This window comes from Paraburkholderia phymatum (genome assembly GCF_040965635.1).
Taxonomy (GTDB): Bacteria; Pseudomonadota; Gammaproteobacteria; order Burkholderiales; family Burkholderiaceae; genus Paraburkholderia; species Paraburkholderia phymatum_B.
Genome location: NZ_JBFRCH010000011.1, coordinates 57,672 through 113,393 on the forward strand (window position 1 = coordinate 57,672; position 55,722 = coordinate 113,393).

The 55,722-nt window shown below is 63.2% G+C and carries 53 protein-coding genes and 4 pseudogenes (2 of these 57 running past the window's edge); 38 read left to right on the forward strand and 19 right to left on the reverse strand.

The genetic code is table 11. The features are described 5' to 3' along the window. From AB4Y32_RS20145 to AB4Y32_RS20190, 10 genes and pseudogenes are all read left to right on the forward strand, one after another. A protein-coding gene (locus AB4Y32_RS20145; protein ID WP_368723034.1) for an efflux RND transporter periplasmic adaptor subunit crosses the window boundary here: on the forward strand, positions 1-168 show its final stretch. Its footprint begins 1,068 nt before the window's first position; only the last 168 of its 1,236 coding nucleotides appear in the window; the start codon falls outside the window, past its left edge; the stop codon is at positions 166-168. A 32-nt stretch (positions 169-200) separates the two neighbouring features. Next, positions 201-1,673 (forward strand): efflux transporter outer membrane subunit, encoded by a 1,473-nt coding sequence (locus AB4Y32_RS20150; RefSeq protein WP_368723144.1) that lies wholly within the window; start codon positions 201-203, stop codon positions 1,671-1,673. Positions 1,674-1,789: 116 nt separating this feature from the next. Next, positions 1,790-2,476 (forward strand): heavy metal response regulator transcription factor, encoded by a 687-nt coding sequence (locus AB4Y32_RS20155; RefSeq protein ID WP_368723035.1) that lies wholly within the window; start codon positions 1,790-1,792, stop codon positions 2,474-2,476. Next, positions 2,473-3,933, forward strand: a complete 1,461-nt coding sequence (locus AB4Y32_RS20160; protein WP_368723036.1) for a heavy metal sensor histidine kinase — start codon at positions 2,473-2,475, stop codon at positions 3,931-3,933. Before AB4Y32_RS20155 ends, AB4Y32_RS20160 begins: the two co-directional genes overlap by 4 nt. A 136-nt stretch (positions 3,934-4,069) precedes the next feature. Beyond that, the gene (locus tag AB4Y32_RS20165; protein ID WP_368723037.1) at positions 4,070-4,243 is read left to right on the forward strand and encodes a hypothetical protein; all 174 of its coding nucleotides are present in this window, start codon (positions 4,070-4,072) and stop codon (positions 4,241-4,243) included. A gap of 176 nt (positions 4,244-4,419) precedes the next feature. Continuing rightward, positions 4,420-4,992 (forward strand): DUF3280 domain-containing protein, encoded by a 573-nt coding sequence (locus AB4Y32_RS20170; RefSeq protein ID WP_368723038.1) that lies wholly within the window; start codon positions 4,420-4,422, stop codon positions 4,990-4,992. Between the two features lie 166 nt (positions 4,993-5,158). After that, complete coding sequence (locus AB4Y32_RS20175) at positions 5,159-6,292, forward strand: cytochrome D1 domain-containing protein (protein WP_368723039.1); 1,134 nt, start codon at positions 5,159-5,161, stop codon at positions 6,290-6,292. Next, positions 6,289-6,783, forward strand: a complete 495-nt coding sequence (locus tag AB4Y32_RS20180) for an SGNH hydrolase domain-containing protein (protein ID WP_368723040.1) — start codon at positions 6,289-6,291, stop codon at positions 6,781-6,783. Before AB4Y32_RS20175 ends, AB4Y32_RS20180 begins: the two co-directional genes overlap by 4 nt. 59 nt (positions 6,784-6,842) lie before the next feature. Next, a pseudogene (locus tag AB4Y32_RS20185) lies at positions 6,843-7,044 on the forward strand (ShlB/FhaC/HecB family hemolysin secretion/activation protein); the annotation flags it as partial. A 118-nt stretch (positions 7,045-7,162) separates the two neighbouring features. Then, positions 7,163-8,452 (forward strand): MFS transporter, encoded by a 1,290-nt coding sequence (locus AB4Y32_RS20190; RefSeq protein ID WP_368723041.1) that lies wholly within the window; start codon positions 7,163-7,165, stop codon positions 8,450-8,452. A gap of 24 nt (positions 8,453-8,476) precedes the next feature. Here AB4Y32_RS20190 and AB4Y32_RS20195 read toward each other — a convergent pair whose 3' ends face one another. Beyond that, entirely contained in the window at positions 8,477-9,502 is a 1,026-nt protein-coding gene (locus AB4Y32_RS20195; protein WP_368723042.1) for a helix-turn-helix transcriptional regulator, read from the reverse strand. A 267-nt stretch (positions 9,503-9,769) separates the two neighbouring features. Here AB4Y32_RS20195 and AB4Y32_RS20200 point away from each other — a divergent pair, with 267 nt between their 5' ends. Together AB4Y32_RS20200 and AB4Y32_RS20205 are read left to right on the forward strand one after the other, a co-directional pair. Continuing rightward, positions 9,770-10,051, forward strand: a complete 282-nt coding sequence (locus tag AB4Y32_RS20200) for an HWE histidine kinase domain-containing protein (protein WP_368723043.1) — start codon at positions 9,770-9,772, stop codon at positions 10,049-10,051. A 371-nt stretch (positions 10,052-10,422) separates the two neighbouring features. Beyond that, a complete protein-coding gene (locus tag AB4Y32_RS20205; RefSeq protein ID WP_368723044.1) occupies positions 10,423-11,889 on the forward strand; it encodes an HDOD domain-containing protein in 1,467 nt (488 codons plus the stop codon). Between the two features lie 79 nt (positions 11,890-11,968). Here the strand turns inward: AB4Y32_RS20205 and AB4Y32_RS20210 are convergent, their stop codons facing one another. Both AB4Y32_RS20210 and AB4Y32_RS20215 read right to left on the reverse strand, forming a co-directional pair. Continuing rightward, entirely contained in the window at positions 11,969-12,652 is a 684-nt protein-coding gene (locus AB4Y32_RS20210; protein WP_368723045.1) for an HAD family hydrolase, read from the reverse strand. 107 nt (positions 12,653-12,759) lie between these two features. Next, complete coding sequence (locus tag AB4Y32_RS20215) at positions 12,760-13,926, reverse strand: porin (protein ID WP_368723046.1); 1,167 nt, start codon at positions 13,924-13,926, stop codon at positions 12,760-12,762. A gap of 828 nt (positions 13,927-14,754) precedes the next feature. Between AB4Y32_RS20215 and AB4Y32_RS20220 the strand changes: the two genes are divergently transcribed. The 3 genes from AB4Y32_RS20220 to AB4Y32_RS20230 all read left to right on the forward strand — a co-directional run bounded on the left by AB4Y32_RS20220 (position 14,755) and on the right by AB4Y32_RS20230 (position 17,798). After that, the gene (locus AB4Y32_RS20220; RefSeq protein WP_368723047.1) at positions 14,755-16,488 is read left to right on the forward strand and encodes a pyrroloquinoline quinone-dependent dehydrogenase; all 1,734 of its coding nucleotides are present in this window, start codon (positions 14,755-14,757) and stop codon (positions 16,486-16,488) included. Positions 16,489-16,574: 86 nt separating this feature from the next. Next, entirely contained in the window at positions 16,575-17,117 is a 543-nt protein-coding gene (locus AB4Y32_RS20225) for a cytochrome c (RefSeq protein ID WP_368723048.1), read from the forward strand. Positions 17,118-17,132: 15 nt separating this feature from the next. Further along, positions 17,133-17,798, forward strand: a complete 666-nt coding sequence (locus AB4Y32_RS20230; protein ID WP_368723049.1) for an ankyrin repeat domain-containing protein — start codon at positions 17,133-17,135, stop codon at positions 17,796-17,798. A gap of 53 nt (positions 17,799-17,851) precedes the next feature. On the opposite strand, the gene AB4Y32_RS20235 is transcribed toward AB4Y32_RS20230, so the two are convergent. Continuing rightward, entirely contained in the window at positions 17,852-18,454 is a 603-nt protein-coding gene (locus AB4Y32_RS20235) for a TetR/AcrR family transcriptional regulator (RefSeq protein WP_368723050.1), read from the reverse strand. 86 nt (positions 18,455-18,540) lie between these two features. Here AB4Y32_RS20235 and AB4Y32_RS20240 point away from each other — a divergent pair, with 86 nt between their 5' ends. Beyond that, a complete protein-coding gene (locus tag AB4Y32_RS20240; RefSeq protein ID WP_368723051.1) occupies positions 18,541-19,269 on the forward strand; it encodes a hypothetical protein in 729 nt (242 codons plus the stop codon). A 19-nt stretch (positions 19,270-19,288) separates the two neighbouring features. Here AB4Y32_RS20240 and AB4Y32_RS20245 read toward each other — a convergent pair whose 3' ends face one another. Together AB4Y32_RS20245 and AB4Y32_RS20250 are read right to left on the reverse strand one after the other, a co-directional pair. Beyond that, positions 19,289-20,224 carry a histone deacetylase family protein gene (locus AB4Y32_RS20245; protein ID WP_368723052.1) on the reverse strand — a complete coding sequence of 312 codons (936 nt, stop codon included), beginning with the start codon at positions 20,222-20,224 and terminating at the stop codon, positions 19,289-19,291. A gap of 665 nt (positions 20,225-20,889) precedes the next feature. Beyond that, positions 20,890-22,290: a PLP-dependent aminotransferase family protein gene (locus AB4Y32_RS20250; RefSeq protein WP_368723053.1), complete on the reverse strand. Its 1,401-nt coding sequence runs from the start codon at positions 22,288-22,290 to the stop codon at positions 20,890-20,892. Positions 22,291-22,622: 332 nt separating this feature from the next. On the opposite strand from AB4Y32_RS20250, the gene cyoA reads away from it, so the two are divergent. The 4 genes from cyoA to cyoD are packed head-to-tail and all read left to right on the forward strand — an operon-like array spanning position 22,623 to position 26,468. Then, positions 22,623-23,492: a ubiquinol oxidase subunit II gene (gene cyoA / locus AB4Y32_RS20255; protein WP_439899815.1), complete on the forward strand. Its 870-nt coding sequence runs from the start codon at positions 22,623-22,625 to the stop codon at positions 23,490-23,492. 5 nt (positions 23,493-23,497) lie between these two features. After that, positions 23,498-25,474 carry a cytochrome o ubiquinol oxidase subunit I gene (gene cyoB / locus AB4Y32_RS20260; RefSeq protein ID WP_368723054.1) on the forward strand — a complete coding sequence of 659 codons (1,977 nt, stop codon included), beginning with the start codon at positions 23,498-23,500 and terminating at the stop codon, positions 25,472-25,474. A 2-nt stretch (positions 25,475-25,476) separates the two neighbouring features. Then, positions 25,477-26,088 (forward strand): cytochrome o ubiquinol oxidase subunit III, encoded by a 612-nt coding sequence (cyoC, locus tag AB4Y32_RS20265; protein ID WP_368723055.1) that lies wholly within the window; start codon positions 25,477-25,479, stop codon positions 26,086-26,088. After that, positions 26,085-26,468 (forward strand): cytochrome o ubiquinol oxidase subunit IV, encoded by a 384-nt coding sequence (cyoD, locus tag AB4Y32_RS20270; RefSeq protein WP_368723056.1) that lies wholly within the window; start codon positions 26,085-26,087, stop codon positions 26,466-26,468. Before cyoC ends, cyoD begins: the two co-directional genes overlap by 4 nt. A 132-nt stretch (positions 26,469-26,600) precedes the next feature. Here cyoD and AB4Y32_RS20275 read toward each other — a convergent pair whose 3' ends face one another. After that, complete coding sequence (locus tag AB4Y32_RS20275; protein ID WP_368723057.1) at positions 26,601-27,020, reverse strand: DUF934 domain-containing protein; 420 nt, start codon at positions 27,018-27,020, stop codon at positions 26,601-26,603. Beyond that, positions 27,017-28,807 carry a nitrite/sulfite reductase gene (locus AB4Y32_RS20280; protein WP_368723146.1) on the reverse strand — a complete coding sequence of 597 codons (1,791 nt, stop codon included), beginning with the start codon at positions 28,805-28,807 and terminating at the stop codon, positions 27,017-27,019. Before AB4Y32_RS20280 ends, AB4Y32_RS20275 begins: the two co-directional genes overlap by 4 nt. A 281-nt stretch (positions 28,808-29,088) precedes the next feature. Between AB4Y32_RS20280 and AB4Y32_RS20285 the strand changes: the two genes are divergently transcribed. After that, positions 29,089-29,421, forward strand: a complete 333-nt coding sequence (locus AB4Y32_RS20285) for a DUF2322 family protein (protein ID WP_368723058.1) — start codon at positions 29,089-29,091, stop codon at positions 29,419-29,421. A 74-nt stretch (positions 29,422-29,495) separates the two neighbouring features. On the opposite strand, the pseudogene AB4Y32_RS20290 reads toward AB4Y32_RS20285, so the two are convergent. The 3 genes and pseudogenes from AB4Y32_RS20290 to AB4Y32_RS20300 all read right to left on the reverse strand — a co-directional run. Continuing rightward, positions 29,496-29,672 (reverse strand): annotated as a pseudogene (locus AB4Y32_RS20290) (response regulator transcription factor); the annotation flags it as partial. 40 nt (positions 29,673-29,712) lie between these two features. Continuing rightward, positions 29,713-30,498, reverse strand: a complete 786-nt coding sequence (locus AB4Y32_RS20295) for an aldolase (RefSeq protein ID WP_368723059.1) — start codon at positions 30,496-30,498, stop codon at positions 29,713-29,715. Positions 30,499-30,539: 41 nt separating this feature from the next. Further along, positions 30,540-31,242, reverse strand: a pseudogene (locus AB4Y32_RS20300) (haloacid dehalogenase type II). Between the two features lie 117 nt (positions 31,243-31,359). On the opposite strand from AB4Y32_RS20300, the gene AB4Y32_RS20305 reads away from it, so the two are divergent. The 3 genes from AB4Y32_RS20305 to AB4Y32_RS20315 all read left to right on the forward strand — a co-directional run bounded on the left by AB4Y32_RS20305 (position 31,360) and on the right by AB4Y32_RS20315 (position 33,954). Further along, complete coding sequence (locus tag AB4Y32_RS20305) at positions 31,360-32,208, forward strand: LysR substrate-binding domain-containing protein (protein WP_368723060.1); 849 nt, start codon at positions 31,360-31,362, stop codon at positions 32,206-32,208. Between the two features lie 88 nt (positions 32,209-32,296). After that, positions 32,297-33,271 carry a cysteine synthase A gene (locus AB4Y32_RS20310; RefSeq protein ID WP_368723061.1) on the forward strand — a complete coding sequence of 325 codons (975 nt, stop codon included), beginning with the start codon at positions 32,297-32,299 and terminating at the stop codon, positions 33,269-33,271. Between the two features lie 197 nt (positions 33,272-33,468). Further along, a complete protein-coding gene (locus tag AB4Y32_RS20315) occupies positions 33,469-33,954 on the forward strand; it encodes an aminoacyl-tRNA deacylase (protein WP_368723147.1) in 486 nt (161 codons plus the stop codon). A gap of 78 nt (positions 33,955-34,032) precedes the next feature. Here AB4Y32_RS20315 and AB4Y32_RS20320 read toward each other — a convergent pair whose 3' ends face one another. From AB4Y32_RS20320 to AB4Y32_RS20335, 4 genes and pseudogenes are all read right to left on the reverse strand, one after another. Continuing rightward, complete coding sequence (locus tag AB4Y32_RS20320) at positions 34,033-34,680, reverse strand: hypothetical protein (protein ID WP_368723062.1); 648 nt, start codon at positions 34,678-34,680, stop codon at positions 34,033-34,035. 272 nt (positions 34,681-34,952) lie between these two features. Further along, entirely contained in the window at positions 34,953-35,090 is a 138-nt protein-coding gene (locus AB4Y32_RS20325) for a hypothetical protein (RefSeq protein WP_368723063.1), read from the reverse strand. A gap of 106 nt (positions 35,091-35,196) precedes the next feature. Continuing rightward, complete coding sequence (locus AB4Y32_RS20330) at positions 35,197-35,934, reverse strand: helix-turn-helix domain-containing protein (protein ID WP_368723064.1); 738 nt, start codon at positions 35,932-35,934, stop codon at positions 35,197-35,199. A gap of 53 nt (positions 35,935-35,987) precedes the next feature. Further along, positions 35,988-36,392 (reverse strand): annotated as a pseudogene (locus tag AB4Y32_RS20335) (response regulator). 276 nt (positions 36,393-36,668) lie between these two features. On the opposite strand from AB4Y32_RS20335, the gene AB4Y32_RS20340 reads away from it, so the two are divergent. The 3 genes from AB4Y32_RS20340 (at position 36,669) to AB4Y32_RS20350 (ending at position 38,389) form a co-directional block, all read left to right on the forward strand. Next, positions 36,669-37,139 carry a universal stress protein gene (locus AB4Y32_RS20340; protein WP_368723065.1) on the forward strand — a complete coding sequence of 157 codons (471 nt, stop codon included), beginning with the start codon at positions 36,669-36,671 and terminating at the stop codon, positions 37,137-37,139. A gap of 138 nt (positions 37,140-37,277) precedes the next feature. After that, entirely contained in the window at positions 37,278-37,805 is a 528-nt protein-coding gene (locus AB4Y32_RS20345; protein ID WP_368723066.1) for a flavodoxin family protein, read from the forward strand. Between the two features lie 119 nt (positions 37,806-37,924). Next, positions 37,925-38,389 (forward strand): universal stress protein, encoded by a 465-nt coding sequence (locus tag AB4Y32_RS20350; RefSeq protein WP_368723067.1) that lies wholly within the window; start codon positions 37,925-37,927, stop codon positions 38,387-38,389. 69 nt (positions 38,390-38,458) lie between these two features. Here the strand turns inward: AB4Y32_RS20350 and AB4Y32_RS20355 are convergent, their stop codons facing one another. Beyond that, positions 38,459-39,421: a universal stress protein gene (locus tag AB4Y32_RS20355; protein ID WP_368723068.1), complete on the reverse strand. Its 963-nt coding sequence runs from the start codon at positions 39,419-39,421 to the stop codon at positions 38,459-38,461. 343 nt (positions 39,422-39,764) lie between these two features. On the opposite strand from AB4Y32_RS20355, the gene AB4Y32_RS20360 reads away from it, so the two are divergent. The 11 genes from AB4Y32_RS20360 (at position 39,765) to AB4Y32_RS20410 (ending at position 52,611) form a co-directional block, all read left to right on the forward strand. Next, entirely contained in the window at positions 39,765-40,511 is a 747-nt protein-coding gene (locus tag AB4Y32_RS20360; protein WP_368723069.1) for an SDR family NAD(P)-dependent oxidoreductase, read from the forward strand. A 332-nt stretch (positions 40,512-40,843) separates the two neighbouring features. After that, positions 40,844-41,293, forward strand: coding sequence for an ester cyclase (locus AB4Y32_RS20365; RefSeq protein WP_368723070.1), 450 nt, complete (start codon positions 40,844-40,846; stop codon positions 41,291-41,293). Positions 41,294-41,457: 164 nt separating this feature from the next. Beyond that, on the forward strand, positions 41,458-41,646 hold the full coding sequence (locus tag AB4Y32_RS20370; RefSeq protein ID WP_368723071.1) for a hypothetical protein: 189 nt from the start codon (positions 41,458-41,460) through the stop codon (positions 41,644-41,646). 200 nt (positions 41,647-41,846) lie between these two features. Next, positions 41,847-42,224 (forward strand): DUF2306 domain-containing protein, encoded by a 378-nt coding sequence (locus AB4Y32_RS20375; protein WP_368723072.1) that lies wholly within the window; start codon positions 41,847-41,849, stop codon positions 42,222-42,224. Further along, complete coding sequence (locus AB4Y32_RS20380) at positions 42,221-43,342, forward strand: sensor histidine kinase (protein ID WP_368723073.1); 1,122 nt, start codon at positions 42,221-42,223, stop codon at positions 43,340-43,342. Before AB4Y32_RS20375 ends, AB4Y32_RS20380 begins: the two co-directional genes overlap by 4 nt. Positions 43,343-43,346: 4 nt before the next feature. Further along, positions 43,347-44,243, forward strand: a complete 897-nt coding sequence (locus AB4Y32_RS20385) for a LytR/AlgR family response regulator transcription factor (protein WP_368723074.1) — start codon at positions 43,347-43,349, stop codon at positions 44,241-44,243. Positions 44,244-44,590: 347 nt separating this feature from the next. Continuing rightward, positions 44,591-46,690 (forward strand): transketolase, encoded by a 2,100-nt coding sequence (tkt, locus tag AB4Y32_RS20390; protein WP_368723075.1) that lies wholly within the window; start codon positions 44,591-44,593, stop codon positions 46,688-46,690. A 6-nt stretch (positions 46,691-46,696) separates the two neighbouring features. Continuing rightward, positions 46,697-47,677, forward strand: a complete 981-nt coding sequence (gene gnd, locus AB4Y32_RS20395) for a phosphogluconate dehydrogenase (NAD(+)-dependent, decarboxylating) (RefSeq protein WP_368723076.1) — start codon at positions 46,697-46,699, stop codon at positions 47,675-47,677. Between the two features lie 246 nt (positions 47,678-47,923). Next, the gene (locus tag AB4Y32_RS20400; protein WP_368723077.1) at positions 47,924-50,860 is read left to right on the forward strand and encodes a molybdopterin oxidoreductase family protein; all 2,937 of its coding nucleotides are present in this window, start codon (positions 47,924-47,926) and stop codon (positions 50,858-50,860) included. Between the two features lie 34 nt (positions 50,861-50,894). Then, the gene (locus AB4Y32_RS20405) at positions 50,895-51,629 is read left to right on the forward strand and encodes a 4Fe-4S dicluster domain-containing protein (RefSeq protein WP_368723078.1); all 735 of its coding nucleotides are present in this window, start codon (positions 50,895-50,897) and stop codon (positions 51,627-51,629) included. A 28-nt stretch (positions 51,630-51,657) separates the two neighbouring features. Beyond that, positions 51,658-52,611, forward strand: a complete 954-nt coding sequence (locus AB4Y32_RS20410) for a dimethyl sulfoxide reductase anchor subunit family protein (RefSeq protein ID WP_368723079.1) — start codon at positions 51,658-51,660, stop codon at positions 52,609-52,611. Positions 52,612-52,625: 14 nt separating this feature from the next. Here AB4Y32_RS20410 and AB4Y32_RS20415 read toward each other — a convergent pair whose 3' ends face one another. The 3 genes from AB4Y32_RS20415 to AB4Y32_RS20425 all read right to left on the reverse strand — a co-directional run. Further along, complete coding sequence (locus tag AB4Y32_RS20415) at positions 52,626-53,669, reverse strand: NAD(P)/FAD-dependent oxidoreductase (RefSeq protein ID WP_368723080.1); 1,044 nt, start codon at positions 53,667-53,669, stop codon at positions 52,626-52,628. Positions 53,670-53,847: 178 nt separating this feature from the next. Then, on the reverse strand, positions 53,848-54,399 hold the full coding sequence (locus AB4Y32_RS20420; RefSeq protein ID WP_368723081.1) for a thioredoxin family protein: 552 nt from the start codon (positions 54,397-54,399) through the stop codon (positions 53,848-53,850). A 112-nt stretch (positions 54,400-54,511) separates the two neighbouring features. Beyond that, on the reverse strand, positions 54,512-55,722 hold the 3' portion of the coding sequence (locus AB4Y32_RS20425; protein ID WP_368723082.1) for an MGH1-like glycoside hydrolase domain-containing protein. 1,531 nt of this gene lie beyond the right edge of the window; the window shows 1,211 of its 2,742 coding nt (coding positions 1,532-2,742); its start codon lies beyond the right edge, outside the window; its stop codon occupies positions 54,512-54,514.

The following is a 55,722-nucleotide window of genomic DNA, read 5'->3' on the forward strand; positions in this document are numbered from 1 at the left end:
AAGGTCGTGATCGCGCAGGACCTTGGGCAAACGCTCGAAATCGAAAGCGGCATCGAGCCGACCGACCGCGTAATCATCAACCCGAGCGATTCGATCAACGACGGCGATCATGTCGAGGTGATGCACCCGCAGACGACATCGCAGTCGAAGGGCAAGGCGGCGTCGTGAACGCGCTCGTACACGCTGCGCGGATCGGCAAGATGGGCACGATCACACTCGCGCTCGCGCTGTGCGCGTGCACGGTCGGCCCCGACTACAAGACGCCGCTCACGGACGCACCGCCCACGTGGCATACGGATTCGTACTGGCGTCTTGCGCAGCCCTCGCATGCTCCTCTCGCGCCGGACTGGTGGAAGTCGTTCGGCGACGCGACGCTCGACGGTCTCGAGACGCAGGCGCTCGCGCAGAATCAGACGCTCGCCGCGGCCAGCGCGCATTACGCGCAGTCCCGCGCGACGCTCGCCAACACGCGCGCGCAACAGATTCCCGAAGTCGATCTGTCGGCATCGGCGGCGCGCGAGCGGACATCGAAGAACCGGCCTCTGACGAATTACGCGGCGCCGAAACAGTCGACAGTGCAGAACAATCTGCAACTCGGCGCGACGATCAACTACGACGTCGACCTGTTCGGCCGCATACGTCGCGAAGTGGAAGGCGCGCAGGCATCGGCGGAACAGTCGCGCGACGATCTCGCGAACGCGCGTCTCGTGCTCTCCACCGATCTCGCCACCGACTATTTTTCGCTGCGCGAACTCGACTCGGAAATCGACGTGCTGAACCGCTCGGTGCAACTGCAACAGAAGGCGCTCGACTATGTGAAGACGGAGCACGATCTCGGTTCCGTTTCCGGACTCGATGTGTTACAGCAGAAGTCGCTGCTCGATCAGACACGCGTGCAGGCGCAACTGCTCGTCACGCAGCGCGATCAGTTCGAGCATGCGATCGCGGCGCTCGTCGCGGTGCCTGCGCCGCAGTTTTCGATCGAGCCCAAGGTGCTCGACTATCACGTGCCGGCGATTCCGCTCGGGCTGCCGAGCGATGTGCTTCAGCGGCGTCCCGATATCGCATCGGCGGAACGCGCGATGGCCGCTGCCAACGCGCAGATCGGCGTCGCGAAAGCGGCGTTCTTTCCGAGCCTGACGCTGACGCCCGGCATCGGCTGGCAGAGCACGGAGTTCGCGAATCTGATCAGTGCGCCGAGCCTGATGTGGGCGCTCGGCGCTGCGCTCAGCCAGGTCGTGTTCGACGGCGGCCGGCGCGCGGCCAACGTGGACTTTGCGAGCGCCGGCTATCAGGCCGCGCAGGCGAATTACCGGCAGTCCGTGCTCACCGCGTTCCAGCAGGTGCAGGACGGCATCACGGGACTGTCCGTGCTCGACAGCGCCGCCGCGCAGTCGCGCGATGCCGTCGCCGATGCGCAGCGCCTGCTCTCGCTCGCCAACGATCGCTATTCGGGCGGCCTCGTCGCCTATCTCGACGTGATCACCGCGCAGCAGTCGCTGCTGACGAGCCAGCGCCAGGACGTGCAGATTCACGGACAGCAGATGACGACGTCCGTCGCGCTCGTGAAGGCGCTGGGCGGCGGATGGGACGTGCAGGAAACGGGTGCGCAGTCCGCGCCCGCCGATGCCGCGAACGATCTCGCGCGATCCGGCACGCATGCGCCGAACTGACACGAAGAAATGCGCATCGGCAGAGCCCACGCTGCATGGTGGAGGGCGGCGTAGACCGGGCTGAACACGTTCGGAAAGCCTACTTATAATGATCGAGAGAAGAGAGGGGAGCGCCCATGAAGCTGCTCATCGTGGAGGATGAATTCAAGGTCGTCGATTATCTGCGTCGCGGCCTGACGGAACAGGGCTGGGTGGTCGACGTCGCGCTCGACGGCGAAGAGGGCCTGCATCTCGCATCTGAGTTCGACTACGACATCATCGTGCTCGACGTGATGCTGCCGAAGCGCGACGGCATCAGCGTGCTGAAGGCGCTGCGCATGCGCAAGTCCACGCCCGTCATCATGCTGACCGCGCGCGATCACGTGAACGATCGCGTGCGCGGCCTGCGCGAAGGCGCCGACGACTATCTGACGAAGCCCTTTTCGTTTCTCGAACTGGTCGAGCGTCTGCATGCGCTTGCGCGGCGCACGCGCGTGCAGGAATCGACGCTGGTCTGCGTCGGCGATCTATATGTCGATCTGATCGGACGGCGCGCGACGCGCGGCGGCGTGCGGCTCGACCTGACCGCGAAGGAGTTCCAGTTGCTTAGCGTGCTCGCGCGGCGGCAAGGCGATATCCTGTCGAAAGCGATGATCACCGAACTGGTCTGGGACGTGAATTTCGACAGCCACACGAACGTCGTCGAGACGGCCATCAAGCGGCTGCGCGCGAAACTCGACGGCCCGTTTCCCACCAAGCTGCTGCACACGATGCGCGGCATGGGCTATGTGCTCGAAGTACGCGAGGAAGCAGAGACATCATGATTCGCTCGAACCGTTCGATTGGGCGGCGTCTTGCGTTGCTGTTCGCACTCGTCGCTCTGACCGTTTTCACGCTGGTCGACACGGGGCTCTTTCTCGTGCTCCGCTCGCAACTGGAGCAGCGGCTGCGCGAGTCGCTCGATAGCCGCACCGAGGTCGCGCGGATCATCGTGCATCACGCGATCAATCGCGACAAGTGGCGCTTCGCGCAAGAAAAGCTCACTGACATGACGCCGCGCGACGGCACGAGCGTCTATTCGATTTCGAGCGCCGCGCCGCTCTTCAACTACGGACATCCCGTGACGGGCCGGGTCGTCGCGCAATGGCCGGGCGGCTATGCGCGCATCGCCGACAACGGCACGGGCCACGACCTGCTGACCCGCACGCTGACGCTCGTGCCGAACGGCGAGCGTCCGCAGGTGCAGTTGCAGGTGGCGACCAGCTATGCGCCGGCCGAGCGGGCGTTGCGCGAGTTCAGTCTGGCGCTCGCGGCGTTGTCCGCGTTGGGCGCGATCGGCGCTTCGTTGTTGAGCTACTGGGTCACGCGGATCGGCCTCGCGCCGTTGCGCCGGCTGACCGTCGATGCGTCGGAAGTGAGCGCCGATAATCGCTCGCAACGTCTGCGCACGGCCGAGTTGCCGTACGAGCTGAACGATCTCGCGCATTCGTTCAATGGCGCGCTCGAACGGCTCGATGAGGCGTACGTGCGCCTCGAATCGTTCAACGCGGACGTCGCGCACGAACTGCGCACGCCCGTGACGATCCTGATCGGACAGACGCAGGTCGCGCTGACGCGCAACCGTTCCGTCGACGATCTGCGCCGCACGCTGCAATCGAACCTCGAAGAGTTCGAACGGATGCGCGGCATCATCAACGACATGCTGTTTCTCGCGCGCGCCGATCAGGGCGAGCGGGCTACGGAACTGGTCGAAGTGTCGCTCGCGGCGGAGATCGCGCGCACCGTCGAGTTCCTCGAAATGCCGATGGAGGAGGCGCAGGTGCAGGCCGAACTGCACGGCGACGCCGTGGCGCGCGTGAACCGCTCGCTGTTCGGGCGGGCTTGCGCGAATCTGCTGATCAACGCGATTCATCATTCCACGCCGGGATCGTCGATCTCGGTCACGATTTCGCGCGAAGCGGGCCGCGTGTGGATCGCCGTCGCCAATCCGGGCGAGCCGATTTCGCCCGACGTGCTCGATCACGTGTTCGACCGCTTTTATCGCGCAGAGCTTTCGCGCACGAACAGCCGCGAGAATCACGGGCTGGGCCTTGCGATCGTCAAGGCTGTCGCCGAAATGCATGGCGGGTTCGTGTTCGCGCATTGCCTCGACGGCGTGAACACGTTCGGCTTTTCGATCAGGAGCGTCGACAGGGCGCATTCTCCGAAATCCGAAGTTGTCGAGAAGGAAGCGCCTGTGCCTTCGCGGACCATCGCGTCCGCGCCGCTCAAGTCGCCTTGAGATGTGCGGCGCCGAACAGGTAAATTGATCTCATCATTGGCCTCTGTTCGACCGAATGACGGTCAAATCGACCGGTTACGCTGGATCATCGCGTCCAGTTTGTAATCGGCAAGGGGGCAATGTGGATCTGATCGAAATGGCAAAGAAGTCCGGCATGCAGGTGCTGCTCGACGCGCAGATCGGCAGCCAGTCTTATCACAGCGTGTGCGGGCCGCTTTCCTCCTTGCAGCGATTCGCCGACGAGATCGGCAAGGCGCTCGCCGCCGAAGCGGCCGCGCAGGCGGCGCTGCATTCCGCCGCGGAAGTGTAGGCGCGGGCGCTGTTCTCGCGACGTAGTCACGAGCCTCGCATCCTGGCCCTGCATTCGGGCCCGTTATCTGCTTCACGATCGTCGCTCGGCCCAGGCGAGCACTGCCGCGCGCCGCTTTTCGCGCTTTCTGTCGCGCGCTTTGCACATGACACCCCGATCGTGGAGGATTCTCTTCGTTGACCGTTCGCGACTCCCTCTTTTCCCGCATCGGATGGCGACTGAAAGCGCGCGCCGTGCACCACGCGTTCGCTGCCGGCGCCGCACTCTGTACCGTTTCGGTGACAGTGTTCGCCGCGCCACGCACAGCCGCCTTGCTCGACTGCGCGGTGATCGACGACAACGCGCAGTACAGCGAGCCGGCCGCCGCGCAAGCCGAACAGGCGCGCGCCGCGATGATCAGCGAACGGCTGCGCTCGCAGGTGGACCAGCGCGGGCTCTATCAGGTCGCCGACAATCGGCCTGCCGCATCGCTGATCGACGGATTCAAGGCGGCGCAGGGCCTTAACGCGTGCAACGGCTGCGAACTGGAGATCGGCCGGCGGCTGGGCGTTCAGCGCGTCGGCGTGTGCTGGGTGCAGAAAGTCAGCAATCTGATTCTCAACATCAACTTGCGCATCGAGGATACCGCGAGCGGACAGGTCGTGTTTCAACGCTCGGTCGACATGCGCGGCAATTCCGATCAGTCCTGGCGGCGCGGCGCGGATGCCCTCGTCGGCCTGCTTGCCGCCGATCCGGACGCGGCGCATTGAACATCGCAAGCACATCGATTTCGGGAAAAACTCCCGGGCGCCCGCGCTGTCATCCAGACGCGCGATGCGCTAACTTGAGCGTGGGTGAATTCGCCCTTGCGGCAAAACGCAGATGGCCTGGATGATCTGACCGGGCCAGTCGAACAACCAACCGCAGGAGACATCGATGCATTGCACAAGACGTACACGCGTGGCGGCATCCGTCGCGCTCGCCGTATTGCTCGGCGTGAGTGCCCGTCATGCGTTCGCGGCAACCGCGTATGTAACGAGCGAGACGAACGGCGTCGGCGTGATCGACCTCGACCAGATGACGCTGACCAAAACGATCGGCCTGGGCAGCGATGGTCCGCGCGGGCTGAGCCTCACGGCGGATGGCCGCCGGCTGCTGGTCGCCAACAAGTCGGGCGACCTGTCGGCGATCGACACGTCGACGGACAAGATCGTCGCGCGAGTGAAGATCGGGAAGAACCCTGAGTTTGTGCGCGTGCATCGCGGATACGCCTATGTAACGTACGAGCCCGGAGACAGTGGGACGCCCTCGCAGGCGAAGGGCGCAGGCAAGCCCGAAGGTAAGCCGGAAGGCAAACCCGAAGGTAATCCCGAGGGCAAACCCGAAGGCCAGGCGGGCAAAGGCCACGATGACGATGACGACGCGAACAGCCCGCCCGCCGAAGTCGCCATCGTCGATCTGAAGACGATGAAGGTGGTCCACTCGGTGAAGAGCGGGCACGAAACGGAAGGCGTCGAGTTCTCGCCGGACGGGCGCGAGTTGCTCGTCACCAATGAGGGCGACGATACGGTGTCGGTGTATCGGACGGGCAGCGGCGCGCCCGTGCGCACCGTGAAGCTGGACAAGGGCTCGCGGCCGCGCGGCATCAAGTCGACGCCGGATGGCAAGCACTACGTCGTCACGCTGGAGAACACCAGCAAGTTCGTCGTGCTCGATGCCGCGACGCTGAAGACCGTGAAAACAGTCGATACGAAGCTCGGTCCCTACGGTGTTGCATTCGATCCTTCCGGCAAGCATCTGCTGATCGCCGCCGCGCGCGACAAGACCTTGCAGGTGTTCGATGCAAAGACCTACGAGCACGTGACGGATGCGCCCGTCGGTCAACGCTGCTGGCACTTCACGTTCACGCCGGATGGCTCCAAGGTGCTGATGGCGTGCGGGCGCTCGAATGCCGTTTATGTGCTCGATGCGAAGAACAATTATCAGACGCTCAGCCAGATCGGCGATGTGCCGCTGGCGTGGGGTATCGTGACGTCGCCGCCGAGTCAGGGGTCGATTGAGTCGCGGTGACGGGTGGTTCGATTGGTGGATTGAGCACCGCTGTTTTATATAGCCCGCCCCTCAGGCGGGCTTTTTGTTTTTCCGGTAGACAGATTTTTAGCAAGCTGCAATCAAAGAAGGTCGCATTGGTGATGGATAACCCGACGCTGCCTGATCCGCGCGAGTGTATGGATCGCAAGGTGATGGGCTACAAATTTGTGCAGACCCTTCTGAGCGTGGATCGGGCAGGTTCGTTCGCGCGTAAATGCGCGATCACGTATGGCGAACATCTGGCTGCGACTGCGGAGTATCGGGCGATCATCGCGAAGCTCCACGCGATGCATCCAGACATGTTGATCTACGATCCTGCGCCCGCGCTGTGCGACATGCGGAAAGGCGTTTGTCCCGTCACGCGCAACGGAAAATTTCTCTACAGCTACGGCGATCATATTTCCGACTCGGCCAACACGCTGGTCGCCGATCAACTCTTGCACCAACTTGAAGGAAGCACTAGGAAGTGAAACGCAGTATCAGAAGAAAGACCGTGAATGTTCCGGCAGCAAACAATGATGCAGCCGTCTACGGGCGCGTGTTCGGACCTAACACAGCAATACTGGCAGGCACGCAACTCGCCTGCGCAGGTCATCGGCATTCGCGCCAGCATGCCAGCAAAGTACGCTGGGCTCCCCTATGACCTGTTCGCGGGCACGTCCATCTACAAACCCGCTGCCTTCCCCACCGCGCGCGTTACGATCGGCGCTCAGGCCACGATGCAGTTCTGATCCACCGTCGAACGTCATCCACGGGGCAATCCATCGCAGACATCACCGCGGCTGCTAAAGTCCTGCGCAACGCAGCCGTTAACGCAGTCACGCATTCCCAGCACCTGCGACTCCACCCATGCCTCGCCCCGAAGATCAGCCGGCTCGCCAGGCCGCTCACATCGACCCACGGACCATCGCCGCCATCGTGATCGGCAACGGCTTCGTCGCCTACGACTTCACGGTCTACAGCTTTTCGGCCGCGTTGATCGGCAGTCTGTTCTTTCCATCGGCGAACCCCGCGTCATCGTTTTTACTGTCGCTTGCGACGTTCGGCGCGGGCTTCGTCATGCGTCCGCTCGGCGCGTTGATGATCGGCCATATCGCCGATCATCGCGGCCGCCGCGCCGGCATGATCGTGTCGCTGACGTTGATGACAGTCGGCACGTGGATGATCGCCTGTCTGCCGACGTACGCGACGATCGGGCCCGTATCGACCGTGCTGATCGTCGTCGCGCGGCTGATGCAGGGGCTCGCCGCAGGCGGCGAAATCGGACCGGCATCGGCGTCGCTGATGGAGTCGGTGGCTCATCGGCATCGCTGCTTCATGGTGAGCTGGCGCGGCGCGAGCCAGGGCGCGGCGGCATTCGCGGCGGCGCTGATCGGCGCGAGCACCACGGCGTTGCTGTCGCACGAGGCGATGCTCGCGTGGGGATGGCGCATCCCGTTCGTGCTGGGCGGCTTCATCGGGCCCGTCGGCTGGTACGTGCGCCGCCGGATGGCAGCCGTCGAAACGCCGGCCGCGCGCGAGCGACTGTCGGCGCGCCTCTTCACCGAGCACGCGCGGCCGCTCTTCTGGGGCGTCCTGATGATGGCCGCGCCCACCGTCAGCATCTACGTGACGGTGTTCTACATGCCGTCGTATCTCGTGCGCACGCTGCACCGGCCCGCCGCGATCAGTCTGCTGACGGGCTGCATCTCCGGACTCGTGATACTCGTCGTCACGCCGCTCGTCGCGCGCATGGCCGACCGGCTCACGAGCCGCAAGACGCTCCAATACGTGACGCTCGCGGTGTCGATCGCGGCGGCATGGCCCGTGTTTCGGGCGCTCCTCGACGGTGCGAGCGATATCGCCGCGTTGCTCATCATCACGGCCTTCGTCGCGTTCGCGCTGAACAACGCGGGCGCTGGCTCCGTCCTGATGATGGAGGCGTTTCCGCGCCATCGCCGCGCAGCAGGACTGGCTGTGATCTACAGCCTCGGTGTGGTGGTGTTCGGCGGCTTCTCGCCGTTGATCGTCGCGTGGCTCATCGACGCGACAGGCAATCCGATGGTGCCCGCGTGGTATCTGATCGCGGCGATGACGCTCTCGCTAGCCGGGCTGACGCGCTTTCCCGAGCACGCGCAAGCTGCTCCGATACGGCGATGACGGCTGCCCCGCCACGCGCGGCGCTTACGCGCGCGCGCGTTGCAGCGAGCGCGCGCGGGCGCGCAAGTCCTGCGGGCTCATGTCGAATGCGCGGCGAAACGCGCGCGTGAAGTCCGACGCGCTGTTGAATCCGAGCCCATACGCGATGTCCATCACCTGAAGCTGCGGGAAGCGCACGAGCTCGTCGGCGGCCTCGCGCAGCCTTTGGTTGCGTATGTACGCGCCCAGCCCGCCTTCATGCTCGAACCAGCGATAGATCGTCGCGCGCTTGAGTTGCAGCGTCTGCACGACGCTCGCGGGCGACAGGTCGGGGCGGTGAAGATTCGCGTCGACGAAGCGCCGCACCCGCGCGAGCACGGCGGCCTGCAACGCAGCGCGTCCCGCACCCGTCAGCGTCGCCTCCTGGCGGAACGCGGCGATCAGCAACTGGGCGCCCGTTTCGAGCGCGCGCGCCGCTTCTTCGGGCTCCGCGTCGCGAATCGTCGACGCGACGCAGGCGAAATGATCGCGCGCCGCGCGGGCAAGCGGCGCACCGAACGGCAAGGTCCGGCCGTGGATCGACTCGCCGTCCGACAGGCCCGCGTCGATCGCATGCTGCGGCACGAACAGCGTCAGCACGCGGCACGCGGGGCGTTCGACGCGAAACGGCTGATTCAGGTCCATCGCCACGATGCCATGCACCGAATCGGCCTCGCTGCGTTTGCGGTGCATGCCCGAGATGCGGCCCGTCTCGCCTTCCAGGTACAGATGAAACGCGTAATCGCGGCGCGTGTCCGTGGAGACGCGCGCAATCGAGCGTTCGAGCACCATCGCGTCGGTTTGCGAATCGGTGAAGAGGGCGCCGCCGACCCTATAGCGGTCGATGTGCGCGCCGAACCCTTGTATCAGCTGTTGCCGCGAAGGCGGCACGTCGACCACGTGTCCGACCCGCGTGCGCCAGGCCAGCACCTGCTGGTCGGGCGCGAGCGCGCGCGTGCTGAAGCGGTCGATCAGCGGCGAAGCATGCGGTTCGGCCTCGGGTGGCCGGTGCGGATCGGGACGCTGGGTCATGGTTCGGTGCGGCGGGTGCTGGGTTGCAATCCGATGCTGGCAGCGAGCCGCCGGAATTTCGGTGGATGCTGCAGAGAATTGAGACGCATGGTAAAGCCATTCTCAAAAGTCGCGCTATCGTTGAAAGAAAAAAAGGCCGGACGGGTCGTGCGGCGTTGCCTTGTTTTCAAATGAGGCATCGTGGGCGCGGCTGCGCAGCCCCGCTGTCGCCGAGGACAGCCGAGCGCGGCCCGTCTGACGGCATACGGGGTGAAGAGCGGGGGCTCTATGACGATCACGAAAGCGCAAACCGCGACGGATGTCGCGGCACGAAAGTCGGCCAGCCTGGCGGACGCTGAACTGGATCATCTCGAACGGATGGTGCAGTACGTCGTTCGCCGCACGGCAGGAGACGACACGTCCCGGCTCGACTACGAATACTGGGGCAAGCGCCTGCGCGCGCTGGCGCAGACGCACGATCTGGTGGCGACGCAACGGCAGCGGATCATCGGCTTGCTGGATCTGCTGGAGCGCGAAATGCTGTACCGGTCGCGCCAGACGGCCGCCTGAGCGAATCTTCTTCGCCGTGCGCGATCTACCGCGCCACATGAACCGCGCTGGTGCCGCCCAAGCGCGCCGGCACCTTTCAATCTCATCACGCCTCTTTTTGCCGCGTCGTTCGACAGCGGCATGAGCGCGTCATCGCTCGTCACGCGGACGCATCGCATCAGCCGCCCGACGGGCACGCAGAGCCTTTCGCCCGATCTCGTCGCCACGCTCGGGAAAGCGTGCGAGCAACTGTCAAATGATGCGGATTCACATCACAAATCGGCGACTTGAGGCGTTTCGCGTCCACGCTGCACGATGGCGGACGGCGGGTTGTGTTTTAATCACGCCTGCCGCTGCTGCCTTCAACATATCCGATTTTCAGCTTCCATCCGATGTCCGCTGTCGTCAAATCCGAATTGCTCGAAAAATTGTGGGTCCGCATGAGCGAGCGCGGCGATTTCCCGCTGCTGTCGCAGGCGCTGCGCTCGACCATTTCGGCGATGAGCGACGACGACCTCGACTTCACGTCGCTCGTGCAGGTCGTGCTCTCGGACGTCGGTCTCACGCAAAAGGTGCTCCGCCTCGCCAATTCGGCGATGTATGTCGCGTTCGGCGGCAACATCACGACCGTGACCCGCGCGCTGATGGTGCTCGGCATGGATACCGTCGGGCATCTCGTCGTCGGGATGAAGATCGTCGATCACTTTCATCAAAGCGTGCCGCACCGGATCGACGCGAAGCTCGAACTCAACCGCGCGCTGCTGTGCGGAACGGTCGCGCGGTGCATCACGGAGGGCGTCGATCTGCGCATCGCCGAAGAGGCCGTCGTCTGCACGCTGATGCGACAGATCGGCAGGCTGCTGGTCGCGTTCTATCTGGAGGGCAAGTGGGAGCAACTGCGCCGCACGGCCGAGAGCGAACAGATCGACGACGGCGAAGCGTGCGTGCGCCAACTGGGCGTGAGCTTCGAGGACATCGGCGCCGAGGCCGCGCGCCGCTGGCGGCTGCCGGAGACGATTTTCGCCGGCATGCAGCCGCTCGGCGCGCCCACCGACGAGCCTGCGTCCGACCATGTGCGATGGCTGCGGGCCGTCAACAGCTATTCGACGGAAGCGGCCAATGCACTTGCGGCCCACGAAGCGGGCGACGGCCTGGAAGCCTTGCTCACCGAGCTTGCCGCCCGCTATAGCGACGAGCTGAAGGTCGACGCGCCGAGGCTCGAAGCGCTGAGCGCCGCGTTGATCGACGAAGAGAGCAGCGAAGGCCTGATGCAGGAAATCGCCGAGCTGCGCGCGCACGCCGATGCGATCGTGAGCACGGGCAACTCCGCGCATGCGCGCCTGAGCGCGGGTCTCGAAGACCTGCGCGCACTGCCGTCCAGCAAAACGCTCGCGCCCGTGCTGACGCTCGCTTCCGAAGCGGTGCTGGCGGGACTCTCGCTGTCGCGCACGCTCGTGTTCGTGCGTCAGGCCGACGCCCGGTATCACGCGCGCATCGGCTTCGGTCACGACATGGAGCGCATGCTGCCGACGCTGAACTTCGGCGCAGGGTTCCAGCCTGACGTGTTTCATCTCGCGATCGCGAATCCGGTGGGCATCTTCATCGAAAACGCGCGCGAACCGCGGATGGAGGCACGCTTGCCGGACTGGTTCAAGGCGCATCTCGCCGACGCCCGGGCGTTCGTGCTGCTGCCCGTGAAGGCGAAGGACACGACGGTCGCGCTTCTTTACGGCGACTGGACCCAGACGCAGCCCTTGCACAAGATCACGCAACCGGAGATGGCCGTTCTCAACGAGCTGACGCGCGAGTTGAGCCGTTTTTTTTCCGGCGCCAACCTGGAAGCAATCGACATGCTTTGATCGCGCTGGCCGCGAATCCGAAGGCCTCACATCCGTTAGCCGATGCACGCACGTGGCGTGCAATGAACCGCTCGCGCGATCAACCAGCCCAGCCAGCGAGCAGCGCCGGCAGTTGCGCCATGTCTTCGAACACGCCGGCGACACCGGCCGCGCGCAACGCTTCCTTCGAGCTATGGCCTTTCTCGCCCGGGCTGTAGCCGAACACGGTCGCGCCCGCCGCGCGGCCTGCCGTGGCGCCCGTCACGGTGTCTTCGATCACTGCGCAGCGCGACGGATCGACACCCAGACCCGACGCTGCCGCGAGATACACATCCGGGTGCGGCTTGTTGCGCGGCGTTTCGTGGCCGCTGAAGATGCGCCCTTCGAAGTGATCGAGCACGCCGATTTTCGCCAGTTGCAGGCGCACCTTGTGGCGATCCGCGCCCGATGCGACGGCTATGCGTCCGTCGAGCCGCGCGTGCAGCGCGCCGACCGTCGCGGCGATGCCGTCGATCGCCGTGACATCGCGCTCGAGCGCGGCGTTGCGCCGTGCGCGGAACGATTCGATCCAGTCGGCCGTGATCCTGACGCCCGTTTTCGCTTCGATCAGCGGTGCTTCGTCCATGACCGTCTTGCCGATGAAGATCGCCATCGCTTCGTCGAGGCTCAGATGCCAGCCGAGTTCGCCGAGCATCGTTGCGAGCACGGCGGTGGTAATGGTCTCCGAGTCGACGAGCACGCCGTCGCAGTCGAATAGCACGGCATCAAACGGAAAAGCAGACATCGTTGTCCCTTGTGGGTCGATCAAAACCCGCAAGGGTACCGCGAGTCGGGACAGTCTGCTCCCAAAGCGGCCGCGCGCCGCGCAGGCGCAGCGGCCGCATCGAACGATCAGAACTTGTGACGCAAGCCGACGCGCGTCACGAATTGCGTGTTCGCGCCCGCATTGCCGATGAACGAAGACGACGAGCCGATCTCGGCTTGCACGGGCACGTTGCGGCCTGCAACAGTGTTGCTCCCCGACGCCTTCTGATAGATCGCGAGCACGTAGACATCGGTGCGCTTGGACAACGCGTAGTCGACGGCGCTGTTGATCTGATGCCACTTGCCCTCGAAGCGGTCGTCGAGCTTCGAGAAGGTATAGCCGAGGCCCGCCGAGAGCGCTGGCGTGAACGCGTACCGGCCGCCGATTTCATAGTTGTTCAGCTTCGACGATGCGCCCGTGAGCGGCTCGAACTTGGTATGCGTCCAGTTCGCCCACACGAGGGCCGCGGCGATCGTGTAGCGCGCGCCGACGCCGAACGTCTCGAGATCGCGCAGTCCGCCCGTGTTGACGTTCGCGATGCTCACGCTGAACGCAGGCGTTGCGCCATTCGGATAGCGGATGTTCGTGTACGCCGCGCCGATGCCGAACGGTCCCTGCGCGTAGTTGGCGCCGAAGCTGTACGCGCTCGACGAGCCTTGCGAGGTCGTCGTGCCGACGGTCGTAGTCGGCGTGCCGGCGAACAGCGTCGAGTTCGAGAAGCCGTACATCGCGCCGAACGTCAGACCCGCGAAATTTGCGCTGCTGAACTTGACCGAGTTGTTGATGCGGCTCGACACCAGCTGATCGAGATCGTTGATGTGATACGCGTAGTTGCCGGCGGGTGTCTGGCTGCCCATCGTGTAGTTGCCGCCGAGGTATTCCGTCGAAAAGGTGTACTGGCGGCCGAACGACAACGCGCCGATGCCGTCCTTCGAAACCCCGACGAACGCTTGCCGGCCAAACAGCGCGCCGCCCTGGCCCGAGGTGCCGTCGCCGCTGCTGAAGCCGCTTTCGAGCACGAACAGCGCCTTCATTCCGCCGCCCAGGTCTTCCGCGCCGCGCAGGCCCCAGCGGCTGCCTGAAGCGACACCGTCGCCGTATTTGACGACGCTGTCGTGTCCCGTCGATGTCGCTACCTTGTTCGCGTACGTGATACCCGCATCGATCAGCCCGTACAGCGTGACGCTGCTTTGCGCGTGCGCTGCCGTGGCGAAACACCCGAGGGCCGCGACGGCCAGGATAGTCTTCTTCATTTTTCTTCCCTTTTTGTTGTGGGCGCACGCGTCTCGACTGACGAAACACGCGCGACGTCGGTGATGAAAATGTGCTGCCGCTTTGTTTGCTTTATCCGCATCGACCGCATGCACCATCGAAACATCGGGCAGTGCAAGAGGCTCATGCGCGCGCACGATGGTTCGTCTCGATGCCTGTGGTACCTCTTGGGACGACGCGCCGCGAGACCGCCGCTGGTGTTGCGGGCGCTGCGCGTCGTGCGGATGCCGAAGCGCAGACGACGACGTCGCATTGCTCCATCGACGCTGCCGGGAAGTGGTTTTCCGGGTTTTCCGGCTTTCGTGAAGCGGAGGGATGAATAGAGCGCCGAACCGATCCGGGGATCTGCCCGTATGGCTGGAGTGCGGCGAATATATCCGCTGGTTGGAAAGCAGTAAACGTTTACGAGCAAGCTGTATGCTTTTGTCCACACTAATCGCTACGGCCTACCAACGAACGGAGTCCTGTGCCGCAGCAATTCTCCACGCGCGAATTCAGTCGGAATCCTCATATGTGAATCGAAGTTCTATTGCAGTGCAACGAAGCGCAAGTTTCATATGCGCCTGGTAAATCCGCATCGCTTGGCATAGGCTTAATGGAGCCGGCCCTTGGGACGAGAAAAAGCGTCACGGTTCTCCCCGGTTTTGCGCAGCCGACCGTTCCGACGAAGCAATCAACGCTTTTAATTTTTAAGCTTTTGTTGTTTGAGAGGGGTTGCGCGATTGTGCTTGTCCACCCGTTTCAGGCGTGGCCGAACGCCGCACTCCAGCGCTCGCAATCTTAAGCAATAAAAAGCGGAGGAGACGCTCATGCCCACATCCCCCCGGTACTTCGCCGTCTTCGTTCCCCTGCTCGTTGCTGCACTTGCGTCGCCTGCCTCGCGGGGTGCCGACGAAGTGCAGAACGCTGCGACCACGACGTCGGCGCCGATGCCTTCGACGTTCCAGCCCGTCGACCAGGCGCAGCTCGACGGCGCGTCCAGCAACTCATCCGACTGGTTGCATTCGAACGGATCGTATGCGAACACACGCTTCTATCCCGGCACGCAGATCAACAAGTCGAATGTGTCGAAGCTGAGGCCCGTCTTCATCTTCCAGACGTCCGTCAACGAGTCGATGGAAACAGCGCCGATCGTGAAGAACGGCGTCATGTTCATCACGACATCGTTCAATCACGTGTACGCGGTGGATGCCGTAACGGGCAAGGAATTCTGGCACTACAAGCACAAGATGGGTCCCGTGACGACGTTCTGTTGCGGGCCCAACAATCGCGGCGTGGCGATTTCCGGTGACAGGCTCTACATAGGCACGCTCGATTCCAAGCTGGTGGCGCTCGACGCGAAGACGGGCAATGTGCTGTGGCAAAGCCAGATCGCCGATCCCGATCAGGGCTATTCGGAAACGATGGCGCCCGTCGTCGTCGACGGCAAGGTGCTGATCGGCACGAACGGCGGCGAGTACGGCATTCGTGGTTTCGTGAAGGCGTTCGATGCGAACTCCGGTCAACTGCTGTGGACCTTCTACACGATTCCGGATAAGGGCCAGGAAGGCGTGTGGGCGACGAAGGACGCAACGGGTCGCGACGAGCATCGCGATATCGACGCCGAGAAGAAGCAACTCGCGGAAAAGGGCGGCGACTTCTACAAGACGCTGGGCGGCGGTGTCTGGATGGCGCCAGCCGTCGACCGCAAGACACATATGGTGTACTTCGTCGTCGGCAATCCGTCGCCTGACCTGTATGGTGCGATCCGACCGGGAGACAACCTGTACACGGATTCGCTCGTCGCGATCGATCTGGAAACGGGTCAGTACAAATGGCACTACCAGTATGTTCCGCACGACGTGTGGGACCTCGACGCCGCCAGTGCGGCGATCCTGATCGACGTGCGCGATACCAACGGCAAGATGATTCCGGGCGTGATCCACGCGGGCAAGACAGGGCACGTGTATGTGCACGATCGCGCGACGGGTCGCCTGATCCGTTATTCGCAGGCCATGATTCCGCAGGAGAACATGTGGACCCTGCCGACGCCGCAAGGCGCGCGGATGCTGCCGGGCGCGAACGGAGGCGTCGAATGGTCGCCGATGGCGTTCGATCCGCAAACGCGTCTGGCGTACGCGGCCAACCTGCATCAGCCGATGACGTATCAGGTCGAGGAAACGCCCTATCCGGGCGGCAGCAAGCTGTGGCTCGGCGGCGCGTTCAAGGTGATTCCGTCCGAAGAGCAATGGGGCAAGCTGTCGGCCGTCAACGTCGACACGGGCAAGGTCGCGTGGGACTTCAAGACGGCGCAACCGCTGATCGGCGGCGTGCTCGCGACGGCGGGCGGCCTCGTCTTCAACGGCGAGGGCAATGGCCTGTTCCGCGCATTCGACGCATCGACGGGCAAGAAGCTGTGGGAGTTCCAGTGCGGAGCGGGCGTGAATGCGCCAGCCGTGTCGTATAGCGTGCACGGCAAGCAATACATCGCCGTCGCGGCGGGCGGCAATACGCAACTCGACTACAAGCGCGGCAACACCGTGCTTGTCTTTGCGCTGCCGTGATGAGGGGCGCGCCGGAGGTTCCATTCGCGCAGCGCGGCGGGCGCCTTGCGCGTGGCGCATGCGCAGCCCTGTTGTGCGCGAGCGGCATGCTGTGGCCGCTCGCCTATGCGCATGCGGACGCCGAAGCCGGCAAGACGAAGGCGCAAGCGTGCGTGGCGTGTCATGGTCCGATGGGCAATTCGACCGACCCGCAGTATCCCGTCCTCGCGGGGCAGACTGCGCGATACATGTACCTCCAGCTGAAGGACTTCAAGGACGGACGCCGCAAGGACGCGCGCATGTCGCCGATGGCCGCGAACCTGTCGCGCGACGATATGCAGGATCTCGCCGACTATTTCGCCGCGCAAAAGCCCGCGCCGATCGCGTTCAAGGCGGACGGAGCGGCCGTCGCGGCAGGGCAGAAGAAGTCGGCCGAAGTGCTCTGCACGATGTGCCATCTGGGCGGCTTCTCCGGACAGAACGAGATACCGCGCGTCGCGGGTCAGCAGTATCAGTACATCGTCAAGCAGTTGCAGGACTTTCGCTCACACACCCGTACCAATGACGCGGGCAATATGGCGAGCGTCACGCGCAATCTGACCGACGACGATATCCGCAACCTCGCCAGTTACATTGCGAATCTCCAGTAGCGACAGGGAGGCGAAATGAAACAGACGGTCGGACATGTTGCGCATGCATTGCTGGTGTCGTGCGCGTTGGCATCGGCGCTGCCATCGCTCGCGCTCGCTCAGGACCAGGGCGAAACGAATCGCCAGCTGCTCGCTGCCGCGAAAGACGGCGACCGCGCGAGCGTCGACGCGGCGCTCGGACGTGGCGCATCCGTGGATGCGGAAAACCGGATCGGCGACACCGCGTTGATTACCGCGAGCAAGAAGGGCGACGTCGCCATCGCGCGCACATTGATCGAGCACGGCGCGAACGTGAAGCATGCGGACGCGCCGGGCGTCACGGCTTTGATGGCGGCCGCATATGGCGGCTATGACGAAATCGTCGCGATGCTGCTCGCGCACGGTGCCGATCCGATGGCGACGGACCGCGTCGGCAAGACCGCGATGGAGTACGCGGCCGGCCAGGGGCAGACACAGGTAGTGAAGCGGTTGCTCGACGCCGGCATCGACGTGAACCGGCAGTACAAGAACGAACTCACTGCGTTGATGTGGGCCGCAGGCTACGACCGCGCCGATACCGTGAAACTGTTGCTCGCGCGCGGCGCGAATGCGTCGCTAAAGGACAATCGCGGAATGACGGCGATGGACATTGCCGCGCAGACGAAGTCCAACCAGGTCGCGGGTCTGTTGTCCGTGCACTAGCCGTCGTGCAGTCGTCGTGCAGCCGTCGTGCCGCCAAGGGCGCTCGACGGTTGCTAACCAGCGCCCTTATCCGCTTTCAACGCGCTTCGCACGAAGCCGCGCACGGTGGCCAGAATCTTTCGCGCTTCAGCGGGATTTTCAGTGGCGCGCGCAAGAACCATCCCGCCGATCATCGCCGCTAGCGCGCCCGTCGCCTCACGCGTTCGCTCGCTGCGCTGTTCCGCGCGGCTGCGCTGCCCGAGCCAGCGCAAATAGGCTCGCACGTTGTCGCTGCACGCGATACGCGCAAGTTCGTCGGCGCGCGTAAGCTCCGTGCCGCACGCGGCAAGCACGCAGCCCCGGCCGGGATGCTCGCAATGGATGTTGCTGAGATAAGCGTCCGCAATGTCGGCCAATGCGGGTGTTTGCCCATTCTTCGCGGTGGTTGCCGTCCTGTCGAGCCAGGCGAGCGTTTCTGCCGTCGCGTGGGAAAGGGCCTCGGCGATGAGCGCTTCCTTCGATTCGAAATGCGCGTAGAAGCCGCCGTGCGTCAAGCCGACGCTCTTCATGATGGCAGCCAGGCTGACGCCGTCCGGTCCGTGTTCGCGAATTGCGCGCGCGGCGGCTTCGACGATCCGGCCTCGTGTCGCCTGTTTGTGGTCTTCACTCCACGGCATGAATGCCTCCCTCTCTTTGGGTTGACAAAATATGACGAGCGACATATTTTGTCAATATGATGATCGTCATATTGCGGAGGTTTGCGATGATCGACGTGATCGGTGCGGTCGTGCTGGGGACGGTGTCGGCACTCGTGGTATTCGTCTACCTGCATTTTTCCGCGTGGACCGGGAGGCAGCGCGCGATCGCGGGCGGCGCGTTCGGCGCATGGTTCGCATTGGTCGTGGCGTTCGGCGCGACGGGCTTACTGAGTGCCGCGCGCGGCATAGGGCCGGCCGGATTGGGCATTGCCGTCATCGTGCCATTTGCGGTGCTTTCATATCTGGGTACGCGGTCCGGCGCCTTGCGCGATGCACTCGGTGCCATTCCTTTGCCGGTGCTGATCGGCGTACATGCAATGCGATTGCTGGGCGTGTTGTTTGTCTTGCTCTTTTGGGAAGGCAGGTTGCCCGCACCGTTCGCACCTGCTGCGGGCTGGGGAGATGTGGCGATCGGTGCGTTGGCGTTGCCTGTCGCTTACATGGCCGCGACGCGAGCACCGGCGTGGCGTATCGCAACGCTGATCTGGAGTGCGCTCGGACTGTTCGACCTGGCGGACGCCATCTTTCTGGGCGCGGCTTCGTCGTCAGGCATTCCTTTTGGCTTCGCTAACGGGAGCACGAGCAGCGATCTGATGACGGCGTTGCCGTGGATTCTCATTCCGTGCTTCAACGTACCGTTGCTCGCGCACCTGCATATTCTGGTCTTTCAGCGGTTGCTGCGCTCACAAGGCGCGAGCGGGCACGGACAGCACATTCCGCGTCATTCGGTATGAGCCGATTCGTCGATGCGCGTCAAAGACCCAGCAGCGCGCGCACATGTGCGCGCGTGCCACCCGAAAGCCCTTCTTTGCTGTATCCGCCTTCGAGTATCGACACGATGCGTCCTTCGCATGTTTCGTCGGCAATACGTGTCAGCTCGCGCGTGATCCAGTGAAAGTCGCCGTCGTCGAGGCGCAACGCGGCAAGCGGATCGAGCCGATGCGCATCGAAACCGGCTGAGATGATGATCAGCTCGGGGTTGAAGTGGCGTATGGCCGGCAACATCTCGGCTTCGATGCGTGTACGAAACAATGCCGAATCGCAACCGGGCGGCAGCGGCACATTGACGATGTTGTGGCTCACGCCCGTTTCGGCAGCCGCGCCCGTGCCCGGATAAAGCGGTGATTGATGGCTCGACGCATAGAAGAGTTCGGGCCGGTTATAGAACGCGGCCTGCGTGCCATTGCCATGATGAACATCGAAATCGACAACCGCGACGCGTTCCAGTTTGTGCACGTCATAAGCGTATGCAGCCGCAATTGCAGCCTGATTGAAGATGCAAAAGCCCATGGCCCGTGATGGTTCCGCATGATGTCCGCAAGGACGCGTCGCGCAGAACACGTTGCGGGCTTCTCCGCCGAGCACGGCATCGACGCCCGCGCATGCCGCGCCCACGCAGCGCATCACGGCCTCCCACGAGCCCGGCGACATCACGGTATCGCCGCCATCCAGCGGCATGTAGCCGTGTGTTGGCGCGATGTGCGCAACTTCGTCGATGAAGTCCTGCTCGTGGATGAGTTGCACCTGTTCGAGCGTACCCATCGGCGCGTCGCGCCATTCGAGCGCGGCGAACTCGGGCGCGCGCAAGGTGTTGAGGACCGTCTTCAGACGTTCTGGCGATTCCGGATGATGCGGACCCGGTTGATGATTCAGGCAGGCGGAATGCGTGTAGACAAGGGTCGAAGGCATAGGGTGCTGATGCTCGGCGGGACGGGCATCGTCTCCTTGTGGTTGGCGTTTTCGCGTGGACAGAGCGGGCGTTTCGAGTCTCGCCGGCTCCTTATGGTTCGCTAAGGGTTCGCTAAGTGTAAGGTCGCGTCTGTCGAGCGAAACAATAAAACAAACTTTGGCTGGCTATAGGCTTTTGTTTATGGTGCAACGACCTGTGCGTGCGCGAAGCCATCGCTGCGCGGCAGTGCGCGATCAGTGACGACACAGCAAAAACACGACGCATCGCGACGCCGCAGGCATCACTTCGCGCCGCCTCGTCTGCGAAGCTAAAGCCAGGCCACGTGTGGCCCTGCAAATTCGAATCAAGAGGTTCACGACGTCGAGTAGCACGACTGGCACGACGATGGCGCAGAGCCCAGGCGACGCACGGCGGACATAAAAAAACCTCGGCGCCATAAGGCGCCGAGGCTTAGTACCTGCCACGCTCGATATGTTACATAGCTGCAAGCTCTGCGGGTTGAAGGCCGTGGGCCTCGGGCACTCGCGCAGTTATCCCGGCGCGCTTCGAACGATAAAAGGAGTAAGGAACTGTTCGGAGCAGCGTTGACGGGATTATTAGCGTGCGCCGAGGCTTCGTACAGGAGCAGATCGCTTCAATTCGATCGCAGCAGTTGTTCTCGACGCTATATCAGCAGTCGATCATCGGCAGTTGGCTTGCGTTCTAGCAACGCAGCGAGCTTTCTCAATGCCGAAGTCAACTCGCTGCGCCGCGTGCAGCCGCCAAGCGAGATACGGATCGCATTCGGCACATCACTGCCCTGGCAAAACGCGAAAGCCGGGGCAACGACGAGTCCTTCGGCGCGGGCCGCATCGGCGAGACCTTGCGCGGCCCAGTGCTCCGGCAGCGCTTGCCACATGTGAATGCCGCCGCTCGTCTTCGAACCGCTCACGGGTGACAGAATCTGACTGGCCGCGAGCAGGCGTTCGCGCGACTCTTTCACGATGCCAGCCAGCACTTCCGACGCCGTGCCGTCGAGAATCCACTGCGTGACCAGCGACGTGGCAAGCGGCGGCGACATCAACGAAAGGGATCTCAATGCGTTGAGAAACGCATCCTGTCCCTCGGCGGACGGCAACACGAGAAAGGCGGCACGCAAACCCGGCGAAATGCACTTCGAAAGCGTGGACAGGTAGTACACCTGTTGCGGCATGAGCGCGGACAGCGGCGCGGGCGGAACGTCGGCCAGCAGCCAATACGGATCGTCCTCGATTACCTTGATGTTCCGACGCGCAGCCACTGCGAGAATTTCCTTGCGGCGTTTCAGGGGCATCGTCTGCGCGGTGGGGTTGCGCAAGGTGGGATTCAGATAGATCACGCCGCCGCCGTTCGCACCGTGACAGGCCTCGCCGAGTGCGTCCGGCCGCATTCCGTGCGCGTCACATGCAACCGGCTTCAAAAGACGCCCGAGTTGACGCGCGATCAGCGGAAGTCCCGGATAGATCAGTTGCTCGGTGAAGATGGGTTCGCCCGCGTGCGTGAGCGCGAGCATCAGCGCGGCAAGCGTCGAGTGCGCGCCCGGCGTCACGACGACGCGTGACGGGTCGACGCGCCCGAGTATCGGTTCGAGCCATGCGGCGCCCGCCTGTCGATCGGCGTCGCTGCCGCCTCCAAGCTGATAAGTCATCAGCAGATCGACATCATTGCGCACGAGCACCTGCGAAAGCCCACGCCTGAGAAGCACGGCGAGATCCATGTCGGCTGGGGGAGGGGGGATGTTCATGCTCAGATCGACGCGCTGCATGAACGCAGCCTTGGGCGGCGCGATGAACGTGCCCAGCGGACCACGCGATTCGATCAGGTTGCGCCGGTGCGCTTCGGAGAAACCGCGCGTTACGGTGGTCAGGTCCACGCCGATCAGCTCGGCCAGCTTGCGCTGCGGCGGCAACCGGTCGCCGGGAGCCAGCTTGCCGTCCGCGACGGCGCGCTCGATCAGATCGACGATCTGCTGATAGCGCGCCTTGCCGTTGTCCGCAAAATCGGTGATCCAGTCTGGCCGCTGAGCGGCGCGCTTTCGTGAGGTCATGTGTGGCATCGTGTCGCGCATGTATGGCATATGTCTTACTCTAGCATGCGCCGGCATAGCCTATGTATGTATCCTACCGGTCAATGGCCGATTGGCCAGTACTGGTGCGGATCGCCGTAGTGGGATGCCGCGCGCGAGCGATGATTGGTGGATACATGTATGGGGCTATGTCACCACGCAACCAACCTGAAAGCATGCGAAACCCACCTACACACGGGGGCCCTCCCCATACAGCGGGACGATGGCCCCGCTCCCATCCATTTCGAAGACATCTCGTCGGGGCAGGCCGGGCCGCCGCCGCCGGCGCGCTCAGCCTGCTCGGCGGATGCAGCATGGTCCTCTTCGACCCGAAGGGTTCGATAGGCGAGCAGGAAAAGAACCTGATCCTGATCGCGCTCGGATTGATGCTGCTGGTCGTGATACCCGTGATCCTGCTCACGCTGTATTTCGCATGGCGTTACCGCGCATCGAACACGAAGGCGACGTATGCGCCGACGTGGGCGCACTCGAATGCAATCGAAGTCGTCGTGTGGACGATTCCTTGTCTGATCGTCGCGACGCTCGCCGTTCTGATCTGGAAGACAACGCACAGCCTCGATCCCTACAAGCCGCTCGAATCCGACGTGAAGCCGGTTCGCGTGGAAGTGGTCGCACTGAACTGGAAGTGGCTGTTCATCTACCCGGACTATGGCGTCGCTTCCGTCAACCAGCTCGCGCTGCCCGTCGATACGCCCGTCGATTTCAAATTGACGGCGGAATCGTTGATGAATTCGTTCTTCATTCCGCAACTGGGCAGCCAGGTGTATGCGATGTCGGGTATGCAGACACAGCTTCATCTGATCGCGAACAGCGTCGGTACGTATGCGGGCCGGTCGTCCGCGTTCAGCGGACCGGGCTTTTCCGACATGAACTTCAGTACGGTCGTCACGAATCGCGGCGACTTCGATGCATGGATCGCGCGCGCGAAAGCCTCGCGGCAAGTGCTCGACGTGCCCGCTTACGACGTCCTGCAACAGCCCAGCCGAAAAGTTGCCGCAACGCTTTATAGCAGCGTGGCACCGGGCCTCTTCGACGGCATCGTCAACCAGTACATGCGAGATGCGGCGGGCAACCCCATCTGCACGACAGGCGCGACGGGCATGACGGGCATGTCCGTGAAGCCTGCCGGCTTGCCTTCACCTGCAGCTTTGGTATCGGAGTAGTTCATATGTTTGGAAAACTTACGCTCGATGCGATTCCGTATCACGAGCCCATCATCATGGGCACGCTCGGTGTCGTGATAGTGCTGGGGCTCGCGTTGCTCGGCGCCCTCACGTACGCCGGCAAGTGGACGTACCTGTGGAAGGAATGGATAACGTCGGTCGATCACAAGCGGATCGGCGTGATGTACATCATTCTCGCGCTCGTGATGCTGCTGCGCGGTTTCGCCGACGCGATCATGATGCGCGCGCAGCAGGCGATCGCATTCAACGACGCCGCAGGCTATCTGCCGCCGCATCACTACGATCAGATCTTCACCGCGCACGGCGTGATCATGATCTTCTTCGTGGCGACGCCGCTGATTCTCGGCCTGATGAATGTCGTCGTGCCGCTGCAACTCGGCGCGCGCGATGTCGCGTATCCGTTCGTCAATTCGCTGAGCTTCTGGCTGTCCGTCGTCGGCGCGCTGCTCGTGATGATCTCGATGTTCGTCGGCGATTTTGCGGCAACGGGCTGGGTCGCCTATCCGCCGTTATCGGAGCTTGGATACAGCCCAACAGCGGGCGTCGACTATTACATATGGTCGCTACAGGTCTCCGGCTTAGGCACGACACTGAGCGGCATCAACTTCATCGTGACGATTCTGCGCATGCGCGCGCCGGGCCTGAACCTGATGAAGATGCCCGTCTTCTGCTGGACCGCGTTGATCACGAACATCCTGATCGTCGCCGTGTTCCCCGTGCTCACGGGCACGCTCGCGCTGCTCACGGCCGACCGCTATCTCGACATGCACTTCTTCACGAACGAGCACGGCGGCAACGCGATGATGTACATCAACCTCATCTGGGTATGGGGCCACCCCGAGGTGTACATCCTGATCCTGCCGGCATTCGGCGCGTTCTCGGAGATCATCGCGACGTTCTCCGGCAAGCCGCTGTTCGGCTACAAGTCGATGGTGTATGCGACGTCGTCGATCGGCATTCTGTCGTTCTTCGTGTGGCTGCACCACTTCTTCACGATGGGATCGGGCGCGAACGTCAATGCGTTCTTTGGGATCATGACGTCGATCATTTCGAGCCCGACGGGCGTGAAGCTGTTCAACTGGCTCTTCACGATGTATCGCGGCCGCATTCGCTATCACTCGTCGACGTTGTGGACGATAGGCTTCATGGTCACGTTCGCGGTGGGCGGCATGACAGGCGTGCTGCTTGCCGTGCCCGGCGCGGACTTCGTGCTGCATAACAGCCTGTTTCTCGTCGCGCACTTTCACAACGTGATAATCGGCGGTGTCGTGTTCGGCTGTCTCGCGGGCATCAGCTACTGGTTCCCCAAAGTATTCGGCTTCACGCTCGACGAGTTCTGGGGCAAGGTCGCGTTCTGGTGCTGGCTCGTCGGCTACTGGCTCGCGTTCACGCCGCTGTACATCCTCGGCTTCGAAGGCATGACGCGCCGGATGAACCACTACTCAGTTCCCGAGTGGCACCCCTGGTTGATCGTCGCACTCGTCGGCGCGGTGATCGTCGGCATGGGCATTCTGGCATTGCTGATCCAGTTCGCCGTGAGCATCCGCAACCGCGAGCAGAACCGCGACCTCACGGGCGATCCGTGGGACGGCCGCAGCCTCGAATGGTCGACGTCGTCGCCCGCGCCGTTCTATAACTTCGCGATCGTTCCCATTATCACGTCGCTCGAACAGCATTGGGACAACAAGAAGTCGGGACGTGCCCATGCAAGGCCCGCGAAATACGAAGACATTCATATGCCGCGCAACACGGCGGCGGGCGTCATCATCTCCGCGTTCAGCATGCTGTTCTGCTTTGCGATGGTGTGGCACATGTGGGTATTCGCGATCGTCGGGCTGATCGGCATGATCGCGACCTTCATCGCGCGCACCTACGATCAGGACGTCGACTACTATGTTCCCGCTGCGGAAGTGGCGCGGATCGAGAACGAGCGATTCGAGAAACTTGCCGAGGCTGCCTGACCATGACCAGTGTTTCAACCTATCGGGCCCGCGACCATCACGACAGTCACGGCCACGACGACGGAACCCGCACCACGCTCGGGTTCTGGATTTACCTGATGAGCGACTGCCTCATCTTCGCGACGCTGTTCGCAACCTTCGGCGTGCTTGCCAATGCAACGGCGGGCGGGCCTTCGGGCAGGCAGTTGTTCGAATTGCGTTACGTGCTAGGCGAGACCTTGCTGCTGCTCGCCAGCAGTTTCACGTTCGGCATGGGCATGTTGAGCGCGCACGCGAACCAGCGCGGCAAGGTGATTCGCTGGCTTGCCGTGACGTTCGTGCTCGGCGCGGCGTTCATCTGCATGGAGGTGTACGAGTTCGCCAAGCTGGTGAGCGACGGCGCAGGCCCTTCGACGAGCGCGTTCCTGTCGAGCTACTTCGTACTCGTCGGCACGCATGGATTGCACGTGACGAGCGGTCTGCTGTGGATCGTCGTGATGATGCATCAGATCAGCCGCTTCGGGCTCACGCCGGTGACGCGGCGGCGCATTGCGTGCCTGAGTCTCTTCTGGCACTTCCTCGATCTCGTATGGATCTGCGTGTTCAGCCTTGTTTATCTGCGTGAATTTCTATGAGCAAATCATCTCATTCGAACGTTGCGCACGCGCGCGTTCATCATGCGTCACACGGAAGCGTGAAGAGCTATGTCGTCGGCATGCTGCTGTCGCTCGTGCTGACCTTTGCGTCGTTTGGCATCGTCATGACGCATGCCGTTCCGAAGTCGATGGGGCTGACGGCCGTGGTCGTGCTGTGCGTCGTGCAACTCGTCGTGCAGTTGAAGTACTTTCTGCACCTCGGTTCAGCCGCCGATCAGCGCGCGAATACGGCGATATTCGGCTGTACCGCGTTGGCGATCGTCATTATCGTCGCGGGTTCGCTGTGGGTCATTCACAACGCGAACGTCAACATGATGCCGACGCAGATCACGATCGAGCGTGCGCTCGCGCGTGACTGACGTATGGCGAAACATGCCGGGCCGATGAGTTGCGTCGGCCCGGCATATGAAGCCGAAGCAATAGAAAATTGCCGCAATGCGTCGATGCGCATCGCGGCAATTTATATTCACGGACTGGCGCGCAGTGGGTATTCAGCCGTCCGCTTTCACTTCCTGCTCGTGACGCCGAAACGGCGCATCGCGAACCACATCGCCCTGATAAAAAGACGCAAAGCGATCGAGTTGCCGTTGCGCGTCGCTTGAATCGACGCCTTCCCCGAGTACTGCGGTTGAGAAACCCGTTCGCTCCATCTGTATCAGCTGATCCGCGAGGACCTCGCCCGTTGCGCGCAGGTCGCCCGTGAAGCCTAGCCGCCGCCGTATCAGATACGCCTGGCTAAAGGCTCTGCCGTCCGTGAAGCTCGGGAAGTGAAGTTCGACGCGTTGCGCTTGCGCGATTGCGTCGCGATGATCGAGCGGATCGGCGTCGTTATCGAGCGCGACGATGCGATCGACGGCGTCCGCGAGATGCGCCGCTGCGTCGAGAAGCCGGATGCGTGCGGTGCCGTTCATGCCGGAAGCTCCATCGGTGTGCGCGCCGCATGCGCTGCGGCCTTGAACGGATCGAGGCCCACGCGCCGCACGGTTTCGATGAAGGTCTCACCGCGCGGGCCGTTTGCGCGTCTGTGCTCGACATAGGTTCGCAGCACCGCTTCGATCACGTCGGGCACTTCATGCGCCGAAAACGACGGGCCGATCACCTTGCCCGGCTGCGCATCGCCGCTTGCGTGCGATCCATCGGACCCGCCCAGCGTGACCTGGTACCACTCGGCGCCATCCTTGTCCACGCCGAGTATGCCGATATGTCCGCTGTGGTGATGCCCACACGAATTGATGCAGCCGCTGATGTGCAGATCGACTTCGCCGATGTCTTCGAGTTCGTCGAGGTCCTGGTAACGCTCCGTGATCGCCGCTGCGATGGGCAGCGAGCGCGCGTTGGCAAGCGCGCAGAAGTCGCCGCCGGGGCACGCGATCATGTCGGTCAGCAGATGCACGTTCGCGCTCGCGAGACCCACGCTGAGTGCGGCTTTCCACAACGCGAGCAGATCGTTTTCATGAACCCACGGGAGCACGATGTTCTGCGTGTGGGTCACGCGCGCCTCACCCGCCGAATACTGATCGACGAGGTCCGCGACGCGATCGAGCTGATCGGCCGATGCGTCGCCCGGTGCCTGAAGCAGACGCTTGAACGACAACGTGACGATCCGCAGCGACGGATCTTTGTGAAGCGCGACATTGCGCTCCAGCCAGCGCGCAAATTGCGGATTCTGCCGGGCGGTATCGTGCAGTTGCTCGCGCGCATTTGCGTCCGACTTCTCATGGGGCGCGGAAACGGAAGGCGGCACGAAATACGCACTGACGCGCTCCAGTTCTTCTTGAGGAATCGTATGCGGTCCGCCGTCATGCTCGACGATCTGGCGGAATTCTTCTTCCACTTCGTCGACGTACTTCTGGCCTTCCGCCTTCACGAGAATCTTGATGCGCGCCTTGTACTTGTTGTCGCGGCGTCCGTACTGGTTATAGACGCGCACGACGGCCTCGATGTAATTCATGATGTGCTGCCACGGCAAGAACTCGCGGAGCACCGTGCCGATGACGGGCGTGCGTCCCATGCCGCCGCCCACCGTCACGCGAAAGCCGAGTTCGCCGTGCTCGTCGTAGCGAAGGCGCAATCCGACGTCATGCCAGTCCGTCGCCGCGCGATCGTCGCTTGCGCCCGTAATCGCAATCTTGAACTTGCGCGGCAGAAAGGCGAACTCGGGGTGCAGCGTCGTCCACTGACGCATGATCTCCGCGAAGGGGCGCGGGTCCGCGATTTCATCGGGCGCGACGCCGGCGCGTTCATCGCAGGAGATGTTGCGGATGCAGTTGCCGCTCGTCTGGATGCCGTGCATGTTGACGGTTGCAAGCAGGTCCATCACATCGGCCGCCTTTGCGAGCGGAATCCAGTTGAACTGTACGTTGGTGCGCGTCGTGAAGTGCGCGTGATGCGTTGGAAGACGAACCGTGCCGAGCTTGCGCTGTGTGTCGAGCGCGCGCCGGTAGACGTCCTCTTCAGGCGCGTCGTATTCGCGCGCGACACGCGAGAGCACGCGAAGCTGGGCGCTCGACAGCTCGCCATAAGGAACGGCCACGCGCAGCATCGGCGCGTGCCGCTGCACGTACCAGCCGTTTTGCAGGCGCAACGGACGGAATGCGTCTTCACTCAATCGGCCGTCCTGCCAGCGTTCGATCTGATCGCGGAACTGCGCGGCGCGATTCAGCAGGAAAGCTTTATCAAACTCGTTGTACTGATACATGGCTGATGTCGAGGACATGCGCTTCACGCGCCGTGTCCGGCGAAGCCGAACACTTCTGTCCCAATGTGAAATGTGTTTTCGAATCTACTGGCCGATGCCGTGGCGGGCAAGACGCAGATGACGCGAAATCGATAGCAGCAGATGAGAAAGACGATGCGCGCGCGACGTCATGACTTTTCCCGCAGACGAATCGCAATCGAAGCGATCGAAACGATCGAATAAAAGCGATCGGATAAAATGCGGGCCCACTCGTTATTTCCCGAACCAACGGAGCGTATTCAGTGATTCAACCGAGCAATGCATTCAAGGACAACCTCGCGCAATTGCCGGGCATCGACGGCATCGAGCGCATCGATCTGGTCGACGGCAAGGGCACCATCGTGGCAAGCATCGAGAACAAGCCGGGCAAGCAGGGCTCGTTGGCGGTCTATCATTATCTGCGGCAGGCTTTCGGCACGCTCGATGCGACGGCTGTGGAACACGGCCTCGCCGTGTTCGCCGAGCATACGGCCGACGCGCGCAATCGCCCTGGCGCGCACCCGAATGTCGATCGTCTGCTGGACATCGCGGCGGGTGGCGAAGCGCTGCGTATCGACGTTATCGCGGCGGCGTAAGCGTTAGCGGTGTGAAGGAGCACGGACGCGCGTCGGCGGATTGCGGTTCCGTTTGAACTGAAAGGCCGAACGCGTCAGATCAGTCCGAGCGCCAACGCCTTGAGCGTCGCTGCTGCACGCGTCGAGCACTCCAGTTTGCGAAAGACGCTCTCGACATGCGTGCAGACCGTGCTCGGACTCAACGCGAGATCGCGCGCCGCTTCCTTGTTGCTCGCGCCGCGCGAGATTTCGCGCAACACGTCGACTTCACGCTTCACTGGCGTGAACAAAGCCGTCGCGGGACATCAGCTGTTACCTGTCGAACGGATTCCCCGCCTCGCGCAAGCGACGCATTCCGCTGTCCAGATGTGCACGCGCGCTTTCCTTGTCGCCCAGCCTCATCTGTTCATAGGTGCGTTGCGCGACGTCGTGCGGCACGGACTTGAGCGGGCGGTTGCTTTGCATTGCCTTGAGCTGCACTTCGGCGGCTCGTTCCAGATAGTACAGATCGTCCCACGCTTCGGCGATGCTCGCGCCCGCGACCATCACGCCGTGATTCTTCAGGAAGACGATGTCCGCGTCGCCCATTGCGTTAGCGATGCGATCGCCTTCCGAATTGTCGAGCGCGAGGCCGTTGTAGTGCTCGTCGACGGCGGTGCGGCCATAGAACTTCAGCGCGGTCTGTCCGAGCCACAATAGCGGCGGACCTTCGATCAGGCACAGCGCGGTCGCGTTCGGCATATGCGTGTGAAATGCGGCCTTCACGCGCGGCATCGCGCGATGCAGGCGCGCGTGGATATAAAAGGCAGTCGCTTCGGGCTGGCCGTCGCCGTCGATCACGTTGCCATCGAAATCGCAGATCAAGAGCCGTGACGCCGTGATCTCCGAAAACGCAAAGCCATACGGATTGACGAAGAAAAGATCTTCGTGCCCCGGCACGACAGCCGAAAAGTGATTGCACACCCCTTCTTCGAAGCCGTATTGCGCAGCCAGCTGAAAGCAGGCCGCGAGTTCGACGCGAGCGGCGCGCACGGCGTCCGAGTCGAGCGTCGTGCGGCGCGAGACAGCCGTGGTCCTGACGTTGAGCGTATGAGCCATGAAGAACGATCCTCTTGCCTTTGAAGTTCACCAGCCGATATTCACCAGCCAAGCGATGAAAAGAGCGGCGGCACACGGTCGAGCGTCGGCACTGTCGCGTCGGGCGTGTAGTCGGGCAAGAGCTTGCGCCCCGTGCCGCGATCGATCCACACACATCGAAAGCCGATATCGCGCGCGGCCGCATGATCCAGATGCGGGCTTGCGCAGATGTGCACCACGTCGTCGCGCGATACGCCGAGCTGTTCGTGAGCATAGTCGAAAAGCCGGCGGTCCGGCTTGTACGCACCCGCTTGCTGCGCAGTGATCACACGGTCGATATGGCCGCCGAGTTGCGCGATGTTGCCGGCGATCACGTCATCGTCGGTATTCGACACGATGCACAGACGATAGCCCTTTTCCTTCAACGCGCGCAACGACTCGACCACTTCGGGAAACGGCGGCATCGCGGAGATGTGGTCGGTGAGCGTGCGGATATCGTTATCGTCCACGCGCAGCTTGAATTCGCCGAGCGCGATACGCAGTGCTTCTCCCGCGACTTCGCGAAAGTTGCGATGAGGCGGCGTCTGTTCGAGCGCATGCTCGTGCCTGTCATAGACGGCGATCAGTGCGCGCGGATCGATCGCCGACGCGCCCTTGCTGGCGAGTATCGCGGCGACGGCGGCCTGCAAGCCTTTCCCATTGAATCAGCGTGCCGTAGCAGTCGAAGGTCAGCCACGCGGGGCGAGGTGTATTGTCGATCGACATGGTTCGTTCCTTTGCTGAGGCGTTATAGATGAACAACAGGCTAAGTCGCGCGACGGTTATTGGGAAATTAAATTAAAATGTCACCGTCAGTGGAAACATAAATATGGGGTGCCAGCCATGCTCGATCTCGATCTGTTGAACACGCTCGTGTGCGTCGTCGACGAGGGCAGCTTCACGCGGGCCGGCGATCGCGTGCATCGCACGCAATCGACCGTCAGCCAGCAGGTGCGGCGTCTCGAAGAATTGGTGGGCCGCACGCTGCTTCTTAGAGACCGCACGGGCAACCAGGTGACGGCGACGGAACACGGCGAACTGCTTGCGCAATACGCGCGGCGTCTGATCGCGCTGTCGCAGGAAGCACAGGACGCGCTCGCGAGCGATGCATGGCGCACGCCGATCCGAATCGGCGTGCCGGAAGATTTCGACGCGAAGCGTATGGCGTCGATTCTTTCAGGCTTCGTCAGGGAAAGGCCGGAAGCGCGGCTCGAAACGGTCGCGGGCATGAGCGCTGATTTGCATCGCAAGCTGTCGAGCGGCGAGATCGAAATTGCGCTCGTCAAGCGCGAGCCGGGAAGCGGTCAGTGCCTTGCGTCATGGCCCGAGTCGCTCGTATGGGTGCGCGGCCGCGAGGTCGAAGTGCCCGACGAGGGCGGCGAGCCGATTCCGCTCGCGCTCTTTCCGCAAGGCTGCGTCTATCGGCTGCGCGCGATCCGCTGCCTCGACCAGGCGCAGCGCAGCTGGCGCGTGGCGTTCGGCAGTCACAGCCTGACGGGCATTCAGGCGGCGGTGGCCTCCGGCCTGGGCGTTACCGTGCTGCCGACGACAGCCGTTCTTTCCGAGCACAGTGTGTGCTTCGACTTGCCGCGTCTGCCGCCGACGGAGCTTGCATTGATCGGCGCGGGCGGCACGATGAATGCTACGCAGTCCGCGTTGGTGGATTTCCTGCGCGAAGCGGTGACGATCTAGCCGCTTGCGGCGAAACGACCTTGCGAACCCTTCGCCTATTCTTTCCGTATGGCAGGTCACGCTGCCGACGATTCGAAAGGGGACGCTCATGGCTGTACTGCAAGGTTTCGTCGGATGCATCGGCAATACGCCGCTCATCAGGCTCGCAGCGCTCAGCAAGGAGACCGGCTGCGAAATTCTCGGCAAGGCCGAATTTCTCAATCCGGGCGGTTCCGTGAAAGACCGCGCTGCGCTCTACATCATTCAGGACGCCGAGCGGCGCGGCGCGCTCAAGCCCGGCGGCACGGTCGTCGAAGGGACGGCGGGCAATACGGGTATCGGCCTCGCGCATATCTGCGCGGCGCGTGGCTATCGCTGCGTGATTGTGATTCCCGATACGCAATCGCCCGCGAAAATGGAGCTTTTGCGCGTTCTCGGTGCGGGGGTGCGGCCCGTGCCCGCTGCGCCGTACAAAGACCCGAACAACTATCAGAAGATCGCCGGACGTCTCGCGCAGGAAATGGACAACGCGATCTGGGCCAACCAGTTCGACAACGTCGTGAACCGGCAGGCGCACTACGAGACGACGGGCCCGGAAATCTGGCGCGATACGGCGGGCAAGGTCGATGCGTTCGTGTGCTCGACGGGCACGGGCGGAACGCTCGCCGGCGTGAGCCGCTTCCTGAAAGAAAAGAGCCCCGGCGTGCGGATCGTGCTCGCCGATCCGCATGGCAGCGGGCTCTACAGCTTCGTGAAGACGGGGGAAATCAAGGTGGAAGGCAACTCGATCACCGAAGGCATCGGCTCCTCGCGCGTCACGGCGAACCTCGAAGGCACGGCAATCGACGACGCCTGCCGCATCGACGATCAGGCATGCGTGACGATCGTGTACCGGTTGCTGCGCGAGGAAGGGCTGTATGTCGGCGGATCGACGGGCATCAACGTTGCGGCGGCCGTGTCGCTCGCGCGGCAGATGGGGCCGGGTCATACGATCGTGACGCTGCTGTGCGACCGCGGTGAGCTGTATCGCAGCCGGCTGTTCAATCTCGAATGGTTGAAGGAAAAGGGGCTGACGCCGGGTTGAGCGCCTCGGCGCTCCGAGAGGACGCAACGCACCGCGACGCGATGCAATGCAATGCGTTGCCGGTATCGGCTGGCGCAGGGCATGCAGCCCCGCATCATGCTAACGACGCCAACCTGCTTTTCACCCGCGAGCGAACTATCCTGAAGGGATGCAGCCGAACTATTTTCTCTCTCCGTGTGTTCGAAAGGAGGTGCGCCATGTCAATGTCTGCAACGCTCGAGGACTGCCTGCGCAACAAGGGCTCCCGGTATGAACTCCTGCGCCATCCGTACAGCCATTCCAGCATGGAAACGGCGGCGGCCGCCCACATTCCCGGCGATCGTCTTGCGAAGACCGTGCTGTTTGAAGACGAGCAAGGCTATATCGCCGCCGTGCTGCCGTCGACCTATGCGGTGAGGCTATCCGAGCTTTGGTCGAAAACGGGGCGCCGCCTTTCGCTCGCCAAAGAAATCGATCTGCGTGAACTGTTCAAGGACTGCGAATACGGCGCGCTGCCGCCCATATGCGCCGCCTATGGCATGAAAACCTATCTCGACGAAAGCCTGGCACGTCAGCCGGACGTCTACTTCGAGGCGGGCAATCATGAGGAACTGGTGCACATGGACGCCGAGCAGTTCCTCGCGCTAATGGACAGCGCGGAGCGCGCGCATTTCGGACGCCGGATGCACGGGATGACCGTGTGAGTGCAAGCCCCTCGGGGCAGATGTCCGTCCGCCGGACGCGGCTGGCGATGCGGCCAGCCGCTGCCCGGCGTTATCTTTTCATCGCCAGCCATACCCGTAATAGCGCGGCCGATAAACGGGCCACGTAGCCGCGTACTGTGCGGGCACGACCTGCTGCACGACAGGCGGACTCACATAGACGGGCTGATACACGGGTACGTACTGCACGGGCGGGGGCGGCTGATAAGGCTGAAAGACGACGGTGCCGGGCTCTTCGGCAGGTTCGTCGTAGGCGGGCGCCTGGGCGTACATGGGCGCGGGCCGATAGCGCGGCCGTGGCGCGGGCGCGTACTGCACGGGCGCTGCTTCGTCGTCATACGCCGGCTGGGTTTGCAGCACCTGCTGCGCCACGCGCGGCTGACTGACGCGCCTCACCTGGGCGGCGTCGTCGCCGGGCGCGCCGGGCGGCAACGGCGGAGGCTGCTGCACCGAGGCTTTCGACGTTTGCTTCAGCTGTTCCTTCAGCGACGCATACGTCTCGGCGTCCTCCTTCGCGCGGGCGTTGTAGCCGTTGTGATAGGCGTCGCTCAGATCCTTGAGGCGCGCCTTGTTTTCGTCATCGGAGGTCATCTGCTCTTCGCCCGGATCGAGCGATGCATTGCTGACGCCCCCATTGTCATAGGCCGATTTCGGTCCATCGGCCCACGCTGTAGCGGACAGCAGGGCCGGGACCAGGGTCGCGGTCAAGGCCGCGGACCCCAGCAATGTCCTGATTCTCATGGTTGTTACCTCGCCTGTGGTCGTACACGGCAAACGCAAGTCAATGCCAATGTCCCGTTATGCTCCCCGATCGCGATCCGCCTCCCTGCGGAAACATCCCGAAACGCTTCATGCCGCGCCCTCGTAGTTGCGCACTATCAGGGCTTCCACCAGGCGCCTCATAGGGCTTGCCTGGCTTCATCCAGACGGTCAGCATGATGTGATTGAAGTTGCCAGCATTCGCCCGCCCGAGATGCGCTTTAGCACACATAGCGCTTCAGATAATCGGATGAAGAAAGCGAGGCGAGTGTGAGCGGGAAATGCGGCACGTGCGCGGCATTGCGCGGCGTCGGGCGCGGAAGGAAGAATGGATGGAGTCCGCACTGCGTGTTCGACATGGCCGTGTCCTCGACAGTCGAGCCATGCTGGTGCGCGCCAGGGCAATCAAAGCGGCGAGAGGACGCCGCCGCGAGCGTCAGCGATGCACAGGACCGGGCGTGACCGTCAGACCCGCGCCAGCGCTTCGGCATCGACGATGCGAATCGTCTTGCCGTTCGCGTGGACGAGCCACTCACGCTGGAACTTCGAGAACATGCGGCTCACGGTTTCGAGCTTCATCCCGAGATAGCAGCCGATTTCTTCGCGCGTCATGCGCAGATGAAATTCGGCATCCAGGAATCCGCGCGCCTTGAAGCGAAGCGACAGATTGAGGAGGAACGTCGCGACGCGCTGCTCGGCCGTCATGGTGCCGAGCAGCATCATCTGACTCGATTCGCGGACGATCTCGCCGCTCATCATCTGATAGATGTGATGCTGCATCGACTTCATCTCGCGGCAGAGCGCTTCGAGTTGCGCGAACGGAATGATGCAGACGACGCTATCTTCGAGTGCGATCGCATCCCAGTTGTGATGACCCGCGCAGACGCCGTCGAGGCCCAGGGACTCGCCCGCGATCTGGAAGCCCGTCACATGCTCGCGCCCATCGCGATGCATGACCACCGTCTTGAACGAGCCGGCGCGCACCGCGTAGATGCTCTGGAACGCATAGCCGGAGCGGTAGAGCGTCTCGCCGCGCTTGACGGAACGCGTCGAGCAGATGATCGAATCGAGTTTGGCCAGATCGTCGACGGTCAACCCGGGCGGCATGCAGATGGTCCGCGTCGAACAGGCGGAGCAGCGGGTCGCGCGCACTGGCGCCGGCTGCACAGGCCGGATCAGCACGACTTTGGGGGCGCGCGTCATCGGGTGGTCGGATACTCGAGCGGGTGCGGCAAGGATGCTCAACTCCTGTTCATTCACGAGCGCGCGCGGCGCGACTGTGCGATGGCCTGAATGGCGCGGCAGGCTGCATCGAATTCGGCTGTCTTGTCGAAGAAGAAGTCAGCGCCTGCCGCCGCGCACGCATCGCGAAATGCGCGCGCAGTGTGGTTCGTCAAAACGATCTTGATGATGGCGGGTCGAGCGCGGGAGAGCGCTCAGATGAGCACGAGGCTGCTTCCCCCGGCGAGGCGCACGTCCATCACGACGACATCCGGGTGCGACTCCAGGATGCGTTCCAGCGCTTCGTCCGCATCTTCGCCTTCGCCCGCGATCTCGACACCGGCAATCGCGCCGAGCAGGCGCGCCAGGCGTCGCCTGACCTCGATCGCGTCGTCGACGAGATAGACCTTCGATACGGTAGTTGATGTGGCGGCATCCATGGCGACCAGTATCGACGGATGTATCCCAAATAAGTATCGGCGGCGCTTTAACCGCACCCAGGAGGTTCGGCAGGCATTATAGGAAAACTCATACAAGCCGGATGACGTGCTCGCGCCTCTAACCCGCGAGTCCATGCCGTCTCGATGAGCGTATGCTGGTCTGGATGGCGTTGACCTGTATCAATCGGGAATTCGGTCGCCGAAGGACACTGTCGTCGCACGTGGGCGACATTGCCCATGTCGGGCAAAGGCGTGCGCATTTCGGGGAGATTCATCATGTATCAACGGATACTGGTTGCGATCGACGGCAGTCCGAGCGCACAACGCGCGCTCGGCGAAGCCGTGAAGCTCGCGCAACTGTCGGGCGGCACGATCGAGGCGCTGTGCGTGCTGGATCGCGGCAAATGGCCCGCTGAAGCGAATCCGCTCAATGCCGAGCCCGGACCTGCCGGACTCGCGAACGACGCGGCTACCGCTGCGCTCGCCGTAGCGGAGCGGATGTTCGAGGAAGCGGGCGTGCGCGGCAGCGTGCGGGCGATCGACGCGTATGCGGAAAACGTGTCCGCCGTGCTCGCGCGGGTCGCGGACGAATACGAAGCCGATCTCATCGTGATGGGCACGCACGGGCGGCGCGGCGTGCAGCGTTTTCTGCTCGGCAGCGTGGCGGAATCGCTGGTCCGGTCGACGGACATACCCGTGCTGATCGTGCGCCACGATTCTTCCGGGCATTCGCCGTCTGAGGCCTGAAGCGGGCGGCTTGGCGCGGGCCGCGAAGCGCGGTGACACTGCGCGTACGCGATTGATCTGGATCACGAATGCATCGGGCAAGGCGCTTAAGCTGAATGCAGATGGCGCCTTGGAATGCGCCTGAACGGAGAACCCGCCATGTCCGCGCAAAGCAGAATCCTCGTGGTGTATTACTCGCGCAGCGGCACGACGCAGCGCATCGCGGAGTCGCTTGCATCCGAGTTGGGCGCCGACGTCGAAGCGATACGCGAGCCGGGCGGACTTGCGGCGCGTGCGGGGGCGCGCGGCTATGTGCGCTCGCTGATCGATGTGCTGTGCCACCGGCAGGTCAAGGTGATGCCGCGCATACGCGATCTGTCTGCATACGATGCCGTCATTGTCGGCTCTCCCGTGTGGGCGAGCCATGCTTGCGCGCCCGCGCTCGCGTGGCTGAAGCAACATGGCGCGGCGATCCGGCATCTCGCGCTGTTCTGCTCGCTGGGCGGGAGCGGCAGTGAGTCCGCGCTGGAGCAGATGGCGAAGGCAGCGGGCAAATCACCGCTGGCCACTTGCGCGATCACGGCTCGCGATTTGCAGCGGCGCATCGACGGCACGATACGGCAAGCGTTCGGGCTCAAGATCAGGCACAAGCTGGCGAAACTGCACGAGGCCGAATGGATGGCTTAGGGCGCGCATAGGGAAGCAGGGGAGCGCGCTGAATGAGCGATCGGAGCGGTGGGTCGCGTCACGTTTAATCAACAGGCAGTTTCGTTTCAACGTCCACGAGCACATCAAGGAGATTCACCATGTACAAGAAGATTCTGGTTGCCGTAGACGGCAGCCACACATCGAAACAGGCGCTGCAGGAGGCGGTGAAAATGGCGGCGCTGACGCATGGCACCGTGCATGCCGTCTATGTCGTCGATACGACGCCGCTCTTCAGTTACGCCGGCTATTACGATCCCGTCGTGTTGACGGAGGGGTTGCGCAAGGACGGCGCCACTGCGCTCGAAGGCGCCAAAGCAGCGTGCAAGCAGTCGGATGTGGATTGTGCGGTCGAACTCGTCGAGACGGAACGTCTGAGCGACGACGTCTCACAGACGCTGCAACATTGCGCCGAGCGTATCGGCGCCGATCTCGTCGTGCTCGGGACGCATGGCCGCAGGGGCGTCAAGCGGATCGTGCTGGGCAGCGTCGCCGAACGATTCGTGCGGTTTTCGCGGTGTCCCGTGCTGCTCGTTCGCGGCAGCGAAGAAGAAGCTGAAGCGTGAAAGCCCTCTCGATGGATATGATCGCGCGAGCCTGATTGCCGAAGCTTCGTCAGCCAGCGCGTTTCCGACTTATGGCGCCTGTTCCACCTCGGGCGCGCGGGCGAGCAGAACGGGCGTATCGGCGAGCCGCAGCGTACGCGCCGCGACGCTGCCCATGAACCAGCGCGCGAGGCCACGCCGTCCATGCGTGCCGACGACGAGCAGATCGGCGTTCCAGCGCTGCGCATCGCGCACGATCGCGTGCGGCACATCGTCGTTGGCGCGGTTCGTCTCGATCAAGGCCGTTTTGGCCGACCATCGATGTTCAGCGAAAATGCGCGTGGCCAGTTCCAGCACTGTGCGCCCCTCTTCGAGAAAGGCGTTTTCGAGCACGTCGACGGGCGCGAAATCGAACAGGTGTACCGCGCGGTCGAGTACGTAGACGGCGCGCAGTTCCGTATCCTCCACGGCAAACTGAAGGCCCATGCGCAATGCGATGAGCGAATGCACGCTGCCGTCCAGCGCGAAGACGATTCGCCCGGGACGCCTGTTGGTCGGCACTCGACTGTTCTCGGGCACGAGCAGCAGCGAACAACCGGTGCGCTGCGTGACGGGCTCCGACACCGTTCCTTCGACCCAGCGCAACAGCCCATGATGATGCCGCGCGCCCATCACGACGAGATCCGCTCGCCAGCGCGCCGCGATGTCGAGCAGCGCTTGAACGGTATCGCCATTGCGCTTCGATAGCTCGACGAGTTCGGTTTCCGGCCGCGCGTCTGAAAACATCGCCTCGATTGCATCGAGCGCGGTGCGCGCGTCCTGAAGCAGTTCGTCGCGTGCGGCGGCCAGGACGTTCCGGGCCTTTGCGCCGAGTGGAAACAGCGTGTGCGGATTTTGTACGACGGAGACGAGCGCAATTTGCGTTTCGCCGGCGAACAGCGCATTCACATACTCGGCGGCGCGCACGGACGCCTCGGTGCCATCGACGGCCAACAGAACACGCTGAAACGCACGGCCCGGCACAGGGTTGTTCGAAGCAACTGGATCGATCATGGCGCTCTCCGCGATGGCAAACGCAATACAGGCCGATTGTGCTACCGATCCGCGTTGCCCGGTTGATCATGATTGACGCACTTGCTGTTCGAAGGCGTGAAGGAAGCGCGAGCCCACCTGAGCTGCGCGACCGTCATGCCATTGATGTGACGACTAAAGCCTTCTACTTTTTCTTCACGACGCTGCTGTGACGATTGTTCGGCGATTCCTGCCAGTCAATTCGTATCGAGCCGCTTTATCGCGGGAGATGAGGTGTTTAGATTTGCTCCATCGCCGGGGCGGACGGTCATGAAAACCCGTTTGTCCTGTCCCTATGTATCGCACAAACTTGAAGGAAGACGATATGAGCAGGCTCGCAGGTAAGGTCGCGGTGGTCACGGGCGCTTCGAAGGGTATCGGAGCGGGTATCGCGAAAGCGCTAGCGGCAGAGGGCGCTTCCGTGGTCGTGAATTACGCAAGCAGCAAGGCGGCCGCCGATGCCGTCGTCGCCGGCATCACGGCCGCAAACGGCAAGGCAGTCGCGGTTCGCGGTGATGTGTCGAAAGCAGCGGACGCGCAAGGCATCGTCGATGCCGCCATCGAAACGTATGGGCGACTCGATATCGTCGTCAACAATTCAGGCATTTACAAATTCGCGCCGATCGAAGAGATCACGGAAGAGCATTTCCACAAGCAGTTCAATACGAACGTGCTCGGTGTGCTGCTCACGACGCAAGCGGCCGTAAAGCACCTCGGCGAAGGCGCGAGCATCATCAACGTGAGTTCGGTGGCCAGCAGCATCACGCCACCCGAGACAGCTGTGTATAGCGGCACGAAAGGCGCCGTCGACGCGATCACGGGCGTGCTCGCGCGCGAGTTGGGTCCGAAAAAGATTCGCGTCAACGCGATCAATCCGGGCTTCGTCGTCACGGAAGGGACACACGACGCCGGCATCGTCGGCTCGGATTTCGAAGCGATGGCGCTCAGCCAGACTCCGCTCGGCCGTGCGGGCCAGCCGGACGATATCGCATCGATCGCCGTGTTCCTTGCGTCCGACGACTCGCGCTGGTTGACGGGCGAACATCTGATCGCAAGCGGCGGCATGCGCTGAGCGCGATTGCTCTGCATGGCCCGGCCTGGATCGACGCGGTCCGGCCGGGAGGCTTGATCGGCAGTCGTCTCACGCGGATCATCGAAGCACTGTCAGGCCAAAGGATACATACGTCCTTTGGCTTTTTACTTTGTGCCCAAACCATTTCGCTGTGACGTCAACGCTTCGCTTTCTGAAGCACCATCGGACCCGCATTCGAACGAGAACCGCAAAAGAACGCAACCGAATGTTGCAGCAAGAATCGGATGGCAGCGAGGTAGGCCGCTCGATATGTTCGTATCCAGGTGAAGCAATCCTGCTTCTCCGTAATCAAGCACAGCAAGGAGTCGAACATGTCGAAGGAAGATGACAACAAGGCGATCGTAGGCCGCTGGTTCACCCGCTTCTGGGGCGAGGAGTGCGATCTCAGCGTCGTCGACGAGATCGCAGCGCCGGACATGCTGCTCAAATATTCGCTGCACGAGCCGCGCCGTGGCCGCGAAGACATCAAGGCCTTCATGACCGGTTTCCGCAACGCGTTCCCGGACCTCAACTTCTGGGGCGCCGCGGATCTCATCGCTGAAGGCGACTTCGTCGTCGGCCGTTGGGAAGGGGGCGGCACGCATACGGGCCCCGCATTCGGCGACTTCCTCGCGGGAACGTTGCCGCAGGCATCGGGCCGCAAGATGCACTTCACGGGCACCACGGTGCTGCGTCTGAAGGACGGCAAGATCGTCGAAGAAGTCGGCCTCGATGACGGTGTGACGGCACTCACGCAACTGGGGCTCATCAAGACCGTTTGAACGCGTGGGGCGGGCGTCGTCGGTGCGGACCGACGGCGCCGCAATAAAGGCCATGCAGTGCGTTGCCGTGCGCGTTAGCCGTGTCGATGAGACAGCAAGAAACGGAGTGTGTCTGTCCGTTCGCTGCGGGAAATTTGGCATGTCGTCCAGACAGGAGTTGAACCATGCTGCCATTTCTCGCGCTTCATGCTCTCGCGGCTCAACGTGGTGATGGACTGCGCCCGGAGCTGCTTGCCTTGCTCGAACGCCACGCCCGAACAGAGGCGTCTCTTCGCGCCAGCATCGAATCCGACGACGCACCCAGGAGCAGCGACGAGTCTGTCGATTCAGCCGCAAGCGCGTCCGATAGCTGACTGACCAGCGCACGGTCGCTGCATCGGCGAAAAGCGGATGCGGCGACCCCACCTTCCCGACCCAACGCTCATCCCTCGCGCCGTCCACACGACCATTCGCGACGCAATCCGCACGGTTCGTCGCATGCCTGTCGAAAGCCCCCCGTCCGCCGCGCAGACTGCCGTCATCGAATTCGCTGATCCTGCCGGGGAGAGCCAGCATGCCTGCCATCATTGCCGTGCATGTCGCCACAGCAATCCTTTCTGTCATACTCGGAACAACCGTGTTTTTCGCCGAAAAGGGGACCACGCGCCACAAGTGGCTCGGCCGTCTGTGGGCGGCAGCGATGTTTGCGGCCGCGCTCAGTTCGTTCGACATTCGCGAACTGAACCCCGGACATTTTTCGTGGGTGCATGGGCTGTCGCTGCTGACGTTCGTCAGTGTCGGGCGCGCGATCTGGGCGATACGGCAAGGCAACGTTCGCGGCCATCGGCTCGCGATGCGCGGGTCGTTCATCGGTCTCGTCGCGGCGGGACTCGCCGCGGTGGCGACGCCGCATCGTCTGCTGAATGTCATCGTGACGGGATGGTTCGCATGATTCCAGGCAGTAACGTCAAATTCCCCGATGCGTACGCCGACTCGCCCGCACCTGCGAGACAGTTGCTGGCCGACTATGCGCGCGAATCGGTGATCGTCGTGATCGGCAACGCGGTGATCGCTGCCGGCCTGACCGTCGTCGGCATGGGCAAAGGCTTGGCGGAAAACCTCGTCTTCAGCGAGTCGATCGGCCTGTCGATCATGCTGCTGCTCCATGCCGCGCGCTTTCGACTCCAACGCAGGAACGCGCTCACCGCGCCGAGGCTCGCCGTGGCGATGGCGGTGTCCATCGTGGCGGGCGCCGCAATCGGCCGGGTGATCGCGAGCGCGCTGCTGGGGCACGACATCGGCAAGGCATTTGCGCCCAAAGACATCGCGACGACGGGCTGGATCGCGCTCGTCGCGACGCTGCTCGTCACGTGGTATGGCTGGTCGCGTGCCCGCATCGCGGGACTGAGCGAGCAGGTTGCGCGGACCGCGTGGCTCCAGGAGGCCGCCGAAAAGACTGCGCTGCGCGCCCGCTTGCAGGCGTTGCAGGCGCAGATCGAGCCGCATTTCCTCTTCAACACGCTCGCGACGCTCGACAGCCTGATCGTGTCCAATCCTCCGCGCGCACGCGAACTGCTGGGCAGTCTCAACCGCTTTTTGCGGGCAACGCTGGAAGCATCGCGCACCGAAAGCGAGACGCTCGCCGACCAGTTCGCGGTGCTCGAGTCGATGCTGGCCGTGCACGCAATGCGCCTCGGTCCACGGCTTGCGTACTCGCTCGATCTGCCCGCCGATTGCGCGAACCTCTCCGTGCCACCGATGCTCCTGCAACCGCTCGTCGAAAACGCGTTGAAGCATGGCATTCAGGTTGCGGTCGCCGGCGGCCGGGTCGAAGTGCGAGCGCGGCGTGTCGAACCGCACGTCGAGCTCGCCGTGACCGACACGGGACCGGGCTTCGGCGCGACGCCCGCTACGCAGGGCACGGGCATCGGACTCGCGAATGTGCGCGACCGGCTCGCGGCGCTGTATGGCGAACGCGCGTCGCTGACACTCATCGAAAACGTGCCGCACGGCATCGTCGCGAGAGTGCTGCTTCCGCTCGAACATGCCGAAAGACGCGAGAGGGTTTGAATCGATGAAGACGCGCCAGCCACGCACAGCCGTATCGAACGCAGGCGCGCGACCTTCGCCGGAGATGCGTCGCGCGCCGACTGCGTTGATCGCCGAAGACGAGCCGCCCATTGCCGCCGCGCTTCAACGGGAACTGACGGCGGCATGGCCCGCGTTGCATATCGTCGCGACCGTCGATAACGGCCGCGATGCAATCGAGCGTATCGGCGCATTGCAGCCGGACATCGCGTTTCTTGACATTTCGATGCCGGGCGCGACGGGCCTCGATGTCGCGCGCGCATGTGCGAATCTCACGTCGCCTCCGCAGATCGTGTTCGTGACGGCATACGACCAGTACGCGTTGGACGCGTTCGATGCCGCCGCCATCGACTATCTGCTGAAACCCGTCGATGCGTCGCGTCTCGCGCGCACGGTCGAGCGTCTGCGCGCGCCGTTTGCGCGCCCGCCGATGGACGCGACGCCCGCCAGCGACGTGCACGCGGATCTGCAGCGCGTGCTTGGCCAACTGGAGCAGATCACGCGCAGCGTCCAGCTCGACAGCCGCTCGCAGGACGGCGCGCGAATCGCGCAAAGCGCGCCGCTGCGCTATCTGCGCGCATCGAGCGGGAGCGACATCAGGATCGTGCCTGTGGAGGAAGTGTTGTATTTCGAAGCCGCCGACAAATACGTCGTCGTCACGACGCGCACGGGCGAACTGCTGATACGCACGAGCCTCAAGGAGCTGTGCGCGCAACTCGACCCCGCGCGTTTCTGGCAGGTACATCGAAGCACGGTGGTGAACGTCGATCAGGTGGAAAGCGCTACCGTCAGCACGCTGGGAAAAATGTCGCTGAAGCTGCGCGGTTACGCTCGCGCAGTCGCTGTGAGCAAACAGTACGCGCATCTGTTCAGGCAAATGTGACGGCAGCGAAACTATTAAAGCCACTAAAGCCGCGGCCCGATTCATGCTAAGGGCGCGCGATTGCGCCCGGAAATCAGCATCTATACGCACATCGGATAGTTGCGACGGCACCCGGCGTAAGCTGGTTGCAAAGTCTCGCGGGCATCGGTCCGAGCCCTGCCCCGGCCCCGCATCGGCGACCAAAGCGAATCGAAGCCTGTCTCGCCGCGCGTCCCGCCATCAAGCTCCGTTGACAGCGCCGCTCATCTGCAGCGCCGCGCGGGAGGCACTACACTTGCTGAATTGACCTGGTTGCCCGCTGCGGCACCCGTCGTGCCACAGCACACTCTGCAAAGGAGTCGTCGCTCATGTCACAAGTCACACCCAAGTCCCCGTCCGATCTCGACCAACTTGCGATCGACACGATCCGCACGCTATCGATGGACGCCGTGCAGAAGGCCAATTCCGGCCACCCCGGCACGCCGATGGCGCTTGCACCCGTCGCCTTCCATCTCTGGCAGAACCATCTTCGCTACGACCCCGACGCGCCGTTGTGGCCGAACCGCGACCGCTTCGTGCTGTCGGTGGGGCATGCGTCGATGCTGCTGTATTCGCTGCTGCATCTCGCGGGCGTGAAGGCCGTCGATGAAGACGGCAAGCCGCTGGACAAGCCCGCCGTCTCGCTCGACGACATCAAGCAGTTTCGCCAGCTCGACAGCGTGACACCCGGACACCCGGAGTACCGGATGACGACGGGCGTCGAGACGACCACGGGCCCGCTCGGCCAGGGGCTCGGCAACAGCGTCGGCATGGCGATGGCCGCGCGCTGGCACGAGGCGCACTTCAACAAGCCGGACGCGTCGCTCTTCGACTACCGCGTCTACGCGATGTGCGGCGACGGCGACATGATGGAAGGCGTATCGCATGAAGCCGCTTCGCTGGCAGGGCATCTGCGGCTCTCGAACCTGATCTGGATCTACGACAGCAACCGCGTGACGATTGAAGGCCACACCGATCTCGCGTACAGCGACGACGTCGAGTCGCGTTTTCGCGGCTATAACTGGCACACGCTGCACGTCGACGATGCCAACGATGCGCACGCGCTCGAAGCCGCGATCAACGAAGCGAAGGCCGTGACCGACAAGCCGACGCTGATCGTCGTGAAGAGCATCATCGGCTGGGGCGCGCCGAACAAGCAGGACACGGCGTCGGCGCACGGCGAGCCGCTCGGCGAAGAGGAAATCAAACTGGCGAAGCGTGCGTACGGCTGGCCCGAGGATGCGCAATTTCTCGTGCCCAATGGCGTGCGCGAGCACTTCGCGCAAGGCCTGGGTGTGCGCGGCAAGGCGGCGCACGACGTGTGGAAGCAGCGCTTCGACGAGTATGCGAGAAAGTATCCGCAGCTTGCGAAGGAGTTCGATCAGATGCAGGCGTCCGCACTGCCGGAAGACTGGGACGCGGACATCCCCACGTTCGATGCGGACGCGAAGGGCATCGCCACGCGCGAGTCGTCGGGCAAGGTGCTCAACGCGATCGCGCAGCGCGTTCCGTGGATAATCGGCGGCGCGGCGGACCTCGCGCCGTCGACCAAGACGAACCTGAAGTTTGAAGGCGCGGGCAGCTTCGAGCACGACAACTACGGCGGGCGCAATCTGCACTTCGGCATTCGCGAGCACGGCATGGGAGCCGTGTCGAACGGTCTCGCGCTGTCGGGCTTGAGGCCGTACGCGTCGACGTTCCTGATCTTCAGCGATTACATGAAGCCGCCGATCCGCCTGTCGGCGATCATGGAAGTGCCCGTGATCTATGTGTTCACGCACGATTCGATCGGCGTCGGCGAAGACGGCCCCACGCACCAGCCGATCGAGCAGCTCGCGTCGTTGCGCGGCATTCCCGGCTTGACGACGCTGCGTCCCGCCGACGCGAACGAAGTCGCCGAGGCCTGGCGCGTCGCGCTCTCGCATCCGCACGTGCCCGCGTGCATCGTCGTGACGCGCCAGCCGCTGCCCACCTTCGACCGCAAGAAGTACGCGTCCGCCGAAGGCGTGCGCCGCGGCGCCTACGTGCTCGCCGACGTGCCCGCCGGCAAGAAGCCCGATGTGCTTCTGCTCGCGACGGGCAGTGAAGTGTCGCTGTGCATCGCTGCGTACGAGGCGCTGAAGTCCGAGGGCATCAACGCGCGCGTCGTGTCGATGCCCTCGTGGGACGTGTTCGAGCAGCAGGACCACGCGTACAAGGACTCGGTGCTGCCGCCCGACGTGCACCCGCGCGTGGCCGTCGAGCAGGCCGCGACGCTCGGTTGGGACCGCTACGTCGGCCGGCTCGGCTCGCAGATCGTGATGCATACGTTCGGCGCGTCGGCGCCTCTCAAGGCGCTGAAGACGAAGTTCGGCTTCACGCCCGAGCGTGTCGTGGACGAAGCGAAGAAGCAGATCGCGCGTTGCAAGTCCGGCAACGTCAAGGAGTGACACATCATGCAGATCGGCATCGTGGGACTGGGCCGCATGGGCGGCAACATCGGCAGGCGGCTGATGCGCGGCGGCCATCAGTGCGTCGTCTACGACCACAATCCGCAAGCGACAGAAGCGCTCGCGAAGGAAGGCGCAACGGGCGCAAGCGACCTGGGCGATCTCGTCGCGAAGCTCGGTGCGCCGCGCGTCGTGTGGCTGATGCTGCCAGCGGGCAAGATCACCGAGGACACGCTCGCGGACTTGCAGCGCATCCTCACGGCCGACGATGTCGTGATCGACGGCGGCAACAGCTTCTACAAGGACGATATCCGCCGTGCCGCGCAGCTTCGCGAGATGGGCGTGCATTACGTGGACGTGGGCACGTCGGGCGGCATCTGGGGACTGGAGCGCGGCTATTGCATGATGATCGGCGGCGACGACGCGATCGTGCGGCGCATCGATCCGATTCTCTCGGTGCTGGCGCCGGGGCGCGGCGAGATTCCCGTCACGCCCCATCGCGACGGACGCGATTCGCGCGTCGAGAACGGCTATATGCACACGGGCCCCGTCGGCTCCGGACACTTCGTGAAGATGGTGCACAACGGCATCGAGTACGGGCTGATGCAGGCGTACGCCGAAGGGTTTCATATCCTGAAGCACAAGGATGTGCCCGAGTTGCCCGAAGAAGAGCGCTACACGCTCGATCTCGCCGATGTCGCCGAAGTGTGGCGGCGCGGCAGCGTGGTGTCGTCGTGGCTGCTCGATCTCACGGCGGGCGCGCTCGCGCAGGATGGCCAGCTGGACCATTACTCGACGGAAGTCGCTGACAGCGGAGAAGGGCGCTGGACCATCGAGGCCGCGATCGAGGAAGCGGTGCCCGTGCAGGTGTTGTCGGCGGCGCTCTATACGCGCTTCCGCTCGCGCGACGCCGAGTCGTTCCCCGAACGCATGCTGTCCGCGATGCGGTTCGGCTTTGGCGGGCACAAGGAATTTCCCGTCAAATAAGCAGCAGGTGAATGTGAAGCTGTGAAGCGAAGCCCGCGATATCTGTCGCGGGCTTTTGCTTCGCTTCCTTTTTCATGCCCACGACTATCGGCTGCCGCGATGATTTGAATTCGAAATCGCGATTTTTATTTCGCACCAGGCGCTCTTAGCATTGACAGCGTAGTGAATCCGGCAACGGGTAGAGCGGCTGTCATTGCGCGTTTGTGCTCGCGCCGTTGCCACCGGGGCAATCACAGGGAGGCATCGATGGAGCACAAAGCTCGCACCCAGAACGAAAAGCTCGAAGTCAAGACGACGACCTGCTACATGTGTGCGTGCCGATGCGGCATCCGCGTGCATCTGCGCGATGGCGAGGTGCGCTACATCGACGGCAACCCGGAGCATCCGCTCAACCAGGGCGTGATTTGCGCGAAGGGCTCGTCGGGCATCATGAAGCAGTACTCGCCCGCGCGCCTCACGCAACCGCTGCTGCGCAAACAGAACGCGCCACGCGGCAGCGCGCAGTTCGAGCCCGTCTCATGGGACGTGGCATTCGACATGCTCGAAAAGCGTCTCGCCCATCTGCGCGCGACGGACCCGAAAAAATTCGCGTTCTTCACCGGACGCGATCAGATGCAGGCGTTGACGGGCCTGTTCGCGAAGCAGTTCGGCACGCCGAACTATGCGGCGCACGGCGGCTTCTGCTCGGCGAACATGGCGGCGGGCATGATCTATACGATGGGCGGCTCGTTCTGGGAGTTCGGCGGTCCCGACCTCGATCGCGCGAAGCTGTTCTTCATGATCGGCACGGCCGAGGACCATCACTCGAATCCGCTGAAAATCGCGATTTCGAAGTTCAAGCGCGCGGGCGGCCGCTTCATTGCGATCAATCCGATTCGCACCGGCTATGCGGCGATTGCCGACGAGTGGGTGCCGATCCGCCCCGGCACGGACGGCGCGCTCTTCATGGCGCTGATGCGCGAGCTGATCGAAAGCAATGCATATGATCGCGAGTTCGTCGAACGCTATACGAATGCGGGCGAATTGCTGGACATGCGCCCCGACAGCGACACGTACGGTCTTTTCGTGCGCGACGAAGCGGCCGACGTGAGCAATCCTCTCTTTCCGCAGAATCATATGTGGTGGGACCCCGCGAGCCAGCGCGCCGTGCTGCATCACACGAAGGGCGTGCGGCCCGCGCTCGAAGGACACTATGCGCTTGAGGACGGCACGCCCGTCGCGCCGTCGTTCGAGTTGCTGCGCGAGCAGGTGGCCGGTTGCACGCCGGAATGGGCATCGAAGATCACGGGCATTCCCGCCGATACGATTCGCCGTCTCGCGCACGAAATGGCCGATGTCGCGTGCGATCACAAGATCACGCTGCCGATTCAATGGACGGACGCATGGGGCGAAACGCACGAGACCGTGACGGGCGCGCCGATCGCCTTTCATGCGATGCGCGGGCTCGCCGCTCATTCGAACGGCTTTCAGTCGATACGCGCATTGGCCGTGCTGATGTCGCTGCTCGGCACGATCGACCGGCCGGGCGGCTTCCGGCACAAGTCGCCGTATCCGCGCGCGGTGCCGCCGTCGGCAAAACCGCCGAACAGCCCCGACAACGTGAAGCCGAACACGCCGCTCGCGAACGGTCCGCTCGGCTGGCCCGCCGCCCCCGAAGACCTGTTCATCGACGACAGCGGCGAACCCGTGCGCATCGACAAGGCGTTCTCGTGGGAATATCCGCTCGCCGTGCATGGGCTGATGCACAGCGTGATCACGAACGCGTGGCGCGGCGATCCGTATCCGATCGACACGCTGTTGATCTTCATGGCCAACATGGCATGGAACTCGTCGATGAATACCGTTGAAGTCCGCAAGATGCTCGCGGACACGCACGAGAACGGCGAGTACAAGATTCCGTTCATCGTCGTGTGCGATGCGTTCCAGTCGGAGATGACGGCATTCGCCGACCTGATCCTGCCCGATACGACATACCTCGAACGCTATGACGCGATGTCGATGCTCGACCGGCCCATTTCCGAATTCGACGGCCCCGTCGATTCCGTGCGCGTGCCCGTCGTGCCGCCGACGGGCGAATGCAAGCCGTTCCAGGAAGTGCTCGTCGAACTGGCGAGCCGCCTCAAGTTCCCCGCGTTCACGACGCCGGAAGGCAAGAGCAAGTATCGCGACTACCCGGACTTCATCGTCAATCACCAGACGGCGCCGGGCTCGGGTGTCGGCTTTCTGATCGGCTGGCGCGGCAAGGACGGCGACAAGGCGCTCGTCGGCGAGCCGAATCCGCGCCAGTGGGAAGAGTACGCGAAGCACAACTGCGTCTATCACTACACGCTGCCCGAGTCGATGCAGTACATGCGCAACTGCAACGGGCCGTATCTGGCGTTCGCGGTCGAGAAGGGCTTTCGGAAGTTCAACGAGCCGATCGTGATCGCGCTCTACTCGGACGTGATGCAGAAGTTCAGGCTCGCCGCGCAGGGCAAGACGAAGGGACGCCAGCCGCCGGATCATTTGCGCGCGCGCATCGAGCAGTATTTCGATCCACTGCCGTTCTGGTATCCGCCGCTCGAACACGACACGACCGATCACGCGCAGTATCCGCTCGCGGCTGTCACGCAGCGGCCGATGGCGATGTATCACTCTTGGGACTCGCAGAATGCGTGGCTGCGCCAGATACATGGCGAGAACTATCTGTACATGAATCCGCGCACGGCTGCGGCGCAAGGCATCGACGACGGCGGCTGGATCTACGTCGAATCGCAATGGGGCAAGGTGCGCTGCATTGCGCGCTATAGCGAAGCCGTCGAGCCGGGCACCGTGTGGACATGGAATGCGATCGGCAAGTCGGCGGGCGCGTGGAATCTCGGACCTGACGCGAACGAATCGCAGCGCGGCTTTCTGCTGAATCACCTGATCGCGGATGAGATTCCCGTCAACAGTGCGAATCACCCGCGCACGTCGAACTCCGATCCAATCACGGGCCAGGCCGCGTGGTACGACGTGCGCGTGCGCATCTATCCGGCCGAAGCGGACGCCGATCATACGCTGCCGCAATTCGCGCCGATGCCTGCGTTGCCGGGCGTCGTCGGCGGGGCAGCGGGGGGCATGATTCATCGCATCGTGCAGACGTATTTCGCGGGACGCGGCGAGTTCGCCGCGCGTCTGCGCAAGGCTGCCGAGCGTAGCTGAGCGCAACTGAGTGCAACTGAAACGGAGAGCATCGATGACACAGATGGCGCTCGTGATCGATCTGAACGTCTGCGTGGGCTGCCACGCATGCGTGACGAGCTGCAAGGAGTGGAACACGTCGGGCGAGGCGGGCACCCTGTCCGATCATCGTCCGTACGACGCCGATCCGTCGGGCACGTTCTTCAACCGCGTGCAGACGTTCGAAGCCGGCGAGTTTCCGCTCGCCGACACCATTCATTTCCCGAAGTCGTGCCTGCATTGCGAGGACCCGCCGTGCGTGCCCGTCTGTCCGACGGGGGCGAGCTACAAGCGCAAGGAAGACGGCCTCGTGCTGGTCGATTACGACCGCTGCATCGGCTGCAAGTACTGCTCGTGGGCCTGTCCGTACGGCGCGCGCGAAATCGACGAAGAGCGCAAGGAGATGACCAAATGCACGCTCTGCGCGGACCGCATCTACAACGAAGCACTGCCCGAGCGCGACCGCAAGCCTGCTTGCGTGCTCGCGTGCCCGACATCGGCGCGGCTCTTCGGCGACATTCACGATCCGGAGTCCGTTGTGTCGAAGGCAATCCGCGAGCGCGGCGGCTATCAGCTGATGCCCGAATGGGGCACGCGGCCGTCGAATCACTATCTGCCGCGTCAGAAAGTGACCTCGTGCGGCGGCGGCGCGTGTTCGTGCAAGACATCCGATGGCGACGAAGCTGCGTCCGTCGAAACGCAGGTGGAACGCGGTGAGCTTCGTCTCGCATCGGTTGCGACGCGCGTGTGAGTGAACGGATCGAAAGCGGGAGAACGGAATGAATCCGGCATTTTCAGTGGTGTTCCTCACGACGCTGAGCGGCGCGGGCCAGGGGCTGTTGATCACGCTCGTCGGCGTCGAGGCGGCGTCGCGGCTCGGCTTCGGCGATGCGGCTGCCGTGCCGCAGCTGTTCTATGTCGCCGGTGCTCTGCTGTCGTGCGTGCTTGGCGCGTTGGGGCTGCTTGCGTCGTTCTTTCATCTGGGCCATCCCGAGCGCGCATGGCGCGCGATCGCGATGTGGCGCACGTCGTGGCTGTCGAGAGAATGTCTGTGCCTGCCCGTGTTCCTCGCGTGCACGTTCGCATACGGTGTCGCGCATGCATTCGCATCGCCTCATACGCTCGAGATCGGCGTCGTTGCGGTTATCGCGAGCGGGCTGCTATTCATCTGCACGGCGATGATCTACGCGTGCCTGCGCTTCCTGCAGGAATGGGCGTCGCCGCTGACACTCGTCAATTTCGTGCTGCTGGGCTGCGCGTCGGGCTTTACGCTCGCAACGGCGTGTGCTGCGTGGTTCGCTCCCGCGCTGATCGGGCCGCTCGCGGTGGGCGCATGCGGGTTGACGGTTGCGGGCTGCGCGTCGCGCGTCGCATCGTTGATGCGCAATGCGCGGCTCAGACCGAAATCGACGGTGCAAAGCGCAACGGGCATTCGCGGCGCGCGCGTCGAGCAGAAATCGCGGGGCTTCACGGCGGGCGCGTTCAATCTGCGCGAGTTCTTCCATGGGAAGACGCCGCAGACGTTGAAGCGCATCAAGTGGACGTTTCTGATCGCCGCTTTCGTCGTGCCGTTCTGCCTGATCGCGTCGGGCGGAAGCGTGCGCTCGATCGGGCTTTCGTTCGTGCTGCTGTGCACGGCGTCGGTGATCCAGTATGCGGGGCTCGTGGCCGAGCGATGGTTCTTCTTCGCGGAAGCGCGGCATCCGCAGAATCTTTATTATCGGCAGGCGTGACGTGCGTAACGCCTCTACACGTGGCTCGCCTGCACGCGCTCGGCCAGCTTGGCGTCGTAGCTCGAATGAACGTGCACGCGCTTCTTGTCCGGAAACGCGTAGTTGTACGCCTTGCGAAGCGCGAGCGATGCCTCGTGGAATCCGGAGAGGATCAGCTTCTGTTTGTTCGGATAGCCAGCGATATCGCCTGCGGCGAAGATGCCGGGGCACGAGCTTTCGTAGTTCGACGTATCGACGACGATGCGCCCCGCCTGTATGTCGATCCCCCACTTCGCAATCGGGCCGAGATCGGCGACCAGCCCGTATAGCACGAGCAACTGGTCCGCATCGAGTTGCATCGAGCTGCCGACCTGGCGAATCTCGATCGATTCGAGCGTTCCACCGGGCGCATTCAACGCCGCAATCGATCCGACTATGAAGTCCATTTCGCCCGCCTCGACCGACTGGCGCATCGTGGCCACGCTCGAATCCGTCGCGCTGAAGCCGTTGCGACGGTGCACGAGCGTCACGCGCTTCGCGACGGAGCGCAGCGCCAGCGCCCAGTCGAGCGCCGAGTCGCCTCCGCCTGCGACCACTACCTTCTTGCCCGCAAAATCGCTCTGCTTGCGCACGCTGTAGTGCACGTGACGTTCTTCGAGCGGCACCGCTTCGTCGAGCGTCAGGCGCTGCGGCACGAATGAGCCATTGCCGGCCGCGACGAGGATCGCGGCGGCGTCGAAGGTCAGTCCTTTGTCGGTGCGTGCGCGCCAGTGTCCGTTATCGAGGCGCTCGATGGACTCGATGCATTGGCCGAGATGCATCGGCGGATCGAACGGGCGGCATTGCTCGACGAGCCGCTCGACGAGGTCGCGTGCGGTGCAGATGGGTATGGCCGGAATGTCGTAGATCGGCTTGTCGGGATACAGTTCGATGCACTGTCCGCCTATGCGTTCGATCGTGTCCACGATCCGGCACGAGAGGCCGATCACGCCTGCCTCGAATGCAGCAAAGAGCCCTACAGGTCCCGCGCCGACGATCAGTACATCGGTGCTCAAGGGTGCGTCTGTCTGCGATGTCATGCGTGCTCCTCATGCGTGTCGACGGCCATTCATGCTTTCACGATACAGACAGGAGCACGTCCCGGCAACGAAGTCATCACGGCGGGCATGGATTAGCACGTTGTGCTGCGCATGCTCTCGAAGGCCATAGCCCGCGAGAGTCATCATGCCTTCCATGCGCGCCGCTAATGCAATCGCGCTACTCGATCTTCCACTTGATCGAGCATCCGAACGCCGGATTCTGCGTGTCGGGACCGACGCCTGTCTGCGCAATCTGCTGCATCGCTTCGAACAGTTCGCGGCGCGCGCCCGCAACGGGTTCCTTGCGCGAAGCGTCGAGCCTGCCGCGATAGCGCAACACCAGATTGGCGTCGAAGCCGTAGAACTCCGGTGTGCAGACGGCGTCATAGGCGCGCGCGATCTGCTGCGTCTCGTCATACAGATACGGGAAAGGCAACTGCGACCGGGACGCGAGTTCGCCCATGCGCTCGAACGAATCTTCCGGATACGCAATGCCGTCGTTCGAGTTGATACCGACCGTGCCGATACCCAGCGCCGCCAGTTCGCGCGCTTCGCTCACGATGCGCGGCAAGACAGCCTTCACGTACGGACAATGGTTGCACATGAAAACCACGACGAGTCCCTTCGGACCGCGCACGTCGTCGAGCGTGCGGATCTTGCCGTCCGTTGCGGGCAGCGATAACGCGGGCGCGGCGACGCCGAGTTCGCCTGCGGGAGATTCGGTAGCCATCGGTCACTCCTTGAATGATGAAGTCCCACACATGTTCGTGCATTCTTCGAATCGGCTTGCGGCCGTCGAAGCGGGTAGTCGTAACGGGCAGTCAAAGCGGGTAGTCGAAACGCTAACGCTCGATCGCGGCCGCTATATCTTCGACGACGCGTGCGGCCACAGGTTCTTCATCGGGCGCCACATGCGAGAGCTTCATCAGCCGCGGTTGCAGCAGCAGCGCGACGAGTCCGCTCCACCCAGTCTGATGCGAAGCGCCGACGCCACGTCCGTCGTCGCCGTGAAAGTACTCATGAAACAGGACGAGATCGCGCGAATGCGGATCGGCTTGCAGCATCGGATAGGCCGCCATCACGGGCCGCACGCCTTGTGCATCCTTCATGAAGAGCGTGGCGACGCGGCGCGCGAGATCGTCGGCGATCTCGCTCAGCGAAAGGTGGCGGCCCGAGCCCGTCGGATATTCGATTCGAAACTCATCGCCGTAATAGCGATGGAACTCGTACAGCGATTCGATCAGCAGATAGTTGACGGGCATCCACACAGGGCCGCGCCAGTTCGAATTGCCGCCGAATACACGCGAGTCCGATTCGCCCGGCTGGTACTGGATGCACACGCTCACGCCGTCGCGATCGTACAGGTACGGCTCGTCGAGATGAAAGCGCGACAGCGCCCGCACGCCGTGATCGGAGAGAAATTCTGCTTCGTCGAGTGCGCGGCGCAGCAACGCCTTCATTCGATGTCCGCGCAACAGTGACAGCAGCGTCGTGTTGCCCTTGCCGGGTTCCGTCCAGCGCGACACGAGCTTCGCGAGATTCGGACGGTGATCGAGAAACCATGCGAGCCGTTCGCGCAGTCCGGGCAAATGACCGTGGACGCGTTCTTCGAGCACGTGAACGGCGAAGAGGGGAATCAACCCGACGATCGAACGGATGCGCATCGGCACGCGGGTCCCGTCCGGGAGGTGCAGCACGTCGTAGAAGAATTCGTCCTCGTTGTCCCATAGACCCGTGTTGCATCCGTCGTTGCAACTGACGGCTTCCGAGATATACAGAAAGTGCTCGAAGAACTTCACCGCGATTTCGACGTATGAATCGTTGGTCATCGCGAGTTCGAGGCCGATCTGCATCAGGTCGAGCGCATACGAGGCCATCCATGCGGTGCCGTCGGCCTGATCGATGCGGCCGCCCGTTGGCAGCGGCGAGGAGCGGTCGAAGATGCCGATGTTGTCGAGCCCGAGAAAGCCGCCCTGAAAGATGTTGCGATCGTCGGCGTCCTTGCGGTTGACCCACCACGAGAAGTTCAGCAGCAACTTGTGGAACATCACTT

What these genes read in the sequence shown, in the direction of transcription:
- AB4Y32_RS20410 (WP_368723079.1), top strand. Translation starts at nt 51,658, where the DNA reads ATGAATCCGGCATTTTCAGTGGTGTTCCTCACGACGCTGAGCGGCGCG.
- AB4Y32_RS20200 (WP_368723043.1), top strand. Translation starts at nt 9,770, where the DNA reads ATGACGATCACGAAAGCGCAAACCGCGACGGATGTCGCGGCACGAAAG.
- AB4Y32_RS20375 (WP_368723072.1), top strand. Translation starts at nt 41,847, where the DNA reads ATGCCTGCCATCATTGCCGTGCATGTCGCCACAGCAATCCTTTCTGTC.
- cyoC (WP_368723055.1), top strand. Translation starts at nt 25,477, where the DNA reads ATGACCAGTGTTTCAACCTATCGGGCCCGCGACCATCACGACAGTCAC.
- AB4Y32_RS20420 (WP_368723081.1), bottom strand. Translation starts at nt 54,399, where the DNA reads ATGGCTACCGAATCTCCCGCAGGCGAACTCGGCGTCGCCGCGCCCGCG.
- gnd (WP_368723076.1), top strand. Translation starts at nt 46,697, where the DNA reads ATGCAGATCGGCATCGTGGGACTGGGCCGCATGGGCGGCAACATCGGC.
- AB4Y32_RS20315 (WP_368723147.1), top strand. Translation starts at nt 33,469, where the DNA reads ATGTCAATGTCTGCAACGCTCGAGGACTGCCTGCGCAACAAGGGCTCC.
- AB4Y32_RS20275 (WP_368723057.1), bottom strand. Translation starts at nt 27,020, where the DNA reads ATGAACGGCACCGCACGCATCCGGCTTCTCGACGCAGCGGCGCATCTC.
- AB4Y32_RS20195 (WP_368723042.1), bottom strand. Translation starts at nt 9,502, where the DNA reads ATGACCCAGCGTCCCGATCCGCACCGGCCACCCGAGGCCGAACCGCAT.
- AB4Y32_RS20225 (WP_368723048.1), top strand. Translation starts at nt 16,575, where the DNA reads ATGCTGTGGCCGCTCGCCTATGCGCATGCGGACGCCGAAGCCGGCAAG.
- AB4Y32_RS20365 (WP_368723070.1), top strand. Translation starts at nt 40,844, where the DNA reads ATGTCGAAGGAAGATGACAACAAGGCGATCGTAGGCCGCTGGTTCACC.
- AB4Y32_RS20325 (WP_368723063.1), bottom strand. Translation starts at nt 35,090, where the DNA reads ATGTCGAACACGCAGTGCGGACTCCATCCATTCTTCCTTCCGCGCCCG.
- AB4Y32_RS20245 (WP_368723052.1), bottom strand. Translation starts at nt 20,224, where the DNA reads ATGCCTTCGACCCTTGTCTACACGCATTCCGCCTGCCTGAATCATCAA.
- cyoB (WP_368723054.1), top strand. Translation starts at nt 23,498, where the DNA reads ATGTTTGGAAAACTTACGCTCGATGCGATTCCGTATCACGAGCCCATC.
- AB4Y32_RS20370 (WP_368723071.1), top strand. Translation starts at nt 41,458, where the DNA reads ATGCTGCCATTTCTCGCGCTTCATGCTCTCGCGGCTCAACGTGGTGAT.
- AB4Y32_RS20215 (WP_368723046.1), bottom strand. Translation starts at nt 13,926, where the DNA reads ATGAAGAAGACTATCCTGGCCGTCGCGGCCCTCGGGTGTTTCGCCACG.
- AB4Y32_RS20240 (WP_368723051.1), top strand. Translation starts at nt 18,541, where the DNA reads ATGATCGACGTGATCGGTGCGGTCGTGCTGGGGACGGTGTCGGCACTC.
- AB4Y32_RS20150 (WP_368723144.1), top strand. Translation starts at nt 201, where the DNA reads ATGGGCACGATCACACTCGCGCTCGCGCTGTGCGCGTGCACGGTCGGC.
- AB4Y32_RS20280 (WP_368723146.1), bottom strand. Translation starts at nt 28,807, where the DNA reads ATGTATCAGTACAACGAGTTTGATAAAGCTTTCCTGCTGAATCGCGCC.
- AB4Y32_RS20330 (WP_368723064.1), bottom strand. Translation starts at nt 35,934, where the DNA reads ATGACGCGCGCCCCCAAAGTCGTGCTGATCCGGCCTGTGCAGCCGGCG.
- tkt (WP_368723075.1), top strand. Translation starts at nt 44,591, where the DNA reads ATGTCACAAGTCACACCCAAGTCCCCGTCCGATCTCGACCAACTTGCG.
- AB4Y32_RS20220 (WP_368723047.1), top strand. Translation starts at nt 14,755, where the DNA reads ATGCCCACATCCCCCCGGTACTTCGCCGTCTTCGTTCCCCTGCTCGTT.
- AB4Y32_RS20345 (WP_368723066.1), top strand. Translation starts at nt 37,278, where the DNA reads ATGTCCGCGCAAAGCAGAATCCTCGTGGTGTATTACTCGCGCAGCGGC.
- AB4Y32_RS20385 (WP_368723074.1), top strand. Translation starts at nt 43,347, where the DNA reads ATGAAGACGCGCCAGCCACGCACAGCCGTATCGAACGCAGGCGCGCGA.
- AB4Y32_RS20230 (WP_368723049.1), top strand. Translation starts at nt 17,133, where the DNA reads ATGAAACAGACGGTCGGACATGTTGCGCATGCATTGCTGGTGTCGTGC.
- AB4Y32_RS20310 (WP_368723061.1), top strand. Translation starts at nt 32,297, where the DNA reads ATGGCTGTACTGCAAGGTTTCGTCGGATGCATCGGCAATACGCCGCTC.
- AB4Y32_RS20235 (WP_368723050.1), bottom strand. Translation starts at nt 18,454, where the DNA reads ATGCCGTGGAGTGAAGACCACAAACAGGCGACACGAGGCCGGATCGTC.
- AB4Y32_RS20175 (WP_368723039.1), top strand. Translation starts at nt 5,159, where the DNA reads ATGCATTGCACAAGACGTACACGCGTGGCGGCATCCGTCGCGCTCGCC.
- AB4Y32_RS20155 (WP_368723035.1), top strand. Translation starts at nt 1,790, where the DNA reads ATGAAGCTGCTCATCGTGGAGGATGAATTCAAGGTCGTCGATTATCTG.
- AB4Y32_RS20350 (WP_368723067.1), top strand. Translation starts at nt 37,925, where the DNA reads ATGTACAAGAAGATTCTGGTTGCCGTAGACGGCAGCCACACATCGAAA.
- cyoD (WP_368723056.1), top strand. Translation starts at nt 26,085, where the DNA reads ATGAGCAAATCATCTCATTCGAACGTTGCGCACGCGCGCGTTCATCAT.
- AB4Y32_RS20205 (WP_368723044.1), top strand. Translation starts at nt 10,423, where the DNA reads ATGTCCGCTGTCGTCAAATCCGAATTGCTCGAAAAATTGTGGGTCCGC.
- AB4Y32_RS20295 (WP_368723059.1), bottom strand. Translation starts at nt 30,498, where the DNA reads ATGGCTCATACGCTCAACGTCAGGACCACGGCTGTCTCGCGCCGCACG.
- AB4Y32_RS20210 (WP_368723045.1), bottom strand. Translation starts at nt 12,652, where the DNA reads ATGTCTGCTTTTCCGTTTGATGCCGTGCTATTCGACTGCGACGGCGTG.
- AB4Y32_RS20340 (WP_368723065.1), top strand. Translation starts at nt 36,669, where the DNA reads ATGTATCAACGGATACTGGTTGCGATCGACGGCAGTCCGAGCGCACAA.
- AB4Y32_RS20250 (WP_368723053.1), bottom strand. Translation starts at nt 22,290, where the DNA reads ATGACCTCACGAAAGCGCGCCGCTCAGCGGCCAGACTGGATCACCGAT.
- AB4Y32_RS20405 (WP_368723078.1), top strand. Translation starts at nt 50,895, where the DNA reads ATGACACAGATGGCGCTCGTGATCGATCTGAACGTCTGCGTGGGCTGC.
- AB4Y32_RS20400 (WP_368723077.1), top strand. Translation starts at nt 47,924, where the DNA reads ATGGAGCACAAAGCTCGCACCCAGAACGAAAAGCTCGAAGTCAAGACG.
- AB4Y32_RS20305 (WP_368723060.1), top strand. Translation starts at nt 31,360, where the DNA reads ATGCTCGATCTCGATCTGTTGAACACGCTCGTGTGCGTCGTCGACGAG.
- AB4Y32_RS20355 (WP_368723068.1), bottom strand. Translation starts at nt 39,421, where the DNA reads ATGATCGATCCAGTTGCTTCGAACAACCCTGTGCCGGGCCGTGCGTTT.
- AB4Y32_RS20160 (WP_368723036.1), top strand. Translation starts at nt 2,473, where the DNA reads ATGATTCGCTCGAACCGTTCGATTGGGCGGCGTCTTGCGTTGCTGTTC.
- AB4Y32_RS20415 (WP_368723080.1), bottom strand. Translation starts at nt 53,669, where the DNA reads ATGACATCGCAGACAGACGCACCCTTGAGCACCGATGTACTGATCGTC.
- cyoA (WP_439899815.1), top strand. Translation starts at nt 22,623, where the DNA reads ATGGTCCTCTTCGACCCGAAGGGTTCGATAGGCGAGCAGGAAAAGAAC.
- AB4Y32_RS20165 (WP_368723037.1), top strand. Translation starts at nt 4,070, where the DNA reads ATGGCAAAGAAGTCCGGCATGCAGGTGCTGCTCGACGCGCAGATCGGC.
- AB4Y32_RS20360 (WP_368723069.1), top strand. Translation starts at nt 39,765, where the DNA reads ATGAGCAGGCTCGCAGGTAAGGTCGCGGTGGTCACGGGCGCTTCGAAG.
- AB4Y32_RS20380 (WP_368723073.1), top strand. Translation starts at nt 42,221, where the DNA reads ATGATTCCAGGCAGTAACGTCAAATTCCCCGATGCGTACGCCGACTCG.
- AB4Y32_RS20190 (WP_368723041.1), top strand. Translation starts at nt 7,163, where the DNA reads ATGCCTCGCCCCGAAGATCAGCCGGCTCGCCAGGCCGCTCACATCGAC.